At 70.2% G+C, this 55,373-nt stretch carries 47 protein-coding genes and 4 pseudogenes; 17 read left to right on the plus strand and 34 right to left on the minus strand.

Features of this window, described 5'->3' with window-relative positions:
• Positions 1-134 precede the first annotated feature (134 nt).
• Positions 135-1,316 (minus strand): ROK family protein, encoded by a 1,182-nt coding sequence (locus ACWD0Y_RS20750; protein ID WP_450261803.1) that lies wholly within the window; start codon positions 1,314-1,316, stop codon positions 135-137.
• A gap of 745 nt (positions 1,317-2,061) precedes the next feature.
• On the opposite strand from ACWD0Y_RS20750, the gene ACWD0Y_RS20755 reads away from it, so the two are divergent.
• The 5 genes from ACWD0Y_RS20755 (at position 2,062) to ACWD0Y_RS20775 (ending at position 7,129) form a co-directional block, all read left to right on the plus strand.
• On the plus strand, positions 2,062-4,413 hold the full coding sequence (locus ACWD0Y_RS20755; RefSeq protein WP_450261804.1) for a family 49 glycosyl hydrolase: 2,352 nt from the start codon (positions 2,062-2,064) through the stop codon (positions 4,411-4,413).
• A gap of 117 nt (positions 4,414-4,530) precedes the next feature.
• A complete protein-coding gene (locus tag ACWD0Y_RS20760) occupies positions 4,531-4,965 on the plus strand; it encodes a DoxX family protein (RefSeq protein WP_450261805.1) in 435 nt (144 codons plus the stop codon).
• An 83-nt stretch (positions 4,966-5,048) separates the two neighbouring features.
• Positions 5,049-5,702, plus strand: coding sequence for a lytic polysaccharide monooxygenase (locus ACWD0Y_RS20765; RefSeq protein WP_450261806.1), 654 nt, complete (start codon positions 5,049-5,051; stop codon positions 5,700-5,702).
• Between the two features lie 193 nt (positions 5,703-5,895).
• On the plus strand, positions 5,896-6,423 hold the full coding sequence (locus tag ACWD0Y_RS20770) for a DoxX family membrane protein (RefSeq protein ID WP_450261807.1): 528 nt from the start codon (positions 5,896-5,898) through the stop codon (positions 6,421-6,423).
• A 58-nt stretch (positions 6,424-6,481) separates the two neighbouring features.
• Positions 6,482-7,129 carry an ATP-binding cassette domain-containing protein gene (locus ACWD0Y_RS20775; RefSeq protein ID WP_450261808.1) on the plus strand — a complete coding sequence of 216 codons (648 nt, stop codon included), beginning with the start codon at positions 6,482-6,484 and terminating at the stop codon, positions 7,127-7,129.
• 72 nt (positions 7,130-7,201) lie between these two features.
• Here the strand turns inward: ACWD0Y_RS20775 and ACWD0Y_RS20780 are convergent, their stop codons facing one another.
• From ACWD0Y_RS20780 to ACWD0Y_RS20900, 25 genes and pseudogenes are all read right to left on the minus strand, one after another.
• Positions 7,202-7,933, minus strand: a complete 732-nt coding sequence (locus ACWD0Y_RS20780; RefSeq protein ID WP_450261809.1) for an alpha/beta fold hydrolase — start codon at positions 7,931-7,933, stop codon at positions 7,202-7,204.
• A gap of 170 nt (positions 7,934-8,103) precedes the next feature.
• A complete protein-coding gene (locus tag ACWD0Y_RS20785) occupies positions 8,104-9,012 on the minus strand; it encodes a helix-turn-helix domain-containing protein (protein ID WP_450261810.1) in 909 nt (302 codons plus the stop codon).
• A 39-nt stretch (positions 9,013-9,051) separates the two neighbouring features.
• Positions 9,052-9,903 (minus strand): alpha/beta fold hydrolase, encoded by an 852-nt coding sequence (locus ACWD0Y_RS20790; RefSeq protein WP_450261811.1) that lies wholly within the window; start codon positions 9,901-9,903, stop codon positions 9,052-9,054.
• Between the two features lie 138 nt (positions 9,904-10,041).
• The gene (locus tag ACWD0Y_RS20795; protein ID WP_450261812.1) at positions 10,042-11,289 is read right to left on the minus strand and encodes a PucR family transcriptional regulator; all 1,248 of its coding nucleotides are present in this window, start codon (positions 11,287-11,289) and stop codon (positions 10,042-10,044) included.
• 137 nt (positions 11,290-11,426) lie between these two features.
• Complete coding sequence (locus ACWD0Y_RS20800) at positions 11,427-14,294, minus strand: helix-turn-helix transcriptional regulator (protein ID WP_450261813.1); 2,868 nt, start codon at positions 14,292-14,294, stop codon at positions 11,427-11,429.
• A gap of 111 nt (positions 14,295-14,405) precedes the next feature.
• Complete coding sequence (locus ACWD0Y_RS20805; protein ID WP_450261814.1) at positions 14,406-15,020, minus strand: FMN reductase; 615 nt, start codon at positions 15,018-15,020, stop codon at positions 14,406-14,408.
• A complete protein-coding gene (locus ACWD0Y_RS20810; protein WP_450261815.1) occupies positions 15,017-16,102 on the minus strand; it encodes an LLM class flavin-dependent oxidoreductase in 1,086 nt (361 codons plus the stop codon). The genes ACWD0Y_RS20805 and ACWD0Y_RS20810 overlap by 4 nt, the downstream gene beginning before the upstream one ends.
• A gap of 105 nt (positions 16,103-16,207) precedes the next feature.
• Positions 16,208-17,044, minus strand: coding sequence for an alpha/beta fold hydrolase (locus ACWD0Y_RS20815; protein WP_450261816.1), 837 nt, complete (start codon positions 17,042-17,044; stop codon positions 16,208-16,210).
• A gap of 132 nt (positions 17,045-17,176) precedes the next feature.
• The gene (locus tag ACWD0Y_RS20820; RefSeq protein ID WP_450261817.1) at positions 17,177-19,945 is read right to left on the minus strand and encodes an ATP-binding protein; all 2,769 of its coding nucleotides are present in this window, start codon (positions 19,943-19,945) and stop codon (positions 17,177-17,179) included.
• Complete coding sequence (locus ACWD0Y_RS20825; protein ID WP_450261818.1) at positions 19,942-20,829, minus strand: carbohydrate ABC transporter permease; 888 nt, start codon at positions 20,827-20,829, stop codon at positions 19,942-19,944. Before ACWD0Y_RS20825 ends, ACWD0Y_RS20820 begins: the two co-directional genes overlap by 4 nt.
• The gene (locus ACWD0Y_RS20830; protein ID WP_450261819.1) at positions 20,826-21,791 is read right to left on the minus strand and encodes a carbohydrate ABC transporter permease; all 966 of its coding nucleotides are present in this window, start codon (positions 21,789-21,791) and stop codon (positions 20,826-20,828) included. The genes ACWD0Y_RS20825 and ACWD0Y_RS20830 overlap by 4 nt, the downstream gene beginning before the upstream one ends.
• Positions 21,791-23,122 (minus strand): ABC transporter substrate-binding protein, encoded by a 1,332-nt coding sequence (locus ACWD0Y_RS20835; RefSeq protein ID WP_450261820.1) that lies wholly within the window; start codon positions 23,120-23,122, stop codon positions 21,791-21,793. The genes ACWD0Y_RS20830 and ACWD0Y_RS20835 overlap by 1 nt, the downstream gene beginning before the upstream one ends.
• Positions 23,123-23,225: 103 nt before the next feature.
• Entirely contained in the window at positions 23,226-23,951 is a 726-nt protein-coding gene (locus ACWD0Y_RS20840; RefSeq protein WP_450261821.1) for an alpha/beta fold hydrolase, read from the minus strand.
• 70 nt (positions 23,952-24,021) lie between these two features.
• On the minus strand, positions 24,022-24,336 hold the full coding sequence (locus ACWD0Y_RS20845; protein ID WP_450261822.1) for a GNAT family N-acetyltransferase: 315 nt from the start codon (positions 24,334-24,336) through the stop codon (positions 24,022-24,024).
• Between the two features lie 45 nt (positions 24,337-24,381).
• Complete coding sequence (locus ACWD0Y_RS20850; protein WP_450261823.1) at positions 24,382-25,122, minus strand: GPR1/FUN34/YaaH family transporter; 741 nt, start codon at positions 25,120-25,122, stop codon at positions 24,382-24,384.
• Positions 25,123-25,138: 16 nt separating this feature from the next.
• A complete protein-coding gene (locus tag ACWD0Y_RS20855; RefSeq protein WP_450261824.1) occupies positions 25,139-27,034 on the minus strand; it encodes an amidohydrolase in 1,896 nt (631 codons plus the stop codon).
• On the minus strand, positions 27,031-27,984 hold the full coding sequence (locus ACWD0Y_RS20860) for an alpha/beta hydrolase (protein WP_450261825.1): 954 nt from the start codon (positions 27,982-27,984) through the stop codon (positions 27,031-27,033). Before ACWD0Y_RS20860 ends, ACWD0Y_RS20855 begins: the two co-directional genes overlap by 4 nt.
• 36 nt (positions 27,985-28,020) lie before the next feature.
• Complete coding sequence (locus ACWD0Y_RS20865; protein ID WP_450261826.1) at positions 28,021-28,392, minus strand: alpha/beta fold hydrolase; 372 nt, start codon at positions 28,390-28,392, stop codon at positions 28,021-28,023.
• Positions 28,386-28,682 carry a hypothetical protein gene (locus tag ACWD0Y_RS20870; RefSeq protein WP_450261827.1) on the minus strand — a complete coding sequence of 99 codons (297 nt, stop codon included), beginning with the start codon at positions 28,680-28,682 and terminating at the stop codon, positions 28,386-28,388. The genes ACWD0Y_RS20865 and ACWD0Y_RS20870 overlap by 7 nt, the downstream gene beginning before the upstream one ends.
• Positions 28,683-28,728: 46 nt before the next feature.
• The gene (locus ACWD0Y_RS20875; RefSeq protein WP_450261828.1) at positions 28,729-29,307 is read right to left on the minus strand and encodes a Dps family protein; all 579 of its coding nucleotides are present in this window, start codon (positions 29,305-29,307) and stop codon (positions 28,729-28,731) included.
• Positions 29,308-29,399: 92 nt separating this feature from the next.
• On the minus strand, positions 29,400-29,906 hold the full coding sequence (locus tag ACWD0Y_RS20880; RefSeq protein WP_450261829.1) for a DoxX family protein: 507 nt from the start codon (positions 29,904-29,906) through the stop codon (positions 29,400-29,402).
• A gap of 5 nt (positions 29,907-29,911) precedes the next feature.
• Positions 29,912-30,574, minus strand: a complete 663-nt coding sequence (locus ACWD0Y_RS20885) for a hydrolase (RefSeq protein WP_450261830.1) — start codon at positions 30,572-30,574, stop codon at positions 29,912-29,914.
• Positions 30,575-31,018: 444 nt separating this feature from the next.
• Positions 31,019-31,642: an MMPL family transporter gene (locus tag ACWD0Y_RS20890; RefSeq protein WP_450261847.1), complete on the minus strand. Its 624-nt coding sequence runs from the start codon at positions 31,640-31,642 to the stop codon at positions 31,019-31,021.
• Between the two features lie 68 nt (positions 31,643-31,710).
• A pseudogene (locus tag ACWD0Y_RS20895) lies at positions 31,711-31,944 on the minus strand (MMPL family transporter); the annotation flags it as partial.
• Positions 31,945-32,259: 315 nt separating this feature from the next.
• Entirely contained in the window at positions 32,260-32,493 is a 234-nt protein-coding gene (locus ACWD0Y_RS20900) for a hypothetical protein (protein ID WP_450261831.1), read from the minus strand.
• A gap of 318 nt (positions 32,494-32,811) precedes the next feature.
• Here ACWD0Y_RS20900 and ACWD0Y_RS20905 point away from each other — a divergent pair, with 318 nt between their 5' ends.
• Positions 32,812-32,940, plus strand: coding sequence for a hypothetical protein (locus ACWD0Y_RS20905; RefSeq protein WP_450261832.1), 129 nt, complete (start codon positions 32,812-32,814; stop codon positions 32,938-32,940).
• Positions 32,941-33,550: 610 nt separating this feature from the next.
• Entirely contained in the window at positions 33,551-35,401 is a 1,851-nt protein-coding gene (locus ACWD0Y_RS20910) for a transglycosylase domain-containing protein (protein WP_450261833.1), read from the plus strand.
• Between the two features lie 52 nt (positions 35,402-35,453).
• Here the strand turns inward: ACWD0Y_RS20910 and ACWD0Y_RS20915 are convergent, their stop codons facing one another.
• Together ACWD0Y_RS20915 and ACWD0Y_RS20920 are read right to left on the minus strand one after the other, a co-directional pair.
• Positions 35,454-36,770, minus strand: a complete 1,317-nt coding sequence (locus ACWD0Y_RS20915) for a hypothetical protein (protein WP_450261848.1) — start codon at positions 36,768-36,770, stop codon at positions 35,454-35,456.
• Between the two features lie 450 nt (positions 36,771-37,220).
• Positions 37,221-38,393 (minus strand): amidase domain-containing protein, encoded by a 1,173-nt coding sequence (locus ACWD0Y_RS20920; RefSeq protein ID WP_450261834.1) that lies wholly within the window; start codon positions 38,391-38,393, stop codon positions 37,221-37,223.
• A 292-nt stretch (positions 38,394-38,685) separates the two neighbouring features.
• Here ACWD0Y_RS20920 and ACWD0Y_RS20925 point away from each other — a divergent pair.
• The 5 genes and pseudogenes from ACWD0Y_RS20925 to ACWD0Y_RS20945 form a co-directional block, all read left to right on the plus strand.
• Positions 38,686-38,823, plus strand: a pseudogene (locus ACWD0Y_RS20925) (IS701 family transposase); the annotation flags it as partial.
• 89 nt (positions 38,824-38,912) lie between these two features.
• Complete coding sequence (locus ACWD0Y_RS20930; RefSeq protein ID WP_450261835.1) at positions 38,913-39,344, plus strand: hypothetical protein; 432 nt, start codon at positions 38,913-38,915, stop codon at positions 39,342-39,344.
• 487 nt (positions 39,345-39,831) lie between these two features.
• Entirely contained in the window at positions 39,832-40,023 is a 192-nt protein-coding gene (locus tag ACWD0Y_RS20935) for a hypothetical protein (protein ID WP_450261836.1), read from the plus strand.
• Positions 40,024-40,371: 348 nt separating this feature from the next.
• Positions 40,372-40,446 (plus strand): annotated as a pseudogene (locus tag ACWD0Y_RS20940) (hypothetical protein); the annotation flags it as partial.
• A gap of 62 nt (positions 40,447-40,508) precedes the next feature.
• Positions 40,509-40,895: pseudogene (locus tag ACWD0Y_RS20945) on the plus strand (cation:proton antiporter domain-containing protein); the annotation flags it as partial.
• Positions 40,896-41,138: 243 nt separating this feature from the next.
• Here ACWD0Y_RS20945 and ACWD0Y_RS20950 read toward each other — a convergent pair.
• The 3 genes from ACWD0Y_RS20950 to ACWD0Y_RS20960 form a co-directional block, all read right to left on the minus strand.
• Complete coding sequence (locus ACWD0Y_RS20950; protein WP_450261849.1) at positions 41,139-41,543, minus strand: DUF7144 family membrane protein; 405 nt, start codon at positions 41,541-41,543, stop codon at positions 41,139-41,141.
• Between the two features lie 269 nt (positions 41,544-41,812).
• Entirely contained in the window at positions 41,813-42,988 is a 1,176-nt protein-coding gene (locus tag ACWD0Y_RS20955; RefSeq protein ID WP_450261837.1) for a zinc-dependent alcohol dehydrogenase, read from the minus strand.
• Positions 42,985-43,458, minus strand: coding sequence for a hypothetical protein (locus ACWD0Y_RS20960; RefSeq protein ID WP_450261838.1), 474 nt, complete (start codon positions 43,456-43,458; stop codon positions 42,985-42,987). The genes ACWD0Y_RS20955 and ACWD0Y_RS20960 overlap by 4 nt, the downstream gene beginning before the upstream one ends.
• A gap of 398 nt (positions 43,459-43,856) precedes the next feature.
• Between ACWD0Y_RS20960 and ACWD0Y_RS20965 the strand changes: the two genes are divergently transcribed.
• The gene (locus ACWD0Y_RS20965; RefSeq protein ID WP_450261839.1) at positions 43,857-45,050 is read left to right on the plus strand and encodes a PP2C family protein-serine/threonine phosphatase; all 1,194 of its coding nucleotides are present in this window, start codon (positions 43,857-43,859) and stop codon (positions 45,048-45,050) included.
• Between the two features lie 98 nt (positions 45,051-45,148).
• On the opposite strand, the gene ACWD0Y_RS20970 is transcribed toward ACWD0Y_RS20965, so the two are convergent.
• A complete protein-coding gene (locus ACWD0Y_RS20970; RefSeq protein ID WP_450261840.1) occupies positions 45,149-45,862 on the minus strand; it encodes a GAF and ANTAR domain-containing protein in 714 nt (237 codons plus the stop codon).
• 468 nt (positions 45,863-46,330) lie between these two features.
• On the opposite strand from ACWD0Y_RS20970, the gene ACWD0Y_RS20975 reads away from it, so the two are divergent.
• The 4 genes from ACWD0Y_RS20975 to mmsB all read left to right on the plus strand — a co-directional run bounded on the left by ACWD0Y_RS20975 (position 46,331) and on the right by mmsB (position 51,948).
• Complete coding sequence (locus ACWD0Y_RS20975) at positions 46,331-47,587, plus strand: FAD-binding protein (RefSeq protein WP_450261841.1); 1,257 nt, start codon at positions 46,331-46,333, stop codon at positions 47,585-47,587.
• Positions 47,588-47,952: 365 nt separating this feature from the next.
• Positions 47,953-49,050, plus strand: a complete 1,098-nt coding sequence (gene chvE / locus ACWD0Y_RS20980) for a multiple monosaccharide ABC transporter substrate-binding protein (protein WP_450261842.1) — start codon at positions 47,953-47,955, stop codon at positions 49,048-49,050.
• Positions 49,051-49,158: 108 nt separating this feature from the next.
• On the plus strand, positions 49,159-50,706 hold the full coding sequence (gene mmsA / locus ACWD0Y_RS20985) for a multiple monosaccharide ABC transporter ATP-binding protein (RefSeq protein ID WP_450261843.1): 1,548 nt from the start codon (positions 49,159-49,161) through the stop codon (positions 50,704-50,706).
• Positions 50,707-50,709: 3 nt separating this feature from the next.
• Positions 50,710-51,948: a multiple monosaccharide ABC transporter permease gene (mmsB, locus tag ACWD0Y_RS20990; RefSeq protein WP_450261844.1), complete on the plus strand. Its 1,239-nt coding sequence runs from the start codon at positions 50,710-50,712 to the stop codon at positions 51,946-51,948.
• Positions 51,949-52,139: 191 nt separating this feature from the next.
• Here the strand turns inward: mmsB and ACWD0Y_RS20995 are convergent, their stop codons facing one another.
• Both ACWD0Y_RS20995 and ACWD0Y_RS21000 read right to left on the minus strand, forming a co-directional pair.
• Positions 52,140-53,585 carry a family 43 glycosylhydrolase gene (locus ACWD0Y_RS20995; RefSeq protein WP_450261845.1) on the minus strand — a complete coding sequence of 482 codons (1,446 nt, stop codon included), beginning with the start codon at positions 53,583-53,585 and terminating at the stop codon, positions 52,140-52,142.
• A gap of 42 nt (positions 53,586-53,627) precedes the next feature.
• Positions 53,628-55,127 carry a family 43 glycosylhydrolase gene (locus ACWD0Y_RS21000; RefSeq protein ID WP_450261846.1) on the minus strand — a complete coding sequence of 500 codons (1,500 nt, stop codon included), beginning with the start codon at positions 55,125-55,127 and terminating at the stop codon, positions 53,628-53,630.
• Between the last annotated feature and the right edge of the window lie 246 nt (positions 55,128-55,373).

Raw genomic sequence — 55,373 nt, forward strand, 5'->3', positions numbered from 1 at the left:
CGAAGCTGCGCGGATAGATCTGGTAGACCACCGCCTCGCTCCACCAGGAGTCGGCAGGGCTGGCCACGTTTTCGGGCACGTCAAACCTCATCGTGTGTCTCGGTTGCTTGGTGTACTGCTGCGAGCTGGGTGGATCAGGAGATGGCGGCGCCGACCGCGTCGCGGATGACCAGGCAGGCCGCGCCTCGGGCCCACAGGTCGTGCCGGACGGGGTCGACATGGATCTGGCAGTCGCGGGCGGCGTCCGAGAAGGCGTGCGCCTCCATGGCCGCTGTCATGGCCGGGCCGAACAGGTCATGGGCGACCGCGCTCTCGCCCGCGATGATGATCTTCTGCAGGTTGAGCAGGTTGCACACGCCGGCCAGCCCCCGTCCGAGGGCGGTACCGGCTTCGGCGAAGGCCGAGCGCGCGACGGTCCGGGCCGATCCGCCCGCGGAGCGGGCGAGTTCGATGGCTTCGGTGATGGTGGCGCAGGGCACTCCGGCGTCCCGGAGGTGACGCAGGACGGCCCGGTCGCCGGCAAGGGCTTCGAGGCAGCCGCGGCGTCCGCAGCTGCACATGGGGCCGGTGGGGTCGAGGGGCAGGTGGCCGAGTTCCCCGGCGAGCCCGGTGGCGCCCGAGTAGAGGGTGCCGTCGAGGAGGAGGCCGCAGCCGATGCCGGGTCCGACGGTCACGACGGCGAAGGAGTCGACGTCGCGCCCCGCCCCGAACCAGCGCTCGGCCACGACGAGGGTGTTGACGTCGTTGCTGACGACGACCGGTAGCCCGGTCGACTCCCGCAGGGGACCGGCGACGTCGACCTTGCTCCAGTCGAGCAGGGCGGAGTAACGGCAGATCCCGGCCGCCGAGTCGACGTGTCCGCTGACCCCGACACCCAGGCCGAGCACCCTGTCCGCCGCCTCGGGAGCCTCGGCGAGGAGCCTGCCGGTCAGGGAAGCGGCGGCGGACAGGGCGGTTTCGGGGGTGCAGTCGGCGATCGGCTCCTCGGCACGGACCAGCACGTTGGCCGCCATGTCGGTGACCACCCCGGAGACCTGCGCGGGACCGATCTTCAGGCCCACGACCAGGTGCTTGTCGGGGTTGACGTGCAGCATCTTCTGCGGCCGGCCCCTGCCCTGCGGAGAGGTACTGCTCTCGCGCAGGTAGTCGTGCTCGAGGAGGGGCGGCAGCATCCGGGTCACCGAGGAGGGGACCAGGCCCAGGCGCTGGGCGAGCTGGGTACGCGAGATGGGCCCCGCCGTGAGCACGGTCGCGAAGATCTCCGCACGGGTCTGCTCACTGACAAGCTCCGAGAATCGGATCTTGGACGGGCTCATCACGCGATGCCTCCTGGTGGTGGTCGGTCAGGTCCGGGGGTTGCCGTTCATCCGCCATCGAACCCGACGGGGCCGGCGCATGTCCCCGCCCCTGGCGGATCGGGGCTCACCCGGCATTGCGGAGATCGCCATCGTTCCTCCTGCGCTCTGTTCCGGGCGATACGTGCGCCTCGCCGTCGACTGCGTATGACGGGAGTGTGTCTCCCAGACTTTTCATGCGTCAAGGAAGAAAAGATGGCGTTACACAACCGTGACGGCATGCCCTGGTCATTCCGTATGGCCACTTATGACCCGTTCATTCCTTTCGGCAGGGCGATCTTCCCTCCTCGAAGGAGCAAATCTCGCTCATTTCATTGACACGGAGAAGAAATGACGGGACGTTATCCGGCGACCGACACACGCCGAGGCCGTCGACCACGGACTTGCGCGACGTTCACGGCACCCGTCACGCATCGGACCGCAGAACCGGTTCCTCACGTCTGCGGGACGGAGCTCCCCACACCCCGGCCCTGCGGACGGCACTCGGCCCGCGGGCGCCGTCGGACCACTCCCCCGGAAAGCAAGGAGCCGATACCGACACGGGCTTGCCGCCGTGCGTGTGGTCTCCAGCCAGACCCCACGTGCGGCACCACACCCCCGGTGACGTGCCCCTGCGGCCTCCCCGGCGAGCAGGACAGCACATACGCCGGCGAACAGCCCGCCCCTGCGGGGCGTCGCCCCGCTTCATGAAGGAGAGGACATCATCATGCCCGCAGGAAGACTGCGACGGCTCAACCCGCTGGCGGCCATCGCCGCCGGTCTGGCCCTGGCTCTCGCCGGTGCCGTCGCGCCCGCCGCCGGCACCGCGGCCGCGGCCGTCCCCGTCCCGGCCCCGGCCGCACCGGTGGCCGCAGCGGCCGAGGGAACCACCGCCGACAGCGACCAGCTGCAGACCTGGTGGCACGACAACCACGAGTTCAACACCAGCAGCCCCGTGGCCGGCGACAAGGTGCGGCGCTCGTCCTTCTACGACGTGAAGGTCGCCACTGCGGCCGCGCCGACGACGAAGTACGACTCGTTCGCCTACATGAGCATCCCCCGCAGCGGTAAGGGGAAGATCGGCTACACCAAGGAGGACGGGGCCGAGTTCGCCTCGTCGGCGAACCTCACCATGAGCTGGTCGTCCTTCCAGTACGCGGCCGACGTGTGGGTCGACGTCTCGCTGCGCACCGACCAGAGCATCTCCTCGGCCGACCAGGTCAAGCTCAAGCCGAGCAGCCTGAACTTCGCCAAGGAGCTCGTCAACAGCAAGACCATCCGGATCAAGGTGCCCTACAGCAGCAAGGGCTACCGGTTCTCCGTCGAGTTCGACCCGCAGCTCTACACCGCCTACAACGACATGTCCGGCCCGGCCAACGACGCCGGCAAGCTGACCACGAGCGGTGGCGGCGGCAACCGGGCCATCCACACCGAGCCGCGCAACTCGATGATGATCTTCGCCGAGCCGGCTCCCACCGGTACGGAGAAGGAACGGCTGATCCCCACCGCGGCGTCGGGCAGCATCCACTACCCCGAGCCCGGCCAGGTCACCAACCTGAACTCGGTCAGCCAGGAGATCATCTACTTCCGTCCGGGCACATACACGATGGGTTCCAAGTACCACGCGGTGTTGCCGGCGAACGTCAAGTGGGTGTACCTGGCGCCCGGCGCCTACGTGAAAGGCGCGTTCCGCTTCTTCCACGACAACCAGGGCCTGTACAAGGTGACCGGGTACGGCGTGCTGTCCGGTGAGCAGTACGTGTACGAGGCGGACACCAGCAACAACTACGACCACCTCAGCGGGGCGTCGAACTGCCACGCCTCGTGCGTGAAGATGCTGCAGTTCCAGTCGGCGAACGCCCAGCAGTACCTCGACCTCCAGGGCGTGACCGTCAACGAGCCGCCGTACCACTCGTTCGTCGTCTACGGCAACGAGCAGACGTTCCAGATGCGGGTCGACAACTACAAGCAGGTCGGGTCCTGGTACTGGCAGACCGACGGCATCGAGCTCTACCGCGGCAGCACCATGAAGAACACGTTCTTCAACGCCAACGACGACGTGCTGAAGATGTACCACAGCGACGTCACCATCGATAACACCGTCATCTGGAAGAACGAGAACGGCCCCGTCATCCAGTGGGGCTGGACCCCCCGCAGCATCGACAACGTCCGGGTGAGCAACACCCACGTCATCCACAACCGCATGTACTGGAAGGACGTCAAGTACAACACCTGCATCCTCAACTCCTCCTCGCACTGGGAGAACACGGCATCGACCACCCGGGCGGATCCCGGCACCTGGGTGAAGAACATGACGTTCGAGAACATCACCGTCGAGGGCATGACCAACTGCGCCATCCGCGTCTTCGCCCTCTCCAGCACCGAGAACATCCACGTCAAGAACCTGAGGATCGGCGCCTGGAACGGCCTCGACGCCGGCAGCCAGATCAGCCTCCTCAAGCGCCACAGCAACTCCGCCGGCCAGAAGGTCACCCTCGGCAACGAAACGCGTGACAGCCGCGGGCTGAAGCTGGAGAACTACACCGTCGGCAACACCGTCATCAGCAAGTCCGGTGACAACTGGGGAGCGGACAAGCTCGGCCGGCTCGGCTTCGACGCCGAGAACTGGGACAACTGGAACGCCTGGGGACCCGGCACCGTCCCCGGCCCCGGGCCAGGCCCCGATCCGGTCCCGGGCAGCGGCCGGATCGTCAACGGCGGCAACGGCAAGTGCGTCGACCGGGCCGCAGCCGGCACCGCCAACGGCACCGCGGTCCAGCAGTGGTCCTGCGCGAACGTCCCCTCGATGACCTGGACGCTCGCCGGACAGCAGCTGAAGTCCGGCGGCAAGTGCCTGGACGTGGAAGGCGGGGCCACCGCCAACGGCACCAAGGCGCACCTGTGGGACTGCGGGACCTGGGACAGCCAGAAGTGGGCCTTCCCGTCCGACGGCACCCTGAAGAACCTCAAGTCCGGCCGCTGCCTGGACGTCGAAAGCCAGAGCACGGCCGACGGCGCCCGCCTCCACCTGTGGGACTGCAGCACCCGGACCGGCCAGAAGTGGACCCTCACCTCCTGACCCGTCCGGCGGCCGCCGGCGATCCGCCACCGCCGGCGGCCACCAGCCCGTACACCCGGCACCCGATCCGCCCATCCCCCGCCCCCGCCCCCGCCCCCGCTGAGAAAGAGCATCATCATGGAGACACCCGCCAGGTACCAGGGCCCGGTTCTGGGCCTGTTCCGGATCGTGCTCGGACTCCTGTTCGCCTGCCACGGAGCGGCAACGCTCTTCGGTGTCCTCGGCGGAGCACACGGACAGCCCCTCAGCCCCGGGCAGTGGCCGGGATGGTGGGCGGCGCTGATCCAGCTCGTCGGCGGCGCACTCGTCCTGCTCGGCCTGGGCACACGGCCGGCAGCCCTCCTGTGCTCGGGCTCCATGGCCTACGCCTACTTCGTCCACCACCAGGGCGACGGGCTGTTCCCCATCGAGAACGGAGGCGAGCAAGCCGCCCTGTTCTGCTGGGCCTTCCTGCTCATCGCCGCCCTCGGTCCCGGCCAGTGGTCCCTGACCGAACTGCTGGACCTGCCCGCCCGCCGGCGAAGGGAGGTGAGCGACCGCAGCAACGTCTGAACCCGCACCACAAGCTGTCATGTGCACGTAAATCATGGGTCGATGTCGACCTTTGATCTCCCCACACACGGAGGAAGAGCACCATGAACCGCGTACCCGCAACCCTCTCCCGCGCCACCGCGCTGGGCTCCGCCGTACTCGCCACCGCCCTCCTCGGCGTCGTCCAGGCACCGACGACCTCCGCACACGGCACGGTCATCGCCCCCGAGACCCGCAACTACGGCTGCCTGCAGCGCTGGGGCTCCAGTGAGCCGAACGAGGCCCAGGACCCCATGTGCTACCGCACCTACCACGAGAACCCGAACGCCATCACCGCGTGGAAGGCCGTCTACGCCAACAACACCGGGGACAACTACAAGCAGGTCATCCCCAACGGCCAGATCTGCAGTGCCGGCGGCCAGGGCGAAACCAACTACGGCGCCCTCGACCGTCCCGGCCCGTGGAAGACGACCAACCTCGGCTCCGACTTCACCGTCGACGTCTACGACGAGGCACGGCACGGCGCGGACTGGCTGGAGATCTACGTCACCAAGCAGGGTTTCGACCCCACGAGCCGGCTCATCGGCTGGGGCGACCTCGAACTGGTGAAGAAGACCGGCCGTTACCCCTACCAGCCGCACTACACCACGGACGTCAGCACCTCCGGCTACACCGGCAGGCACGTCGTGGTCACCGTCTGGAAGGCCTCGCACATGGACCAGAAGTACTTCCTGTGCAGCGACGTCAACTTCAGCTGACCATCCCCGGCTGACCCCGGCCCCGCAGGACGCTGCAGCCTCCTGCGGGGCCCCCGTCCCTCTTCCGGGAAACACCGGGACGCCCCGGGCGGGGAGATCCGCTGCCGATCCACACCCCCGCCCCGCCCGGCCCCCGATCCGCCCTTCCGTGCCCCGTTCCGGCCCCACACCTCACCCCGCTGGAGGACCGCCGATGACCAGCACGTCCCCTCGAAGCGCCGGCTCCGACGCGCAGTCCTCCGAGGGACCAGGGCGCTCCACATCACTGCGGTCCCGTCATACCAGGCAGGGTGGACCGGCCTCCTACGCCGAGCGCTACGTTCACCGCAGCACCGCCGTCCTGCGTGTCTGTGTCGGACTGATCTTCTGCTGGTTCGGCATCCTGAAGTTCTTCCCCCACGCCAGCCCCGCGGAAGACTTCGCCGTCCAGGCCAGCACCGAAATGACCGGCGGCTTCATCCCCGCGTCCCTGTGCCTGCTCCTGCTCGCCGTCCTGGAAACGGCCGTCGGAGCCGCCCTCGTCACCGGCCGCCTCCTGCGCTGCGCGCTCGCGGCGTTCTTCCTCCACATGGCGGGAGTCTTCCTCTCCCTCCTGCTGCTGCCCGCCCTCACCTGGCACGTCTACGGGGCCGTACCCACCCTCGAAGGCCAGTACGTCCTCAAAAACATCGTCCTGGTCGCCGCCTGCCTCCACATCGCCGCCGACGAACTCACCCCCTGAGAAACCTGACCCGCATCTCGCGCCACCGGGCGCCCGTAACCCGCACCAGGAGCATCCCGTGGGCAGCACCATCACCCTTCACCGGCTCGCCAAGACCTACCCCGGCGGCCGGGCAGCCGTACGCCAGGTGTCTCTGACCATCGAGAAAAGCGAGTTCCTCGTCCTCCTGGGGCCCTCGGGATGCGGCAAGTCCACCCTCCTGCGCATGATCGCCGGCCTGGGCGTCGCCCAGGGGCGGCCCCTGCTGATCGGTCTGCGTCCCGAAGCCGTTCGCATCGCCGAACCCGCCCGCTCCACGCCCTTCGAACGAGCCGTCACGGGCGTCGTCGAGCTCGTCGAGTTCCAGGGTCACGAATCCCTGCTCCACCTGTCCCTGGGAGGACAACGAGCCGACGTGCCGCCCCAGCTTCTCCCCCCGGACACGGGCCGGCCAGTCGGTGGCATAACCACCGGCCTCCTCCAGCACCTCCGCCGTCACACCACGGCACTCCTCAGCCGAGGCCGCACCGCCGCCGACCACCCGCACAGGAGCACACCGGCCCCGGAACGCAAAAGCATCGGAGAACTCGTCATCCGCGCCGTGCCCGGCACCGCCTACCGGCGCGGCCAGCACCTCCCTCTCCTCATCGACGTACGCAACCTCCTCGTCTTCGACGAATACGGCGAACGCATCAGCCCCGACCCCACCCAGGCACCCGACCTCTGACCGTGGCCGGACCCCGAGCTGTTCGCACAGCGCACTGCTGCTGGAGCACCTCGGCAAGCGTGGTGTGTCCGCTTATTCGGAGGAGGCCGCGCAACTCGTCGCCCGTACCGCGTCCCTGATCAGGTCGGCGACCCGTGCGGGCTCGGACAGGACGACGGCGTGGGAGGCGTCCGGAAGTTCGACGACGACGGCTCCGGCCCGTGCGGCGCCGAAGCGCTGGACCTCAGGGCTGATCGTGCGGTCCGCCCCGGCCACCAGAGCCCAGGACGGTTTCGTCCGCCACGCCGCCGCGGACGCGATCTCGGTGAAGGCGGCCGCGGCGAGCGGGCGTTGGGCCGCTGCCAGGACGCCGGCGACGGCCTCGGGCACGTCCGCCGCGAAGACGGAGGGAAAGGCCGCCTCCTCGATGGTGACCTCGACCGCCGAGCCGCCGTCGAGGAGGGGGTACGTCCACTCCTTCAGGCTGCCCGTCAGCGGGGACTCGGGAAAGCCCCCCTGGAGCTGGCCGAGGCTCTCGCCCTCGTGGGGCACGTAGGCGGCCACGTAGACAAGCGCGACGACGTTCTCCGCGGCGCCGGCCACGGTGATCAGCGCGCCGCCGTAGGAGTGGCCGACGAGTACGGCCGGGCCGTCGACCTGCGCGAGGAGGGAGGTGAGGTAGGCGGCGTCCGACGTCAGCCCCCGCAGCGGGTTCGACGGAGCGATCACCGGGATGCCGCTGCTCCGCAGTTCCGAGATGACGCCTATCCAGCCTGTCGCGTCGGCGAAGGCACCGTGCACGAGGACGACGGTGGGGTGGGGCATGCGAGTTCTCTTCTCGGTGTCGGGCCACGGATGGGGCGTCGTCACGACGGTCGGGGCGCGGCCCGGAGTCCGGCAGGAGGTCCGTGCGACTGTTACTCACGGTAGAGCCGTGGAAGTGGCACCTCTGGTACGTGCGCGTATCCGCGCTGTCATGACAGCGCACACGCGTCTCAGCGCCTTCGCTCGTCCTGGGCGCCGGCGGTCGTCGGTGCGAAGGCCGAGGTCGCCAGCGCCTGCCATTCGCTGGGGCTCATGCCGTACGTCCCGCGGAACGTGCGGCTGAAGTGCGAGGGGCTGCTGAAGCCCCAGCGGTGTGCCACCGCGGCCATGGTGAGTCTCCGGTTGGAACGGCCCAGTTCGAGCCGGCAGAACTCGAGCCTGCGCTGCCGCACCCATTGGCTCACCGTGCTGCCGTCGTTCTGGAAGAGCTTCTGCAGGTACCGGACGGAGATGTGGTGGGCGCGTGCGATCGACTCCGGTGAGAGGTCCGGGTCCATCAGATGTTCTTCGATGTGGGCGCGAATACGGGACAGCATCTGGTTGACGGTCCCGGACGCGTCGTCGGCCTCGTCCGTCGTGTCCGCTTCGAGGAGCTCCATGACCAGGACGGAGAGGAGATGCACGGCTGTTCGGGCACGCCGGTCCCCGATCGTGGACTGACGGAACTCCGCCGTGGCGGCGAGCGCGGTCAGGAAGCCGGACACCAGAGCCCCGATCCCCTCCCCGCCGCGTACGGGTACACCGAGCACCTGGTTCAGTTCCGACTCCGTGACGCCCAGATAGCAGCGGGGCACCCGGAAGAAGATCATCAGGCAGTCTTCGCCGAACTGCAGCAGGTCCTGTCGGGCCGGGTCGCAGAAGACCAGGTCGTTCGGCTCCAGAAGGGTCTTGGCACGCTCGTGGACGACGGTGACGGGCCCACGGACATGGACGCCGAGGTAGACGTGGTTCCGGTCGCTCGTGCCCGGCATCGCGGAAAGCATCTGGACCAGCCACCCCGAGCGGAAGGAGGGCGAGGTCGGATCGGGCGCTTGCCGGGGCACCCGTTCGGGCGCACGTGACATCAGTGAAAGGGTCATGGGAACTCCAAGCCGTACGGTTCGTGCGGACGGGCGGGTTCACGCCCGGCTCGCCGGCTCCTCGGCCAGGAACTTCTCCACCACGGCGTTGAAGGCCGACGGGTTCTCCAGGAAGGGGAAGTGCGAGCTCGCGACGTCGGAGGCGAAGACGTGCAGGCGTGCGCCGGGAATCCGCTCGGCGACGAAGCGCTGGGAATCGGGGTGCACATGGCTTCCCTCACAGCCGATCACCAGGGTCGGCACGTCGATCCGGGGAAGCACGTCCCGCCAGTCCTGCGCGCAGTGGTCGAACAGCAGCGGTACGCCCGCGTAGGCGGGTGTCGACCTGATCTCCTCGGCGACGAAGGCCAGCACCTCGGGGTCGGGCTCGCCGGAGAACATGCCGCGCACGAAGTCGGCGCGGACCGTGTCGCCCTCCGGCCCCGCCAGGGCCGCACCCAGGTACAACAGCCCCGACACATCGAAGATGGCGCCGGAGTCCCGCTGTTCCCCCTCGGTCATCCAGGGCACGGCGGCGACCGCCGCGGGCTGGTCGACGGCGACGAAGCGCCGGATGCGTCCGGTCCCGTACTGGTCGATGAAGCTCCACCACACCGAGACGCCCATGGACCAGCCCAGTGCGTCGAAACGGGCCAGCCCGAGATGGTCGACGAGTTCGAGCACGTCGCGGGAGAGCCGGGCGACGCGGTAGCCGTGACGCGGTTTGCCGGACTTCCCGTGGCCGCGGAGGTCGACGGTGACGACGCGACGGCCGGGCGCCAGCCCTTCGGTCTGGTGGCGGAACATCGCCTGCGTCTGCCCCCAGCCGTGCAGCATCACCAGCGGGACGCCCTCGCCGCCGGTGTCCTGGTACGCGAGCCGTGCGCCGTCCGTCGTGATCAGTTCCTTCATGACCTCTCCCCTGGTCAGAGGCGGTACGTCGTTCCCGCCCGTCCCGGACATCATCGAATGGAGCCCGCCGCCCGCACCACCGCGAGCTGTAGGAATCGAGCCGTGGATCCTCCTCGCTTTGCCGAAGCGGGTCCGTGGTCAGACGGCCCCGTCGTCACCCGGGGGAAGGAGTTCCTCGATCCTGAGGCCGAGGTGCAGAGTGAGCCGGTGGGCGCCGTTGTCGAGGTCGAGTCCGGTGATCTCCTGGATCTGGCGCAGGCGGTAGTAGAGCGAGGTGCGGTGGATTCCCAGCGTGTCCGCGGTCCTGGGAATCGATCCCGCGTGTTCGAGGAAGCAGCGCAGGGTGTACCGCAGGCGGTCGCCGCCATGAGCCTCGCTCAGGGTACGGAGCGGCTTCGGGACCAGGGACGCGTTCAGGGCGTGCTCGGGGAACTGGAGCAGCACGGCGAGTTCCCCGAGCAGCTCCCAGTCACCGGCGCTCTTCAGGGTGGGCAGTCGGCGTGCCGCGCGCGCCGCCACGAGCGCCTGCTCGTACGACGTCCACGCGTCGTCCAGGCCGGGGTGCCGGCCACCGACGCCGATCACCGGGTCCGCCGACGGGCCCAGGAAGGTGCGGAGTTCGTCGAGGATGCGAGCGGACTGGGCAGTGACCTCGTCCGGGCCGGGTGGGCGGGTGCGGAGCTGGAGCAGCGTCGCCCGCTCCTTGCCTATCGCGATGAGGCCCTGGGCGGAGCGCGTCTGCCGGAACCCCTCCAAAGCCCCCCACAGCGCAGCCTCGGACTGCCGCACGAGCTCCGTCGCGCAGCTCAGCTGGACGACGGTGACCAGGGTGTGCTCCGCCGCTCCTAGCAGTCCGAGCTCCCGGCCTCGCCGGCGTGCGGTGGCACGGGCGGCGACGTCGGTACCGACGAGTGCGAGGACCAGGTCCCGCTCGTCGGCCTTCCGGGTGTCGGCGGCGATGCGCTCTCCGTACATCTGGGCGGCCATGGCGTCCGCGGCCCGGGCGATGGCATGCGTCTCCCGCTCTCCGAGCGTCTTCTCGGGCACGACCACCATGAGCAGCCCGAGGAGATGCCCGCGCTCACGCAGCGGCACGACGTAACGGGGCAGCAGTCCGAGATCGTCACGGCCGTCGATGAATCCGGCTCTGGACCACTGGGTCACGCCCTGGGCGAGGACGTAGCGGATGGCCGCGTTGTCGGCGCGGCCCTGCAACAGGGTGCCGATGCGTACCGGGTCCTCGTCGCCGAAGTGGCGGCTCGTGCAGACCATGCGGACCAGCGGGTCGTCGACGGCGACGGACCGGCCCAGCAGCTCCGCGAGCTCATCGACAAGCGCCTGGAGCTCGGGGCTGCCAGGGCGGGCTCGCTGGAACCTTACGGTCATGCGCTGTTCCTCTCTCGACCAACTGTTCCCCGCGGGCTTCTCCACTCCGCAGTTCTTGATCATTTTGAGGAAGCGACGGCGTCGGCACATCACACGAATCGTCCATTTTCGCGACGCGCACAGGGGATACGAAGCGACTACTCTCCGCTGTCGCGATGCTCCACCAGCCGGGCCAGCTCCACGCGCGAGGTGATGTCCAGCTTGGTGAAGACCCGGCGCAGGTGCGAACTCACCGTGTGCGGCGAGAGGGAGAGGTGCTCGGCCACCTGCTGGTTGGTCAGCCCTCGGGCCACGAGCCGTACCACCCGTGTCTCCGCGGCCGTCAGCTCGGGCCATTCACCGGAGAGTCCGGCCGGCGAGGGCCGCCGGCGGACACCGGCGGCCCGCAGGCGCCGGCGGACGCGTGCGACGTCCCGCTCGGCGCCCGCTCGCGCATAGAGCGCGAGGGCCGTGTCGAAGTACGGCACCGCTTCGGACATGCGGGTGGCCGCCAGCTTGCGCCCGGCGTCCTCCAGTGCCGACGCCCGGGCCATCGCCCGAGGGCAGTCCTCGTACATCCGGACGGCGCGTACGAGAGGGACGAGGTCGTTGTCGAGGAGCCCCCGGGCGTGCGCGGCGGTGGCGGCGAGGAACGTGAGGTCGGGGTTGAGCACGGCTCGCCGCTCGGCCAGGGCGACTGCCTGCACGGCCCGTTCGTGCGCGCCGGCGCGCAGCGCCAGGCGGACGAGGACCGGAGCGTCGGCGGGGTCGAGCGAGCCGGCGAAGTCGGGCCGGTCCGCGACGGGCGAGGACATCACCTCGTCGAGTTCGGCCATGGCACGGTCGGGCCGGCCTTCGAAGTCGGCCATCAGAGCCAGCATCCAGGAGCCGGCGTGGCGGACGGCGGGTGCGCTGTCGCTCCGCATGCGCCTCGCCTCCGCCGCGTACGCTCGTGCGCCCTGCCGGTCGTTGGTGTGGAGTGCGACGCGCATCATCGCGTACCGGAGCGTGACGTCGGCGAGGTTGCCCGGGCCGATATCGCCCGTCGTCGCGGATGCGGCTTCGGCGTCGGCCCGGGCGTCCGCCAGTCGTCCGGCGTCGAGAAGCATCCGGGAGCGGGTCATGAGCCACATGCGGGTGGCGGCCGTCCGGCCCTGGTCCCTGGTGGTCCGGATGCCGTCCTCCGCGGCGGCGAGCGCTTCCGCGGAGTGTCCGGCGGCGTTCGAGAGGAATCCGTGCCACAGGGCCTCCGGAATCCACAGCGAGGAGCTGACGCCCGGGGCGGCGGCCAGAGCGGCGGCCCGCCCGGCCTGCCGGAACGCTTCGGTCCAGTCCATGCGGTGGAAGCTCGCGGCCGAGCGGACCGTCGCCAACGTGGCCTCGGCGGTACGGTCACCCGCCGCCGCCACGGGCTCCCGCGCCTCCGTGGCGGCCTGCTCCGCCGCCCGGTGCTCGCCCGCCATCGACAGGCCGAGAGAGAGCAGCGCGAGCAGTCGCCCCCTCACGGACGCGGGGACGCCGGGCAGTGCCGCCCCGGCGCGGGCCTGCCGGACCGCCTCGGAGAAGTCGAACGGCAGGGCGAGGCGTGCCAGGGCGAGGCGTACGCGTGCCTCGCCCTCGGGTCCCAGGCCGCCGGCCGCCAGGGCGGAGGCTCCCAGCTCACGCGCCCGGGCAGCCTGGCCCGTCTGCCAGAGCAGCGGGATCGTCTCAGCGATGACCCGCGCCCGCTCCGGAGCAGCCGCCGTGGTGAGTTCCAGCGCCTTGAGGCTGCGCTCCGGGACAGGTCCGGGGGCGGTGGCCGCGAGTTCCGCCGCGGCGCTGCGCAGCCGGCCGGCCTCCGCCGCGTCTCCTGGTCCCGCTCTCCCGGCCTCCGCCGCAGCTGCCGGCGCCGCGCTCCCCGGCGGCGGCCCGGGACGCTCGACGGGGGAGGCCGTGCTCCCCGGCGGCGGCCCGGCGGCCTGACGACGCAGGGCCTGACGCAGGGGCAGGGGGAGGCCGGCTTCCACCGCCTCGCGGATCAAATCGTGGCGGAAGGCGAGACGATCGCCCCTTTCGGCGAGCAGATCGGCGTCGAGGGATTCCTGCACCACCGCGATGAGCGCCGCCGAGGGCCTGCCGAGCAGTTCGGCGAGCTGCGCGACGGTGACCGGGCCGCCCACGGCAGCCGCCGTCCGCACCAGCTCTCGGGCCGCGTCCGACAGCTGGTCGAGGCGGCGCACGACAGAGGGAAGTACCCGCGAGGCCGGGGGGCCGGCCGACAGCCTGGCCCTGCCGTTCTCGATCGTCACCACCTCGTCCTCGCGCAGCGAGCCGAGCAGCTCGACCAGCAGCTGCGGCACCCCCTCGGCGCGGCGGGCGACGCCAAGGACGTCCGGGCCGGGAGTGGCGCCCAGGACGTCCTCGGTGATCCGCGTGGTCGCCCGGTCCCCCAGCGCTCCCAGCGCCAGCTCGTGTGCGCCTGCCTGCCGGATCCTGTCCAGGGTCGTGCGCACTCCCGACGGCACGCTGCCGCCGCGCACGGCGACCAGCCACAGGATGGCGTGCGACGAGAGTCCGGCCGCGAGGGTGTGAAAGGTGAGAAGGGTCAGGTCGTCGCACCACTGGAGGTCGTCGAGGACGACGAGCAGGGGGCCGTTTCGAGCCGTTTCCCGCAAGCGGTCCCCCAGTTCCTGGAGCAGCCAGAACCGCTGGCCGGGTGTCGCGGCGAGGTCCCGGAGCCGGACGGCGCCCGACAGCGGTCCCTCGCTGGAGAGCACGCCCTTGAGGAGCGGGCCGAGCGGCACGAACTGTTCGCCGGGGTCCGCCGCCCCCTCGAACACCCTCGTCCCGCGCCGCCTCGCGGCTGCCGCGGCCTCCGCGAGGATCCTGGACCTGCCGATGCCGGCGGGGCCTTCGACACGGACGATCCCGCCTTCGCCCCGGTCGAGCGCGTCCAGCCGCGCCTCGATGAACGCCAGCTCGGCCTCTCTGCCGCGGAGGGGAGTCCGTACACCGTCGAGCTCCTCGGGTACGGTCCGTGTCGTCACTCGGTTCACGCTCATTCCGCCGGCCTGGGCCGCACGGGACGGGCTCGGCCCGCGTGCGGTACGGCGGATCAGTATGAACCACCCCGCCGTCGCCCGGGCCGGGGGCCCGTCTCAGTCGAAGCGCAGGTCGGCGAGTTGCCGTTCGAGGACGGTGACGTCGTCCTCGGGCTCTTCACCGGCCGGACGCGCCGCCATGAGCGTGGCGAGCTCGGCACCCGCACGGCGGACGCGGCCGGGCAGGCCGTCGGTGTACTCGTCTCCACCCGAACCCCAGTCCTCGGAGGCCGCGAACACGGCGGTGGGGACGACGACGGCGCGGAGATAGGCGAAGAGCGGGCGCACGGCGTGCTCCAGGACCAGGGAGTGACGGGCGGTGCCACCCGTCGCCGCGATCAGGACCGGCTTCCCGGTGAGGGCGTCCGGATCGATCACGTCGAAGAAGGACTTGAAGAGTCCGCTGTAGGAAGCCGCGAACACGGGAGTCACGACGATCAGACCGTCGGCCGCCGTCACCGCGTCGATCGCGGCGCTCAGCCGCGGCGGCGGAAAGCCGGTCACGAGATGGTTGGCGATGTCGCCGGCCAGTTCGCGCAGCTCCACGGCCTCGGTCGACGCCGCGTGCCCCCGGGCGGCGAGTTCGTCGCGGGCCGACTCGGCCAGCCGGTCCGCGAGCAGGCGGGTGGAGGAGGGGGTGCTCAGCCCCGCGGAGACGACGATCAGCTTCACGCGGCGGTCACCTCCCGGACGGTTCGGAGCGACGCGTGCGTGGGGGCCTCGGGCACGTCGGCCGGGCGCCCCTTCGCGAATTCCCTCCGCAGCACGGGCACGACCTCTTCGCCGAGGATGTCGAGCTGTTCCAGAACGGTCTTCAGGGGCAGGCCCGCGTGGTCCATCAGGAACAGCTGGCGCTGGTAGTCGCCGACGGCCTCCCGGAACGACAGGGTCCGGTCGATGACCTGCTGGGGCGAGCCCACCGTCAGCGGGGTCTGCTCGGTGAAGTCCTCGAGCGACGGGCCGTGGCCGTACACGGGCGCGTTGTCGAAGTAGGGCCGGAACTCCCGTACGGCGTCCTGGGAGTTCTTCCGCATGAAGACCTGTCCGCCCAGGCCGACGACGGCGTCCTCCGGCCGGCCGTGACCGTGGTGCGCGAACCGGCGCCGGTAGAGCTGCACCATGCGCCGGGTGTGGTCGGCCGGCCAGAAGATGTTGTTGTGGAAGAAGCCGTCGCCGTAGAAGGCGGCCTGCTCCGCGATCTCGGGGGACCTGATGGATCCGTGCCACACGAAGGGCGGGACGCCGTCCAGGGGCCGCGGTGTCGAGGTGAAGGCCTGGAGCGGCGTGCGGAACGTTCCCTCCCAGTCCACGACGTCCTCGCGCCACAGCCGGCGCAGCAGCGTGTAGTTCTCCTTGGCGAGGTTGATGCCCTGGCGGATGTCCTGTCCGAACCACGGGTAGACCGGGCCGGTGTTGCCGCGCCCCAGCATGAGGTCGACCCGGCCGTCGGCCAGGTGCTGGAGCATCGCGTAGTCCTCGGCGATCTTCACCGGGTCGTTGGTGGTGATCAGCGTGGTGGCGGTGGAAAGGATCAGTTTCTCGGTGCGGGCGGCTATGTAGCCGAGCATGGTGGTCGGCGACGACGGTACGAACGGCGGGTTGTGGTGCTCGCCGGTCGCGAAGACGTCCAGGCCGACTTCCTCGGCCTTGAGCGCGATGGCGACCATCGCCTTGATGCGCTCGCGTTCGGTGGGAGTGCGGCCGTCGGTGGGGTCGGGGGTCACGTCCCCGACGGTGAAGATGCCGAACTGCATGGGGTGTCTGCTCTCCTGAGCTCGTCCGGTTCCCGCGCCGGGGAACCGGGGGCCGGGGTGACACCGGGGCTTCCGGCGTCACCCCGGCGGGTCAGCGGTGGGGCGTCACTTCGCCAGGAAGGCGAGGAGGGCGGTGTTGACCTCCTCGGCGTGGGTCCACAGCAGGCCGTGCGGGGCACCCTCGATCTCGGCGTAGTCGGCCGACGGAAGCGCCTTGTGAAAGGGGCGGGCGGTGCCCTCGGCCGGCAGGATCCGGTCGGCCGTGCCGTGCAGGATCAGGGCGGGCACGTCGACGGCGGGGATGTCGGCGCGGAAGTCGGTGTACCAGGTCGAAGGCGCGGCGGAAGCCGCGAAGGAGCCGCCTGCCGCCGCGGTGTTCCAGCTGTTGCGGACGGCTTCATCGCTGATGCGGGTGCCGAGGTTCTCGTCGAGGTTGTAGAAGTCGTTGAAGAAGGCCGTGTAGTAGGCGTACCGGTCGGCCTTGACGTCGGCGACGATCCCGTCGAAGAACTCCTTGGGGGCGACGCCGTCGGGGTTGTCGTCGCTCTTGAGCAGGCAGGGTTCGAGCGAGGCCAGGAAGGCGACCTTGGCGACGCGGCCCGAGCCGTACGTGGACACGTAGCGGGCGACCTCGCCGGTGCCCATGGAGAACCCGACCAGGACGGCGTTTCGCAGGTCGAGGGTCTCCATGACGGTGTTCAGGTCGGCGGCGAAGGTGTCGTAGTCGTAGCCGGTGGCCGGCTGCGAGGACTGCCCGAAACCGCGGCGGTCGTACGTGATCACGCGGTATCCGGCGTCGAGCAGCGCGGCGCTCTGGCGCTCCCAGGAGCGGCCGTCGAGCGGGAAGCCGTGGATGAGGACGACCGGCTGCCCGGCGCCCCGGTCCTCGAAGTACAGCTCGACGGGGCTGGTGTTCTCCTGGCCCACGGTGATGTACGGCATGGGTGGGTTCCTCGATTCGGGTCGGCTGGTCCGCGCGTCGCAGCGGCGCGGTATGCCGTCACGCTAGGACCGGTCCTGCGCCTCCTGTTGCCGTGCGGCGCACCATGCCTTGCACGCAGGCGCAGGGGTTGCTCAGTCGCCGGTGGCGGTCCCGGCGTCGCCCTCCGCCAGCACGATCCTTGCCAGGTGGACCCTGGAGCGCACCGAGAGCTTGCGGAAGACCGACGCCAGATGCGTGTTGACCGTGTGCGGGGAGACGTGGAGGGCGGCCGCGGCCGACCGGTTGGTGTGACCTGCGGCGATCAGTGCGGCCACCTTGCGCTCCGAGGCCGTCAGCGCGTCCCAGCCCTGGCCGGGGCGTGGCCGGGGGCCGCCGCCGCGCCGACCGGAGCGGGTCGTGGCCCGTTCCAGATCGGCCCGGACCCGGTCGGCCTCGAAGTCCGCCCCCGCCGGTGCGTAGATGTCGTACGCCCTGGTCAGGGCGGGCACTGCGGCGGCGTCGCCCGCGGTCAGCAGCGCGCGCCCGAGGTCGGCGGAGGCCGCGGCGAGGGGCAGCGGCCGGGGGCCGGTCAGGAGGATGCGGACCGATCGCTCCAGGAGTCCGCGGTCGGCGTTCACCAGGGCGGCCGCGTGGGCGGCCGTCCCCTGTGCGGTCGGTACGGAGGGGTTGCGGGTGGCGTGCTGCGCCGCCTGCGCCGCGAGGTCCTCGGCCAGGGTCCGGTCCCCGGCGCGCAGGGCGATCCGCACGGCCTGGACGACATGGGGGCGCAGCAGCCGCCATCGCAGGAAGGGGTGGTCCCGCTGGGCGGACCGGACCTGTTCGGCCGCTGCCGCGTGGTCGCCGTCGGCGTCGGCGACGACGGCCTCGAAGTACTGGTGGGTGGCGTGGTTGCCCGTGTTCGGCCGGTCGGCCACGGTCGACCTCACGACGTCCAGGTGCTCCCGGGCGGCTTCGCGGTCGCCGCGCAGCATCGCCAGCAGACCGCGGTTGACCCGTATGTTGACCAGGTTGCCGGGCACGTGGAGGTCCGCTTCGAGGCGTTCGGCGGTGACGAGGTCGGCGTCCGCGTCGTCGAGCCGTCCGAGCCCCATGTTCAGGGTTCCCTGAGCCCAGATCAGCATGGCGGGGCGCAGGGGGTCGTCGCCCGCCGTCCGGAGCAGTTGCCGTACGGTGTCGAAGTCGTCCAGGTGGATCCGTGCGACAACCTCCTCGGGGAGGAAGGCCGCGTCGAACACGCTCAGCGCCGTGTGGTGTTCGACGGCGGCGGCGCAGTCGCCCGCGTTGAGAGCGATCTCGCCGAGGCCCCACAGCGCGAGGACGCGGGCCTCCCGGTCGCCGGCCCGCTCCGCCTCGGCGAGCGCCCGTTCACCGGTCTCGCGAGCGGCCCCGAGGTCGCGTCCGCGGGACCGGGCCAGGGTCTGCCGCGCGGTCAGCCGGGCGCGGACCGCCGGGTCGGTGACGACGGCCAGCGCCGCCGTCGAGCGGCGGGACAGCTCGTGGACGTCGTCGAGGTGCCACAGCGTGTCGCCGAGTACGGACTGCAGACGTGCGAAGACCTCCAGGGGCGGCTGCCGGGCCAGCAGCGCGTCGCCGGTCTCCCGTGCCTGCGTGTACCGGCCCGCGCGAGTCAGCGCGACGACGGCCCGTTCTCCCACGTCGAACACCATGGGCGCGTGGGGCGGTACGAGTTCCAGGGCGCGCAGGGCCAGGTCGGCGGCGAGACCGGGCATCACGGCGATCACGTCCGTGGCGGCCGTGCCGAGCAGCCTGATCGCCTCCTGATCGCCGGGTTCGGCGCTCTTCAGCAGATGCGGGACCGCGTCGGCGGAGCTCCGGCCGGCCGCGACGAGGCGGCTGGCGGCCTCCCGGTGCAGCGCCCGGCGTACGGAGGGTGCGAGGTCGGCGTACACCGCCTGGCGGAGCAGGTCGTGGCGGAACAGGAGGCGTTCGCCCTCGTCGTGGAGGAGCGCGGCGGAGATCGCCTCGTCCAGTTCGGCGCTGAGTCCGGAGGCGGGCCGCCCGCACAGGGCCGCGGCGTCGGCGAGCGTGAACGCGCGGCCGAGGACCGAGCCGATCCGCAGGAAGTGGAGGGTGTCCGGCCGGAGGGCGGCCAGCCGGTCGCGTACGCCGAGGACCAGCCGCTCCGGCGGTTCCGGCCCGTCCGTGCCCGACGCCGCGATGCCCGTGAGCATCTCGGATGCGAGGAAGGGGTTGCCTCCCGCCCCGTCGAGGAGCTCCGCGACCTGCTCCGGTACGTCCCCGCCGAGGACGTCCCGTGCCAGCTCGGCCAGGGCCGTGCCGGACAGCGGCCGGAGGGGGAGGGTCGTCGTCCGCGGCCCCCGCCCGTACAGTTCCGGGTCGTCCCTGCCGGTGAGCAGCCAGAGGACCGGGGAGCTGAACAGCCGTGCCGGCAGGACACTCAGGGCGAACCGGCTCAGCGGGTCGGCCCAGTGGACGTCGTCGACCGCGATCAGTACGGGCGTGCCCGCCGAGCGTTCCTCGATCAGCTGGGCCAGCCTTTCGACGAGCCAGATGCGCTGGTCGTGGTGGCCCGCCAGGTCTGCGAAGTCGGCGCCGGACAGCAGCGGCGGGTCGCCGTGCAGGAGGCCCGAGGCCAGTGAGGCGAGCGGTGCCAGCTCGTGCAGTTCCTCGGCGCGTCCATGGCTGACGAGGAATCCGTGGGCCCGTGCGATCGAGAGGGTCTCCCGCAGCAGTACGGTCTTCCCGATCCCGGACTCGCCCAGGAGCAGCGCGATCGCTCCTCCCTCTCCGTCGCGTACCGCCTCGACCAGGGCGCGCAGCCGCTCCAGCTCGGCTTCGCGGCCCCGCAGCCCGGGCCGGCTCAGCCCCGCGCTCCCGGGCGTCGCCACGCCTTCTCCCTCGGGCCGGCCGGGGATCATCCCTTGACCGATCCGGCGGCCAGTCCCCGCGCGAAGTGCCGCCGGAGGGAGAAGAAGACGAGCAGCGGGACGAACGCCACCACGAAGGCTCCTGCGGTGAGCCGCTGCCACTCGTTGCCGTACGTCCCGGCCAGGCTCGCCAGTCTGACCGTCATCGGCGCGGTCCCGGCCGTTCCGCCCGACAGCGTCAGTGCCACGAGGAGGTCGTTCCACACCCAGATGAACTGGATGATGACGAAGGTGACCAGGGCCGGGCGGGCCAGGGGCAGCACGATCCGGAGCAGCAGCGTCCCGTGCGACGCCCCGTCGACGCGGGCGGCCTCGATCAGGTCCCGGGGCAGCCCGGCCAGGAAGTTGTGCAGGAGGAACACCGCGAACGGCAGCGCGAAGACCGTGTGGGCGAACCAGACGTGGCCGAACCGCGCGGGACCGGTGAAGTTCCACGCGGGCAGGAACAGCCAGCCTTGGGAGAAGAGCTTCAGGAGGGGGACGAGCGCCATCTGGAGCGGCACGACCTGGAGGGCGAAGATGCCGACGACGAGCGCGTCGCGGCCCCTGAAGTCGATCCACGCCAGGGCGTACGCCGCGAAGAACGCCAGCACGAGCGGGAACAGCACCGAGGGAAGGGTGATGACCACGGAGTTGACGAAGTGCTCCGCGAGGCGGCCCGACCCGTTCCCGCCGCCGGACAGCACCTCTCCGTAGTTGTCGAGCGTGAGGTGCGGCGAACCGAACACGGTCCACCAGCCCGTCGTCTTGATCTCGTTCTCGGGCCGGAACGAGGAGAGCAGGAGGCCGAGGGTCGGTGTCGTCCAGAGGACCGCGATCACCACGGCGATCGACGAGAAGGCGCGGGAGGCCAGACGCTCCCGGACGCCGTTCACCCCGCCCTCCGCTGCGCCCGGACCTGGTGGGCGACGAAGGGGGTGACGAGGACGAAGAGGAGCACGGCGAGAGCCGCGCCGCGGCCCGTCTCGCCGTAGCGGAAGGCCTGGTCGTACATCTCGTGGGCGATGACGCCCGTGTCGAACTGTCCTCCGGTCATGGTCTTGACGATGTCGAAAGCCTTGAAGGTGCCGATCGCCTGGGCGAGGACCACGACGAGCAGCGTGGGTCTGATCGACGGCATGGTGATCCGCCAGAAGATCTGTCGGGGGGACGCGCCGTCGAGTCGGGCCGCCTCGGTCATCTCACCGGGAACGGCCCTGATCGCGCCGGCCAGCAGGAGGGCCGCGAAGCCCGCCTGTGTCCACACCATCACCACGATGAGGAACAGGACGTTCCAGGGAGAGTCCACGAGCCATTGCCTCGGTTCGCCGCCGAACGCGACGACGAGCTGGTTCAGCAGCCCGATCTGCCCGGCCTCCGCGGGACGGTAGGCGTAGACGAACTTCCAGACGACACCCGCGCCGACGAAGGAGAACGCCATCGGCAGCAGGACGAGGGACAGCGCGAACGCTCTGAACCGCGACCGCACGACGGCCGCCGCGTAGAGCAGACCGACCGAGGTCGCCAGCAACGGCACGAGCACCACCCATGCCAGGGTGTTGCGCAGCGCGACCATCGCCCGGGGGTCGGTGAACATCCACACGTAGTTGTCGAAGCCGGCCCACGCGTCTCCCCCGCTGTCGGTGAACGACAGCACCAGGGTGCGCAGACCGGGAAGGAGAAGACCGGCCGTGAGCAGCAGCAGCGCGGGGGCCAGCAGGATCAGGGCCATGGCCCTCCTCCGTTGCGGCCCCCGGTGCAGCGCCAGCAGGATCAGGGAGACCACCGCCGCGAAGGCGGCGACGCCCTGGAGCAGGTACAGCAGCTTGGGCTGCTGGGCGACGAGGTCGAACGACATCAGCGGTTCGGCCAGGACCGTTCGATGGAGTCGGCGACCTGCCGGGTGTTCGCGCCGCCGATCCAGTCGACGGCTCCCTTCCAGAACGTCCCGGCGCCGACCGACGCGGGCATCAGGTCCGAACCGTCGAACCTGAACTGTGTCCTGGGATCCTGGAGCAGCTGGATCGAGAGCCTGTCGACCGGGGTCGCGGCGTTCGCCGGATCCGCGCCCTTGTGCGCCGAGACGAACGGGCCCTTCTTCATACGCGCGTTCGCGAAGTCCGCGGAGGCCAGATACTTCTGGAAGGCCCGCACTTCGGGACGGTCGGCGAACGCCGCGGTGAACACCCCGCCGCCCAGTACGGGGCGGCGGGCCCGGTCGGCCCCCGGGAGGAGGAAGGCGTAGACGTCCTTGTCCGGCCCGATCTCGGTGCCCTCGGGCCACAGACCGGCATAGAACGAGGCCTGGCGGTGCATCGCGCAGTCCCCGGAGAGAATCGGTGTGCCGGCTTCCTGGAAGGAGATCGACGCCATCGACCGGGCAGGACCGAAACCGCCGTTGGCGTATCGGTCGTTCCTGAGGATGGACCCCACGGTGTCCATGGCCTCGATCACACGCGGATCATTGAACGGGATCTTGTGGGCAACCCACTGGTCGTAGACGTCCGTGCCCTGCCGGCGCAGCAGGACGTCCTCGATCCAGTCCGTCACGGGCCAGCCGGTCGCCTCACTCGACTCCAGGCCCGCACACCACGGCTTGACGCCCGATGCCGCGACCTTCTCCGTCACGGCCATCAGCTCGGACCACGTGCGGGGAACGCTCAGTCCCCTGTCGCGGAAGAACTTCGGCGAGTACCAGACGAACGACTTCACGTTCGCGACCAGCGGCGTGCCGTAGAGGGTGCCGTCCACGGTCGCGTAGCTGTTCCAGTCCGCCGACCAGCCCTGCTTCGCGAGGGCCGCGACCCCGGCGCTCGCGGGCTTGAGCTTCCCCGCCCGCGCGAAGCGTTCCAGGAGTCCGGGCTGAGGGAAGAACGCCACATCAGGCGCGCTCCCGCCGTCGACCCGGAGCTGGATCTGGGCCTCGAACTCCCCGTCCCCCTCGTACTGGACGTCGATTCCCGTGCAGCCCGCGAAATCCGCCCAGGTCTCTTCGAACAGGTCGGCCTCCCGGTCCCGGTTCTCCGCGTAGACGGTGACCTTGGTGCCGGGGTGCTTGCCGTACCTGGCGTACGGACCACAGTCCACGGCGGCATCCGGCTGCGAACCACTGTTCTGCGGTACACCGCAGGCGGTGGCAAGGGCAACGAGGGTGATGACGGCGAACGCGAGCCTCGCGCCGAACCTCATGGGTGCGTTTCCTCCGATCGCCCGCCGAAGGGTTCTCGGGGTCGATCAGAAGCTACCAGCGCCCGAACAATATCGACTAATCGTTCGATCCTGAACGATCGGGTCAGTGGGCGGTGGACCGGACCGCGTCCTGGATCAGCTCCACCACGGCCTTGGGCTGGGCGAGCATGACGAGGTGTGAGGAGTCGACCTCGACGGTGGTCATGCCGGCGCGCTCGTAGCCGTAGCGCTCCACATCGGGGTTGATCGTGCGGTCGGAGGAGGCGACCAGGCCCCACGAGGGCTTGGTCTTCCACGCCGCGACCGGCGCCGCCTCCGTGAAGGCCCGTGCGGCCAGCGGGCGCTGGGAGACGGCGAGCACCGCGGCGAGGCCGGGGTCGACGTCCGCCGCGAACAGGGCGGGGAACCGGTCGACCGCCACCGAGACATCGGTGCCGGTCTCGGTGGAGCCGGCCAGCGGGAACGGGGTGTAGACGAGCGCGTCGGCGAGGCCGGAGTCGGGGAAGCGGCCCTGGAGCTCGCCCAGGCTCTCTCCTTCCTCCAGCGCGTATCCCGCGAGGTACACCAATGCGCGGACGTTGTCTTCCGTCCCGGCGAGGGTGATGACGGCGCCTCCGTAGGAGTGCCCGACCAGGATCACGGGGCCTTCGACGGCGCGGATCACCGAGGCGATGTACGCGGCGTCGTCGACCAGGCTGCGGTTGGGCACCGCCGGGGCCACCACTTCCATGCCGGCGGCGGTCAGCTCGGGGATGACGCGGGCGTAGCTGGAGGCGTCGGCGAAGGCGCCGTGGACCAGGACGACGGTAGGGCGGGCGTGTCGGGGCATGGGAGAACTCCTCGGTGTGTCATGGAGATGGGGATGGGGCCGGTGATGCGGGAGGCGGGTGTGCGGTGTTTCACAGGCCGAAGCGGGCGCGCCTCGTCCCGGGCACCAGGTCGGTGTACTCCGGGTGCTTGCCGATCCAGCCCCGGATGAAGGGGCAGTAGGGGAGGACGCGCAGCCCTCGGGCCCGGGCGTCGTCGAGGGCCCCGCGGGCGAGCAGTCCGCCCAGACCCCGGCCGGCGAACCGGCTGTCGATCTCGGTGTGAATGAAGGCGACCTCACCCTCCGAGAGGTGGTATTCGGCGAAGCCCGCGGTCTCGGTGCCGTCGTCGCCGGCGAGGATCTCGTACCGGGACTTCTCGGGCCGGTCCGTCACCTGCGGTTCCATGGGTGCTCCTGTGCGGTCGTGGTGCAGCGGGGTGGGTGGGTGCGGTCAGAGCGTGCGGCGCACGCCCGCCTGGCGTTCCAGGTTGCGGAGCTGGACGGCCAGGTCGCCTTCCACGGCGAGGTGAGCGGGGCCGCTGCGGCCGATGGGCAGGACCTGCTCGCTGCGCATGTCCTCGAGCATCAGGGCGAACGCCGTGTACATCGCGACGAGCGCCACCACGAGACCGAGCGCACCGGACGTGCGCGTCAGCCATTCCGCGCCGGTGATGCCCGCGAGGCCGGTGGCGGCCCAGCGCGGCAGGGAGACCGCGAGGACGAGCCAGAGCGCGCGCTTGGGCCGGGTCACGGCGGTCATCAGGGCCCCGAAGCAGAGGAGCGCCAGGTTGAACACGCCGAGGACCTGAAGGCCGTCGGCCGCGCCGCTGAGCATGATGAGTGAGTAGGGCAGCCAGCTTCCGGCGAACACCGCCATCAGCGTCGCCGCGATCACGTCACGGGCGCCGAAGGCCAGGACGCTCACCAGGAGCTGGAGGACGAAGGCCGGAAGCACTGTGAAGGCGACGGCGGCGCGGGCCGTCTCGTCGAAGAGCCCGAGCTGGAGGCAGCCCGTCATCACGGAGGCGATGGCTATCGTGAAGAAGCCGAGCGGCATGGGTGAGGCGATGGGGCGCAGGTTGATCCGTGTCATCGACCGGAGGTCCGGTTCGAAGCGGCGGCCCCCGGGGGCTTCCGGCGGGGTGGCCCGGGCGTCGCCGCCGTCGGCGGCGGCGGGAGAGGCTGCGGTCATCAGGTGGATCTCTCTTTCAGTGCTCGAAGCAGGGGTCGACGAAGGACGGCGTCGTTTCGGGAACGGAGCCGCGCGCGACGCGCCACCGGTGGTGCTGCTCGGACTCGGCGACGGCCTCGGCCACGTGCGATGCCTGGCGGGCGCCTTCCTGGCCCGACTGGTAGCCGCCGAAGTGGGCCACGGGGCTCCACTCGGGGCTCACCGGCGCGACCGCCTCGTCGAGCCCCTCGTACTCCGCGGTCGCGTAGACGATGCGCCCGCCGACGACGGTGAGCACGGACTCGATCTCGGGGATGACGTCCTCGGGCACGGTCAGGAAATCCTCGGAAAGGATCGCGAGGTCGCCGTACCAGCCTTCCCGCAGGCTTCCCTTGACGTCCTGCTCGCCGGTGAGCCGGGCGCCCCCACGGGTGTAGAGGTCGAGGGCGGTCTCGCGGTCGATGAGGTTCCCGGCCGGGTAGAGCGCCATGCCGCCGACGGTCCTGCCGGTCACCAGCCAGTGGAGTGCGACCCACGGGTTGTACGAGGAGACGCGGGTGGCATCGGTTCCTGCGGCGACGGTGAGGCCCCGGTCGAGCATGGCCCGGACCGGCGGCGTGTGGGCGGCGGCCTCGGCGCCGTAACGGTCGCGGAAGGCGGTGCCCTGGAAGGACATGCGGTTCTGGACGGAGAGGGCGCCGCCGAGGGCCGCGATCCGGTCCAGGCTGTCGCCCGAGACGGTCTCGGCGTGATCGAAGAGCCAGCGGTTGCCGCCGGGAAAGAGTCCTTCCGCCGCGAGCTTCTCGAAGACGGCCAGGTCGCGGCGGATCGTCTCGTCGTAGGTGGCGTGGAGCCGGAAGCCCCAGCCGTTCTCCAGCAGGAGGCGGACCGCCTGCTCGAACTCGGCCTCGTAGCCCTCGGCGAGCGCGGGACGGGGTTCGGAGAAGTTCTCGAAGTCGGCGGCGGCCCAGGTCAGGTTCTCGCCCGCGCCGTTCAGCCGGAGCCACTCGTCCCCGTCCCCGGGCTTGACCATCTCGGTCCAGCGCTTGAGGTCGGCGAGTTCCTGGCCGGCCGTCTGCGGGAAGAGATGGTAGGCGATGCGCAGGGACAGCTCCCCCGACCTGGCGAGGTCGACGACCGTGGCGTAGTTGTCGGGGAAGTTCTGGAAGCCGCCGGCGGCGTCGACTGCGGACGTCAGTCCGAAGCGGTTCAGCTCGCGCAGGAAGTGGCGCGTCGACGTCCGCTTGTCGGCCTCGTCGAGGGCCGGCGCCTTGGCCAGGGTCGAGTACAGGATGAGGGCGCTCGGCGCCGCGAGGAGCACGCCGTTGGGTTCACCGTCCCGGCCCCGGACGATCTGGCCGCCGCGCGGGTCGGGGGTGTCGCGCGTGAATCCGGCGGCCCGCACCGCGGTCCGGTTCATCAACGCCGACTGGTACAGGTGCAGGACGAACACCGGGGTGTCGGGTGCGGCGGCGTTCAGCTCCGCGACGGTCGGCATCCTGCGCTCGGCGAACTGTTCGGCGGTCCAGCCGCCCACGACGCGGATCCACTGCCCCTTGGGGGTGCGGCCGGCCTGCTCGCGCAGCATGGCGAGGGCGTGGCGGAGGCTGCGTACGCCGTCCCAGCGCAGTTCCAGGACGTAGTTCAGGCCGCCCCGGATGACGTGGAGGTGCGAGTCGTTGAGCCCGGGGATCACCCGGCGGCCGAGGGCGTCGACGACCTTCGTTCCTGGCCCGACGAGGTGGGCGAGGTCGTGGTCGTCGCCGAGGGCCGCGACCCGGCCGTCGCGGATCGCGACGGCGCGGACCTCGGGACGGTCGGGGTCGCCGGTGAACACCTTCGCGTTGCGGACGAGGAGGTCGGCCTGTGCGTGTTCCTGCCGCGGTGCGGGGACGAGGCCCGCGACGGGCATGCTTGTCGACGGCCCGGTCATGCGAGGGCCTTGCGGAGGGTGTCGGTGGCGAGACCGATGGCGAGTTCGGCGGCCCGCGTCTCGCGCAGCGCGTTCAGCATGACGAAGTCGTGGATGGCTCCCTGGACGCGAAGGGCGGTGACAGGGACTCCGGCGGCGCGGAGCTTCGCCGCGTACGCCTCGCCCTCGTCGCGCAGGACGTCGGCCTCGGCGGTGATGACCAGGGCGGGCGGCAGGCCGGTGAGCTGCTCGGTGGTGGCGCGCAGCGGCGAGGCGGTGATCTGGGCGCGCTCGGCCTCGTCGGTCGTGTACTGGTCCCAGAACCACTTCATGGCGTCGCGGCGCAGGAAGTAGCCCTCGGCGAACTGGTGGTACGACTCGGTGTCGAAGCTCGCGTCGGTCACCGGGTAGAAGAGGACCTGGTGGACGATGCGGACGTCGCCGCGCTGCTTGGCCATGAGGGTGAGGGCGGCGGTCATGTTGCCGCCGACCGAGTCGCCCGCGACGGCGATCCGCGTGCCGTCGAGGTCCTTGTGGTGACCCTCGCGGGCGACCCACTGGGCGACGCTGTAGTTCTGCTCAATGGCGACGGGGCAGCGGGCCTCGGGCGAGAGGTCGTAGTCGGGGAAGACGACGGCCGCCCGGGTGCCGACGGCGAGTTCGCGGACGAGCCGGTCGTGGGTGTGGGCGTTGCCGAAGACCCAGCCGGCGCCGTGGATGTAGAGGATGACGGGGAGCGGACCGGCGGCGCCGCGCGGGCGGACGATCCGGGCGCGGACGTCGCCGGTCGGGCCGCCGTGGACGGTGATCCACTCCTCGTCGACGTCGGGGAGCGGGACACCGTCACCGCTCTGGACGTCGTCGACGGCCTTGCGGCCGTCCGCCACGGGGATCTGGTAGAGGAACGGCGGCTGGGCGGTGGCGTCGGCGAAGGCCTGGGCGGCTGGTTCGAGGACCGGTGTGTTCGACATGAGGGGTTCTCCTTCGTAGGACGTACGGGGGGTCGCTCAGCGGGTCGCGCGCGCGGCGTCGAGGATCATGTCGGTGACCACGGCCGGGCGGGAGACGGCCACGGCGTGCGACGCGTCCACTTCGGTGATGTGCGAGCCTGCGCGGCGGGCCGTCCACCGTTCGGCAGCCGGCGGGATGTTCTTGTCGGCAGTGGCGGTCAGCGCCCAGGAAGGGATCGTCTTCCAGGCCGCTTCCCCGGCCTTCTCCTCCAGCGCGGCGGTCGCGACCGGACGCTGGGTCGCGGCCATGACCGCGGCGCCGGCGGCAGGGACGTCGGCGGCGAACTGCCGGTGGGACTTGGCCTGTCCGATCACGATTTCTGTTCCGGTGCCGCCGCCGGGCAGCGGGTACGACTGCGGGTTCACCATGCCGCCGAGGGCGGATCCGGGAACTTGGCGGCAAGGTCGGCCGCGCTCTCGCCCTTGTCCGGGGCGAACGCGGCCAGGTGGACGAGGGCCTTCACACGGCTGTCGCCCACCGCGGCGCCACTGATGACGGCGCCGCCGCAGGAGCGGCCGGCCAGGACGACGGGGCCGTCGACGGCGGCCAGCACGCCGCGCGGGCGGGCGGTGTCCGCGGCGAGGCCGCGCAGCGGGTTGGCGCGAAGCCGGGGCGGGACAACAGGGCCTTGCTCGGCACACAGGCACGGTGGGAGCACTCGCCGCCCGGCCCGCCGCCGACCACGACGACGTCGTACGTGTCCATCAGCCGCGCACCAGAGGGGTGTCCACGAGGTGCTCGGCCAGGAACCACACCTGCGCCTCGCCGGTGCGGATGACATCGGATACGAGCAGGTCGGCGCTGCCCTCGTCGCCCTCCTCGGAGAGCCGGGCTGCGGCGTCCCGGGCGTCGATCAGGATCCGCTCGTGCGCGTCGAGGAGCCGCGACAGCATGACGGGCACCGGCTCGACGCCGTTCGGCGGACGGGGGACCGCCGTCAGCTCCGCGACGTGACGCGGGTCCCCAACGGCGACGCCGCCGAGGCTCTGGACGCGCTCGGCCAACGCGTCCACGATGGCCAGTTGGGCCTCCGCGTGCTTGTCCAGCATCAGGTGGAGCGAGTAGAAGGTCGCCCCGCGCATGAGCCAGTGGTGCTTCTTGTAAAGGGAGTGGAGGATCTGCGTGTCGGCGAGGACGCGGTTCAGCCGCTGGCAGGCGTACATGCGGGTGTCGTGGCCGAGGCCGATCGGCAACTGCTTGAGCGTGCCGAACGCCTGGGTCTCGGGGCCCTTCTGATGCAGCAGCGGCTGGCCGCCGCCGTGCGGGGTCGTGAGGGTGTCCATCGGGTGCTCCTGTTCGGGAAAGAGGGTGGGAAGGGCCCGGCCGCCCGGCCGGGGGTACGCGGGCGACCGGACCCGGTCTGCGCGGCTCGCGCTCAGCGCTCGGCGATCGCCGGGGCAGCGGGCCGGTGCAGGACGAGCCGGGTGAGGAGTCCGCTGCCGAGACCGGCCACGAGCGCGAGGGGCGCCCACCACAGCGGGTACGGCGTGAGGCCGAGAGCCGCGTCGAGGGACCAGGCACCGGGTCCGGTGGCGGCCAGGGCGACGGCGGTGCCGATGAGGACGAGCGGGTACTCGTATCCGTCGTTCTGCACCCAGAGCCCGTGGCGCCACTTCACGGTGAGCGCGACCGTCATGACCCCGATGGCACCTGTCGCGGCGAGCGGGGTCAGGAGGCCGGCGGCGAGCAGCAGGCCCGATCCGATCTGACCACCGCCCGCCGCCAGGGCGGTGAGGGCACCGCCGCGGAAGCCGTCGGCGCGGAACTCCTCGCTGCCGCCCTCGAGTCCCCTGCCGCCAAGGTGCGAGCTGACCTTCTGCACACCGTGGCCGGCGACGAGCAGTCCCACCAGCAGACGCAGGATCAGAATGCCGGTGTCCACAAGGGTCAGCCGGCCGCGTGCGCGCCGATGACGCTCTGCGCGTACACGACGCCCAGGCCGTACGCACCCGCGTGGGCCTTGACGATCTCCATGACGGCGCCGTACGTCTCCTGACGCGCCCAGTCGCGCTGGAGCTCCAGGAGGACCTGGACCCAGGTCACGGGCACCGCGCCGGCGGCGATCATCCGCTGCAGCGCGTGCTCGTGGGCGGCCGGGCTGACGCCACCGGAAGCGTCGGTCACGACGTACACCTCGTAACCCTGCTCCAGGGCGGAGAGCGCGGGCAGCACCAGGCAGACCTCGGTCCACAGACCCGACAGGATGATCTTCTTGCGCCCGGTCGCCTTGACCGCCGCGACGAGCGCCTCGTCCTCCCAGGCGTTCATGGTGGTGCGGTCGATGGCCTCGTGCTGGGGGAACACCTCGGCGAGCTGCGGCAACAGGGGACCGGAGAACGACTCGGCGGCGACCGTGGTCAGGACGGCCGGCACGTCGAACGCCCGGGCCGCCTTGGCGAGACCCACGGTGCTGTTGATGATCGCGGCGCGATCGCCGCTTCCGGTGCCGAAGAACATCTGCGGCTGGTGGTCGACGAAGAGCATGACCGCGTTGTCGGGCGTGAGCAGGTCCGCGCTGGGGGCGGCCTGCACCTTGTTGATGTCGAACATGAGGGGTCCTTTCGAGGCAATCGGCAGTGCGCCTGCCGCCTCCGCGGCTCGGCACTCCTTCAAGCTACGAGCGCACCGAACGACCGCGTTGACCTACTGCGCCCAGGAGTTGGCACGACAGCGCACAGCCGGTCATGCCGAACCTCCAGGGCCCCCAGCGCCCTCTGGCGGGCCCGCGACGACCTGTCTCACTGGCGGCAACCTGCGCCGCTCGCGCCCACACCCTCGGCACCACGTTCCTTCCCGGCCTCGTCCAACGCCACGGTGTGACCAGCTCGCAAGACCAGCTCACAAGAGGAGAGGCACAGACGGGCCGAGCCTCACGGCCCGATACGGTGCGCAGCCGCCCCGCTCCCCCGCCCGAGGACAGTCGCCTCTACAGCAGCATCGCGAGCGGCCCGCGGCTGGGGAGGATCTGGGGAGAACGGGGCCGTCAGCGGCACCTCACACCCACACCACCGCGGCGACGTCCTTCCTGCCGCGGACCTCTTCGGCGACGTCCTGGGCGGCCGTCCGGGCGCTGCCGCCGCCGTCGGCCTGGACGACGACGGTGAGCGGCCCGTTGTGGCCGGGGCCGAAGCCTTCGGCGACCAGGTCGTAGGCACGGCGCTGCGTGGTCGAGGCGGGCTTGCTCTCGTCGCCCGGAAGTCCCGTCTCCAACGATGCCGCCGGCACGGCGATCACGCCGAGCAGGGCGATCCCTCCCAGGAGGACGGCGACCGGTCGCCGAACGACGGGCCGGGCCCAGCGCACGCCCATGGCCGGCTTCGGCCGGTCGTCCTCGCCGCGGCGCCGCTTGGCGCGGGGCGGACCGGTCCGGCGGCCGCAGATCCCGAGCGGCTCCGCGAGTACCTTGACCGCCAGGCCGCCGATGCCCACGCCGAGGACGGCGGTGAGCAGCGGAAGCCCGGTGGCGAGCAGCGATCCGAAGGTGAGGACGAGCACCACGGCGGCCACCGCGAGGCCCAGGGCCTCGGAGGAGTGCCCGCCGGCCACCGCGTTGACGGCATTGCCGCCGACCTCGACCGACAGCTCGTGCGAGCCTGCCTGTTCGACGGTGTCCTGCAGTGCGGTGCGGTGCGCGAGCTCTCCTCCAGATCCGAGGCGGGCACCCGGTAGGAGACCTGCGCGTAGGCGGTGGAGCCGTCCTCGCTCACCGACCGGGTCGCGTACGGGTCGGTGACCCGCGCGACCTGCGGATCGTTCCCGAGTTCCCGGACCGTCTCCTGGACGGCCTTCTTCGCCTCGGGACCGGTGATCCTGCCGTCCTCCGCCCGGAACACCACGCGGGCCGTCGCGCCGTCGGCGTTCAGCTCGGGGAAGCGCTCCTCCAGCAGGTCGTACGCCTGCTGTGCCTCCGTTCCGGGCATCGAGAAGTCGTTCGGCGGGGCGGCGGGAGCCTTCCCGGCCAGCACCCCCGTCCCCACGAGCAGTACCACCCACAGCAACGCGACCAGCCGGTGCCTCCGGAAGGAGATCCGGCCCAGCCGGGAAAGGAATGTGGCCACAGCAAAGGCCCCACGTCAGGTCGGGGTGTGTCGGAACAGGAACCGACGCTGTCAGCCCGTCCTGATCACCTCCGGAGAGATTCTGGGAAGTTCCTGAGAGATACGGGCGCCACGGCACGGTCGAGGCCACTGATCCCAGGTATGGCCGCTGCCTTCGCGGCCTGATTCACAGGAATTTCACCGAGGCCCTCCCGAGGTGCCCTCCGGTCCGCAAAACGCCTGGACGGGCGGGGCGACCGGCACGTTTGGAGAGATGACCTGGGAGCCGAAGGGGACGACGACGCCGCGGCGCATGACGAGGAACGCGTCCGTCCGGGCGGTGGTGAACAGGTGCTCCAGCCTGATCGTGGTGCCGCCGGGCCCGATGCCGAGCGCGTGGAACCGCGGCGAGCTCGTGGAGACCGAATTCACCCTGTGCAGGGCGGGGTTTACGCGCGCCCCGGTCAACGCGCGACTCGGGCGTGGCGAGACCGAACGCATCCTGCACTACGCATCCGTAAGGGCCAATGATTCGCGTCGCAAACCGGACTGCTTTCCACCGCTTCAGCCCCTTGCAAGTGCGCAGAATCACTCCGCCCTGGGGCTGCTTCCCGTGAAAGCGTCACGTATCTTCTGCCTGTGTCAATCGAATGCAAGAATGAGCGGAACTTTGCCATACCGGCCGAGCCGCATGGTGGACCGCTCACAGTCAGGGCTCTGCTGTGACTCGCCGCCACCGTCCTGGCGCTTATGACTGTCCGGATCGGCTGGGCAGCCATCATGGCCCGCGGTGGTCCCGCTGCCGCGGCCTTCCGCACTCCCCTCGTCGCGCCCTGGGCGGTGTTCCGCATCGCGCCCTCGGCGGAGAACCGCCCCTGAGCCGCGGCTGATACGGAAGAAGTCCACCGAAGCCGCGCTTCGGCAAGGCATCGTCGTGCCGACCGTGCCGCGGTGGCCGGTGTGAGCCTGCCCGTGGCGCGTGGGGCGAGGCTGTCGATCGACGCGACGTGGATCATGGCTTCTGAACTGGCGGCGAGGGCCTCGTAGCATCCTGTGGGGAGGCTGCGGGCTTGTAGCCCGGCCCTGATCTTCATGGGAGAAGCGATGTCGGCTGTGGTCGTCGTGTGTGAGGTGATCCACGTGGGCGTGGTGATGTCCCATGGGTAGGCGGGGCAAGCCGGCTGACCGTGGACGGCGGGCGACGTCCTCAGGATCTCGGGCCGGATCTCGGGCCGGATCTCGGGCCGGATCTCGGCGGGCCCCCCGGCAAACGGGCCGGTCGCGCTCCTCCTTGAGCACCAGGTGGGTGCTCGTGCAGCGGGCGCTGACGTCCCGGTCCCTGCCGTCATGGGTTCCGGCCGACCGGATCGGTGCGCTGATGAAGCGCGTACGGCCGCAGTACCCGCGACCGCACCGGCAGGGTTACCGGCGTTGGATCCCGTCTCCGCGCCAGCTGGTGTGCGCCGTACTGGGATGTACTGGTCTCCTGATGTCCGTTGTGGGCATCGCCTACTGGCGCACCGACATACCCGAGGACCTGAACTCCTTCGCCACTCAGCAGGACAACATCTACTACTGGGCCGACGGTTCCAAGATGTCGCGCACCGGCTGGGTCAGCCGACAGGACATGCCCCTCGAAAAGGTCCCGGAGGACGTCCGCTGGGCGGTCCTCGCCGCGGAGAACGCCAGTTTCTACAAGGATCCGGGCATCTCCCCCTCGGGCCTCATGCGCGCCGTCACCCGCATGGTCAGCGGCGGTGAGACGCAGGGCGGCTCCACCATCACTCAGCAGTACGTCAAGAACGCCTACCTCAGCCAGGAACAGACGCTCTCGCGCAAGTTCACCGAAATGATGCTCGCGCTGAAGGTCGACGACAAGTTCAGCAAGGACGAGATACTCGAGGGCTACCTCAGCACCAGCTGGTTCGGCCGCGGCACGTACGGCATCCAGCGTGCGTCGCAGGCCTACTACGGCAAGGAGGCGAGCGAGCTGAACGCCAGTGAGGGGGCTTTCCTGGCTTCCCTGCTGAAGGGCGCCAGCCTGTACGATCCGGCGCTGGGCGAGGGCAACCGCGCGCGGGCCGTGGAGCGCTGGAAGTGGACCCTGGACCGGATGGTCGAGATCGGGAAGCTCTCTCCCGCCGAGCGGGCGAAGTACACGAAGTTCCCCGAACCGACCCAGGTGACAGGCGGGCGAACGGACTTGAACGGCCAGCAGGGATACCTCGTCGAACTCGCCAAGTCGTACGTCACTCGCAACGGGAAGGTCTCGGAAGCCGAATTCGACCGCGGCGGCTACCAGATCTACACCACGTTCGACAAGAAGAAGACGGAGGCCCTGGAGGAATCCGTCCGCAAGGCCCGGAAGAAACTCGCGCCCAAGGAACGGAAGTCCGACACCTTCGTCAAGACGGGAGCGACGACCGTCGGCGCGGACGGAAAGATCGTTGCCCTGTACGGAGGCCCCGGCTTCCTCAAGCAGGGATTCAACGAATCCAACGCGGTCACGGTACCTGCCGGGTCCGCCTTCGCGCCTTTCGTCTACGCCGCGGCCCTCAGCGACGGCGTCGTACGCGACCGCGACGGCAAGCGCCACCCCGTCACACCCTCCAGCTTGTACGACGGCCGGCACAACGCCCCCGTCATGACACCCGAAGGGCCCTACTGGGACCGTAACGGCAAGATCGTGAAGGGCAAGAACGACGGCGGCACGTCCTGGGGCAGCTCCATCAGCCTGGACAAAGCGATGATGAACTCCGTCAATTCGCCCTTCCTCCAGCTCGGCATGGACGTCGGCCTGGACCGGGTCCGCCACCACGCGCAGAACGCCGGCCTGCTGCCCTCCAGCCTGGGCCGGCAGGTGCCCGCCTTCTCGCTCGGGAACTCCACCCCCAGCGCCATCCGCATGGCAGCGGCCTACCAGACCTTCGCCGCCCAGGGCAAGCAGACGGAGCCGTTCTCGGTACTCCGGGTCACCCGCAACGGAGACGAGATCCCACTGCCCGCAGTCCGGTCGCGCCGCGCGTTCACGGCCGGGGTGGCACAGCAGGTGACCGGCACTCTGCAAGGGGTCGTGCGGGAGGGAACCGGGAAAGAGGCGCAGACAGCGGGCCTGCAACCGGCGGGCAAGACCGGGACGACGGAGGACAACAAGGCCGCCTGGTTCATCGGATACACCGGGGAGGAGGCCACAGCCGTCGTGCTGTACCGGATGGACCTGCGCAAACTGGACCTGCTGCCGCTGGACGGTGTGGCGGGCTCTTCCGGGAAGGAGCCCGGCAGCCCCCTGCCGGTCGACATCTGGAGGGACTACATGCAGGCGGTGACGCCCCGCCCGTGAGGGCGCACCACCGGCTCCGGGCGGGCGCTCACTGGGCCGTGCTCGCCCGGTCCTACTTGACCAGCGTCTTCCACGAGGGCGCCTGACCGGGGTCCAGTGAGCGCAGCTGCTCCAGGAGCTGAGGGTCCTGGACGTCCATCCAGTCGGCCAGTTCCCTGAAGGAAACGCACTCGACGTCCTCGCGCGGGCACACCTCCCGCATCAGGTCCTCCACGGCGTCCATGTATATGCCGCCGTTCCACTGCTCGAAGTGGTTACCGATGAACAGGGGCGCCCGGCTGCCGTAGTAGACACGGTTGAAGCCGTTCATGTAAGCGCCGGTGGTGGTCTGCTTCCACATGCCGAACTGGGCCGGGTCGCCGTCCGTCTCGCCCTTCGACTGGTTGTAGAGGAAGTTGAAGTCCATCGAGAGCACCTGGATGTCCTTGCCGGGATAGGGCAACAACTGCAGCGGGAAGTCCCAGATGCCGTTCTTCTTGCTCGGCCAAGCCTGGAACCCGCCCGGCGAACTGGCGTCGTAGCGCCAGTCGAAGTCCTTGCTCGCCGATATGAGGTTCTCCTGGCCCTCCAGGCAGGGAGCACGGCCCCCGACGAATTCGCGGTCGGGGTCGAAGGGCAGGGGCGGCAGGCTGCTGAACCCGGTGTTGGTCTTCCACTTCTTCACGAAGTCGTACGTCTGCTTGATCTCGCTCGTCCACTCGTCGACGCTCCAGTCACCGCCGCCCTTGGGCCCGCAGAAGTGGCCGTTGAAGTGCGAGCCGATCTCGTGGCCGTCCTTCCAGGCGTCACCGAGCTGGGCCAGAGTCGTCCTGATGTGGTCGTCGGTGGGATAGGAGATCGCCGCGGAACCGCGGTTGTGCATGGGCGGGTCGTAGAGGTCGCTCTTCGACTTGGGCAGCAGATAGATGCCCGTCAGGAAGAACGTCATGTGGGCGTCACTCTCCTTGGCCACCTGGCGGAAGTGGGAGAAGAGGTGATCGTCGCCCTCGAGTGCGCCGTCCCAGGAGAACACCACGAACTGGGGAGGCTTCTGACCCGGCTTGAGCTTCTTCGGCTTCAGCTGGCCCGGCTGTGGCCCGGTGTGCGATGTGGAGCCGTCCCCCAGGACCTCGACCTTGCCGTCCCAGCGCTGGGCGCGCTTACGGGCGTTGGGACCGTTGCCCGCCTTGTTGTTCTTCGCACGGATGGTCGGGTCGTCGGCGGCGGAAGGCTCGGCTGCGGCACTGCCGTCCGGGCCGCTGATCAGAGATTTCCCGAGAAAGACCGTGATCAGCGCGAGCACCAGCACGGAGACGGATATCAGTGCGGTGCGGCCGGGCTTGCGTTGGCGGGCTCGTCGGCGGCCACGTCCACGGGCGCTTCGGCTCATCATTGCTTCTCCTGATGTGAAGGCAAGGCATGTCCGGCACGGCCAGACAAATATAGAACGGGCGATCGGTCCCCCTCCTGCCGGAGACGGAGTGGCTGCCCTCCTGGCACTGCCCACCGCCCCATGCGCACAGGCGCCTGCCCTGCTGAGGGATAAGAGGCCCGTGCCTCTTGGCGAGCGACGACAGCCCGGCAGGGGTGGGCGTGTCGAGGCCGGAGTCGCTGGAGCTGGTTTGCGCTGTCCCTGACTGCACTGTCCCTGACTGCGGTGTCCCGGACCGCGGTTTCCAGACATGCCGGGCAGGGGCGGACGGATTCACACTCGGACTTCCGCGTTCAAGGCCCGCCGCCGGCCGAGTGCGCCGGCTGTCCCGGCGGGCATGGAGCGCGCGGACCCGAGGACGCTGAACTGTGCGCCCCGCCCTCCGGCGCCGGAGGGCGGGGCCGTTCGTCAGGTGCGGTAAGCGAAGTAGTTCGCTCTCGGGTAGGAAGCGATGATGCTGGCCACCGACTTCCGGTAAGTGTTGGTGGAGTGGGCGGTCAGGTACGGGGTGCCCCGACGGTCCCGGTACGAGACCATCATGGTGTGGTCCTTCGACCCGTCCCGGTTGAAGTCCATCTGGAGAACGTCACCGACACCCATCTCCCAGACGTTGGAGAGGTTGGTCGTCCGCTTGCTGGACAGGGCGAACCACGACCACTCGTTGACGCCCACGAAGGACAGCGTGTTGCCCAGCTTCGGGTCGCTCCACCACTTCCGGTAGTCGTCCCAGGAACCGGGGGCGTGCTTCCAGCCTCCCGCCTTCAGCGCCTGGCTGACGAAGTTGGTGCAGTCGCCGCCGGCACCAGCGCTGTCGTACGAGGGGTAGGCAGGGTTGTACCTGCTCCAGTACTTCTCCGCGTACGCGCCCATTGCCGCGTAGTTGAGGCCGCTGCTGTTGCTGGCCGGCTTCGGAGCGGGCACCCGCGAGGGCCGCCTGGTGGACGCGGGAGCAGCCACCGGCAGCCCGTCGGAAGCAGCCGCCTTGGCCTGCGGAGCCTTGAGCGGAGCGTTGACCGCGACAAGGCCGGTGTCGGTAGGCCGTATGCCGGTCAGTGCCCACCTGCCGCCCGAGGTTCGGGTGAAGTCGACTTCGTGGTGCGCCTGGAACCCGGTGGTGGCCGGCTCGTTGCCACGAATTTTCTCGTACGTGAGCGTGGTGGTCTCGGTGACACGGACCGACGCCTTGCCGCCGCGCACCTTGACGTCGTTCACCTTGACCTTGGTGTCGGCCGCGGTGTACGCCTCGCCCAGTTCACGCAGCCGCTTCTTCCGGTCGCGCAGCGATGCCTCGGTGTGGTCCTCCGACCGCACAAGACCCGAGGACAAGTGCACGTCGCGACTGGCGAGCGCCCCGGCCCGCCGGCGGTGCGGGGAGCCGTCCAAGAGGGCGGCCGTCCGCTCAGTCAGTACGGCATCCGCAGCCCGCCCGAAGGAGTCGGCGGTAGGGCGGCCGGCGGTGCCCGAGCCGGCGGGAACGGCAGCCTCGTACCAAGAGGCACCCGCGGTGGCGGGCAGCACGACAGCGGCGGCGGCAACCGCCAATGTGGTGCCCACCATGGCCCTGAACGTCGTTTTCTTCACGAAGGTTCTCCCTTGTAACCCCGGCCCGACTCACGGAGCGCGGGAGACGAAATCTTCGCATGAAGTCATACGATGTGAAGAGTCTGTGCGTGTTGCGGAACTGCTACAAGGTGCCGCAGGGGGACGCCTCCTTGGCGGCGGGGCAGAGCGAGCAGACGGCCGACAGCCTTGGGGCTGAGCGTTGAAGGTGGCCGATTAGCGCTCCAGCAGCGGCTCGCGTCCTGAGTGAGCTGGTAGTTGTCGTTGTCCTGGTACGGAGGGGACGGCTGAAGTCAGCTGCCGGGCTGACGGGTTGGGATCGGCGTTCGCTCGGGTGGCGGGCCGGTCCGGCCGGGCGGATCTGCGGTGGCGGATGCGGATACGGGACCCTGTCCGGTTTCTACTGGGGCAGGCAGCCCGCAAGGACGGCGGGCAGCTCGCTGAATCCGCGCGTACGTTGCTGAACGGCTCGGCGCGGGAGACGGGAAGAACCACGCGGTTCCGCGCGTCCGCGAAACCGGATCAGAAGGAGGGGACGCAATGCCGGCGCCTTTGATGGGCCTGCTCCTGCTTATCAGTGCGGCGGCTGTTCCGGCGTGCATCCTGGTGATTGTTCTCATGCTGAGGAATCCGCCCCGTTCACCGTCCAGGATCTGTGCGGTTCTCGCCCTGATCTCCGTTTTCTCGGCCACGGCCGTGTACTGCTACGGCTGGTTCTCCGTAGCCCTGGGAGGGCCATTCCCGGAGCTGTGCGAGGACAGGAACGTGTCCGGCGTCCCCTTGGCAAGCCTGAAGCAGGATTACTGGCCCCTTCGCAATGCCTGCGTCTATTCCGACGGCTCGACGGTGGAGCACGTTTCCGCGTCGGTCAACGGATTCGTCAACGTGCCGGCTGGTCTTGCCGTCGTCCTGGCCTGTGCCGCCGCGTTCCTGTACCGGCGGGCACGACACCTTCCCGAAAGGGCCTCCTGACCATCGAATTCTCGTGCCGCTCCATGCTCAAGCAGCTCACCGGCGTCGCTGCCGGAGCCGCACTGGTCTCCGGCGGAGGCGCACCGCCGGCTCCCGCCGATGGCGATCGGCGAGCCGGCCCGGCCACCTACGGCGGAAGCGCTCTCGAGCCACACCGGGAGGGATGGAGAAAGGCGTTTGGTCAGTAAATGCCTTCCCTTAGGAGGCGTTTGACCCCTTTCGATCCGTCGGAGCATGGGGCTGGTTCCGGCCCGTTTGGGTCCAGACCGGAAGGGAAATCACCCCTCGGACACCACGGGCCCCTGCGGCCCGTAGGACACCAGTGACCGGTACGGCCACCACAACCGGCTCTTTCCACGGGGGGGGAAGAATGCGCCACCACCAGCCCATACCCGGGACACACCCCAGACCCCGGACCGCGCAGGGCCCACAGCGCGGCCCCGCCGCTTCGGCCGGGCGCGCCCTGTGCGGGAACCTCGCCCTGGCCATGATCCTCACTGGCGCCGGGACCTTCGTCCACCCGGTGTTGCCGCAGTCGCTGTGGTACCTCCCCTGGACCTCCCTCCCCCCGCTCCTGGCCCTGTGGGCCGTCCTGCGCGCCCGGGAGAAAAGAGCAGCCGCGGCCCGATCGCACCGCCCTCGCCCTCACCAGGAACTCGATCTCGACGAAGCCGCCTGACACCCCTCGGGCAGCCCCTGCCGAGGGAAAAGGCCGACGGCCGGCGGTCGGGCCACTCACCGCAGGCACCCGCTCGGCCTTCCCCTGCGGGCCCCAGGACCGGCCCGATTCACCGCGCCCCCTGCGCAGACACACGCTGCCGCTTCTCCGCCCCCGTCCAGAAACCCGCAGAGCGTCTGCATCTCCCGGGCACCGGCGCTGCTCCAAGAACCAGTCCCAGCGCGTTCTGTCCGCCATGTTCGCCGGCACCGCGTCGACACGCTCCCCCACAGTCAGCACCACGTGGTGCGTCGTCTCCTCGCACCGCTTCTCGCGTTCGCCGGCCGCCGCTGGTTCCGTGTGCCGGTCGTGATCTTCGAGATCGGCCTGGGCATCCTGCTGAGGCCGGACATCCTGGGGTGGATCCGCACGGACACGGTGCTGGACCCGCTGTCGGAACTCGGGCTGGCGGTGCTCATCTTCCTGGCGGGCTACGAGCTCGATGATTTCTCGCACCACTGTTCTTCGTGGTCACCGGCGTCGAGTTCGATCTGCACGCTCTCCTGGAAGGAGACCGGGCCCTGCTGCTCGTCCCGGTCTTCCTCGCTCTCTTCCTGGTGGTGCGGGGCCTTCCCGTCTACGCACTTGCTCCGGGGGACCTCGTTCCCCGCGACCGGAAGGCGTTGTTCCTGTACTCGGCGACCTGTCTGCCCCTGGTGGTGGCGATCACCACGATCGGTCTGGACGAAGACACCATCGGCACGGACGAGGCCGCGGCGCTCGTCGATGCCGCCATGCTCTCGGTGCTCGTCTTTCCGTTGACCGCGCTCCGCATCGGTGGGCGTTCCGCCGGCAGTGCGGAGCAGCGACGCCCGAGCCACTCGGGTCCGTGAGGGCGGCGAGGCTGCCGGAGGGGGCGTCGTTGCCCACCGCCCGGCCCCGCCCCGGGTTCTTCGTCCCGACGGAGCGACCCTGGTCATGGTCGAGCAGCCCGGTGAAGACGCTCGGGGAGTCGAAGCGCCGCGGACAGGGCCAGTCCCGCACGCCCTCAAACGACACGAGCGCGCAGGTCCGCGGGTCCCTGGCGAGAGCGTGCCCGGCGAGGGGAGGGGCAGCGGCTCTCCTCGGCGGCCTTCTCAGGCGGCCGAGCGGTCCGTCGCGAGGGCCCAGATCACGAAGACGCCGAGCGCGATGGCGATGATCGCCCAGACCGGCTGGTAGGGCAGCCACAGGAAGTTGGCGACGATGCTCAGCGCTGCCATGCCGATGCCCAGGCCACGGGCCGCCGCGCCGCCCTTGAGAATGCCGAGACCTGTGAGGATCAGGACGATGCCGATGACGAGGTGGATCCAGCCCCACGTCGTGAGGTCGAACTTGTAGACGTAGTCCCCGATCCGCTCGTAGACGTTGTTCTCGGCGATGCCCGCGATGCCGTTGAGCACGGCGAGGACTCCGTCGACGAGCAGCAGGACACCTGCGAACACGGTTCCGCCGCGCGCCCACGCGCCGGAGCCGCCACGGACCTCGTCCGCCTGCCGCATGCGTGTGGTTCCGGTCGCGCCGGGAGAGTTCGGGTTGTCGGTCATGGTTGCCTCCTCAGGTCACTCGGGCAGCATCACCCGGACGGCCGGAGCCCGCGAGACGGTCAGGGCCGTTCGGGTGAGCCGTTGCGCCGGGCCCGTACGCGTCCAGCCGCGCGAGGAGCGCCTGGAGCTTGCCGTCGTCCGGATCGCAGAGGGACACCCGTGCCGCACCCGCAGGCGGCGGGGCCGCCGCATCGCGCTGCCTGCCCCGCCGCCTGCGGCGCTCCTTACGTGCCGGGGCGGATGACCGCCCGCACGCAGCCGTCCTTCTTGTGTTTGAACATGTCGTACGCCGTGGGGGCCTGGTCGAGCGACAGCGTGTGGGTCGCCAGATGCGAGGTCTGGATCTCTCCGGCCGCGATGCGCTCCAGGAGCATCGGGATGTAGCGCTGTCCGTGCTGCTGTGCGCCGCGTACGGTCAGGCCCTTGTTGATCACCGCTCCGAGGGGGAACTTGTCGACCGCGCCGGCGAAGACGCCCAGGATGAACACGGTGCCCGCCTTGCGGCAGGCATGGACGGCCTGGCGTACGGCGGTGGGCCGGTCGGTCTGGAGGCGCAGTTGCTGCTTGGCCTGGTCGTACAGGTGCATGGGGCCGTCGCTGTGGGCTTCCATGCCCACGGCTTCGATGCAGACGTCCGGACCGCGGCCGCCGGTGCGTTCGCGGAGTTCGGCGGCGACATCGGTGGAGGTGTAGTCGAGGGTCTCGGAACCGATGTGCTTCTCGGTCATGGCGAGCCGCTCGGGGAGGCGGTCGATGGAGATGACGCGCTCGGCCCCGAGGAGGATCGCCGCCCTGGCCGCCATCTGTCCCACGGCGCCGCATCCCCATACGGCGACGACGTCGCCGGGCTTGACGCCGGCGAGGTCGGCTCCCATCCAGCCGGTGGGCACGGAGTCGGAGACGAACAGGGCGCTGGTGTCGTCGATCCCTTCGGGCACGGCGAAGGCCCCGTAGTCGGCGAAGGGCACGCGCACATATTCGGCGTGGCTGCCGCGCAGGCCGCCCATGGCATGCGAGTAACCGAAGATCCCGCCCGCCTCGTAGCCGAACATGGCCTGGCCGATCCCGGGGTTGGTGTTGGTGTTGTCGCACAGGGACCACAGGTCGTTGGCGCAGTACCAGCACCGTCCGCAGCCGACGAACGAGCAGACGACGACCCGGTCGCCCACCTTGTGGCGGCGTACTTCGGGGCCCGTCTCCACGACCTCACCGAGGAACTCGTGCCCGATGACGTCCCCGGCCCGCATCGCGGGGATGTACCCGCCGATCAGGTGCAGGTCGGAGCCACACGTCGTCCCGGCGATCAGGCGCACGATCATGTCCTGGTCGTTGCGGAGCTCCGGGTCCGGGACCCGCTCGACGGACAGCTTGTTCACGCCTTCCCAGCACAGCGCCTTCACAGCACTCCCTCCCCGCCCGAACGGCGGCTCAACAGCCCGATGACCTTGCCCGCAGGGGTGTGGTGCGTGGTGGGCGGGGCGTCCGGCCGCATGACCTCGCCCGCTTCCAGGAGGGCCTTGGCGTCCCGCAGCGCGGTCCGGACCTCCTGACGCGGGTCCTTGCCCGTCAGCCTCGCGGGCACAGAGGCCACCCGGGCGGGGAGCGTTTCCTTCAGGCGTACCGCCAGCTCCGTGCCCCGGTCGCCGGGGGCGGGGAGGATCCTGGCCTCCAGCCTGTCTCCGAACCTGTCCAGGGGTGCGGGCAGTGCCCCGCCGGGTTGTACGTCTGCCGGCGAACGGTTGACCGTCACCGTGAGCCAGCGATCGCCGGCCCGGTCTCCGTGCGCCCGTGGCGACCGGGCCCTGCGTAGGCCGAAGACCCCGGCGGCCAATGCGGCGAGACCGAGCGCCACCCGATTGAAACGTCCCACGTCGCACCTCCGGTGTTGCGGCGAAGCCCGAGTCACGGACCCGGGTGCCCCTGTGCCTCCGGAGGAAACAACCGGTGCGAGATCCCCGCGCCGGCCCGGCACCCGTACCGCCTGCCGAACCCCGGAGCGCGCCGGCCGGGTCCGCGGACCCGGCTCCCCGGGCGGCCGGCCCGCGGTGCCGGCCGGCCGCCCGGTGCGCAGGGCACGCAGTCGCGTGGCACGGGAACGGGCCCGGTCGGCGGTCCCCGCGACGAGACCTGAGCCGTACGCTGAACGCAGACAGCCATCTCGGGCTTCTCGTTTTCGTCTGTTTCGTCTGTCGCGCAGTGGGACGGCGGCCCCCTCATCGTCGACGCCGACGGGCGGACGCGGGCCGTCCCCGTCCGACGGGTCCTGCCATGACCACACTCCATGATTCCGCGCGCATGCTCACCGCGCTGTTGCGCGCCAGTCATCTGGTCACCTTCGAGCAGCTGCCTGCCCTGGTGGACCGGCATGCCGCCGAAGCCGGCCTGCACCGGGCGCGCATCTTCGTGGCCGATCTGCGGGAAGAAGTGCTGCGCGAAGCCACCGGGGAGGGGATCGACGCGGGCCTCGGGGGGCAGGAGATGCGCATCGACGCCACCTTGCCCGGCCGGGTCTTCCAGGTCATGCAGGGCTTGTCCACCTCCGTCGGCGGCCGTCTGCAGCACTGGCTGCCGATTCTGGACGGCACCGAACGGCTCGGCGTGCTCCGCGTCGAAACCGACGCCGAACCGGACGGGGCGGGCCGCGACGGCATGCGGGACCTGGCGTCGCTGCTGGGCCTGCTCCTGGTCTCCAAGCGCCACCACAGCGATTCCTACGCCCGCCTCACCCGTGTCAGCCCCATGTCGGTCTCCGCCGAGATGCAGTGGACCCTGATGCCGCCGCGTACCTTCGCCAACGCGAGGGTGACCATCGCCGGCGCCATGGAACCCGCCTACACCACCGCGGGGGACGCCTTCGACTACGCCCTGGCCGGCGACACCGCCCACCTGGCCGTCTTCGACGCCATGGGCCACGACACCGCCGCCGGTCTCATCGCCAACCTGGCCATGGCCACCTGCCGCAGCAAACGGCGTCAGGGCGCCGGACTCGCCGAAGCCGCTCTGTCCATCGAAACGATGCTGATCGAGCAGTTCACCCTCAACCGGTACGCCACCGGCATCCTGGCCGACCTCGATCTCGGTACCGGACTGCTCACCTGGATCAACTGCGGGCACCACCCGCCCGTCCTCGTCCGCGGCGGTCGCTGGACCACCGCCCTGGACTGTGCCCCCTCCCACCCGCTGGGGACCGATCTCGCACTCCCCGTCGTCCCGTGCCGGGAGCAGCTCGAGCCCGGTGACCGGCTCCTGCTCTACACCGACGGCATCACCGAGGCACGTGACGCCTACGGCCACGAATTCGGGCGTGAGCGCTTCGTCGACTTCATCATCCGCCGGCAGGCCGACGGCCTTCCCGTCCCCGAAACCCTGCGCCGCCTGGTTCACGCCGTACTCGACCACCACGACGGCAGGCTCACCGACGACGCCACCGTTCTGCTCTGCGAATGGCACGGGCCCGGGTGAAGCCACCGCTGTCCCTCCGGTGACCCTCCGGGCGCGGTTCCCCCGCGGGTGAGCGCCGTGGCACGACGGGACCGGGCCCCGCAGCCGCGTTCCCGCGACTACGGCGTGTGGGGTGGACGGCCCAGGATGTCGGCGGTGACGTGGGCCAGGGTCCGTCCAGTGCTGAAAGCGCGGGCCCGCATGAGAGCCAGGGCGTCCTCGGGCCCCACCCCCCGCCGCGCGGCCACCATGCCGATGGCACGCCGCGTGTCGAACCAGTGGGCGCGGACGACGTCCACCGGTTCCCAGACGGGCGCCTCCTTCCCCGTGATCAGCTGTTCACGGGCCGGTACGAGGGCCGCCGCCACAGCGTCGGCCACTTGCGGCCCCTGCTTCACGGCGTCCTCGTCCAGGGCGTCGGGCCGAAGGCCGAGAACGTCCAACGACCCCAGGACGTAGTCGCCGAAGTAGACCGGGAAGGCGTACACGGCCCGGACCTCGGGGAGTTGTTCGCGCATGCTCGCCCCGAACAAGGGCCACGGCGTGGGCGCGCCGTGCAGGTCGTTCACCACCACGGGCTCGCCGCCGGCCGCCGCGCTGATGCAGGGGCCCTCCAGAACGGTGAACTGGATCTCCTCCAGCAGCAGCGCGGTGGCGTTCGAGGCGCCCAGCAGCTGCCGGGACGGTGTGTCGGTCAGCAGCGACAGCGTTGCCCCGTCCGCCCCGAGGCCCTCGCACACCGCACCGCACAGGCGCCGCGGAAGCTCCTCCGGAGGGGCGCCCGCGGCGGCCTCCGTCACCAGCCATGCCGCCCCCGTCTCACCGGCCGTCATCCGACGCACCCTTTCGACGACAGACGCCCGGTCGGGAAGGAGACAGCGGTTCAAAGGGTGTACGGACGGTCCCGGCATCGCCGGCGCGGGGACAGCGGAGTGCTGTGGTCATCGGGTCATGGGTCATGCATGAGGCGTACCCGGCAATCACCGACCGGAACGCGAGCCGCAAGGAAGCGTGTTCGCCACCGAGGGCCACGGCACCGGCAGGCGCCCCGGAACCGGCGCGGGGGCCGGCGCCGCCCCGCCGGAGTCATTGACGGCCTTTTCCTGTTAGCGCTAACATCCAAGCGCCGGACAGGACCGCGCCCGCCACTGGCCCGGTCCCCGGTGAGCGCACCGCCGCCGCTGTCCGCCGCGTACGCCCGGCTCGTCACCGCGGGCGGGGCACCGTACGGTCTCCGCTTCCCCAAAGCGCCGCACCCGGCGCACCCGGCACACCCGGCGACAACCACGAATGGACGGGCGATGAACGAAGCAGTGACCAACTGGGCAGGCAACATACGGTTCGGCGCACAGCGGTTCCACGCCCCCACCTCCGTCGAGGAGTTGCAGGAGCTGGTCGCCGGGAGCCGCTCCGTGCGCGCGCTGGGAACAGGTCACTCGTTCAACGCGATCGCGGACACCCGTGGCGACCTGGTGTCCACGTCCGGCCTGCCCAAGGTGATCGACATCGACCGGCGGGCCGGGACCGTCACGGTGAGCTCCGGCCTGCGCTTCGGCGAGTTCACGGGAGCGCTGCACGAGGCGGGGTTCGCCCTGCACAACCTCGGGTCGCTCCCCCACATCTCGGTCGCCGGCGCCTGCGCCACGGGCACGCACGGCTCGGGGGTCCGCAACGGCAGCCTCGCCTCGGCCGTGCGCGCGCTCGACTACGTCTGCGCCACGGGCGACGTGGTGTCACTGGCCCGCGGCGACGAGCATTTCGCCGGTTCGGTGGTCGCCCTGGGCTCCCTGGGAATCGTCACCCGGCTGACGCTCGACCTGGTGCCGGCCTTCGACATGCAGCAGTGGGTCTACGAGGGGCTGCCCCACGAGGCGCTGCGCCGGGGGTTCGACGAGGTGATGTCGGCGGCGTACAGCGTCAGCCTCTTCACCCGGTGGCGGAGCGACCGGATCGATCAGGTGTGGCTCAAGCGGCGGGTGGGCGCCGAGGGGCCGCGGCCGGCGCCGGAGCAGTGGCTCGGAGCCGCGCTCTCCGACGGCGCCCGGCATCCCGTACCCGGAATGCCGCCGGAGTCGTGCACCCCGCAGTCGGGCATACCCGGCCCCTGGCAGGCCAGGCTTCCGCACTTCCGGCTCGAACACACTCCGAGCAGCGGCGACGAGTTGCAGTCGGAGTACTTCGTGGCACGCGAGGACGCCGCCGCCGCCTTCGACGCACTGCACGGGGTCCGCGAGCGGATCGCGCCGCACCTGCAGGTCGGGGAGATCCGCAGCGTCGCAGCCGACGACCTCTGGCTGAGCCCGGCCTGTCACCGCGACTCGGTGGCCTTCCACTTCACCTGGCTGCCCGACACGGCCGCCGTGACGGCGGCCCTGCGCGTCGTCGAGGACGCGCTGTCGCCCTTCGGCGCCCGGCCGCACTGGGGGAAGCTCTTCACCGCCGGCCCGGAGTCCGTGCGCGGGCTCTACGAGCACTACGGCCGCTTCGGGGAACTGATGGCCACGTGCGATCCGACGGGGAAGTTCCGCAACGACCTCGTCCGGCGTTACTTCGCGTAGGAGCACCGGCGGCCGATGGGCCTTGTGGCAGCGTCAGCGTTCCGCCACCTCCGAATGTTATCGCTAACACCGCCTCCGCCGCCCACAGTGCTCCCCCACGGCGCTGCGATATGGAACGGTGATCTCAGGGGCCTTGACGTCGGTTCTGTTAGCGTTAACACTCTTGTAACGCCAGGTCGGAGAGACGGCCGGAGCCAGCACGGGCGAGCCCGTCGGAGCAGCCGCCGGACCGGATGCAGCCAGCGGACCGAGCCCGTACGTACGGCCCCGTCCGCCTCCCGGCACAGCGCCCGGCCCGTTCCCGCTCGACAGACCCGAGGCCCTCGCCGAGGTCACGCCGATCACGGCATATCACTGGAGGAAAAGTGCGGAAGGTTTCGACAGGCCTCGCTGCGGCGGCTCTCACCCTGACGCTGGCCGCCTGCGGCCAGAGCGCCAACGGCGTCGGCCCCTACGCGGACAAGGGCGACGACAAGGGCGGCCTCGTGGGCATCGCCATGCCCACCAAGTCGTCGGAACGCTGGATCAACGACGGCAACAACATCGCCAAGCAGTTCCGGGCCAAGGGCTACAAGACGGACCTGCAGTACGGCGACAACGTCGTGGAGAACCAGGTCTCGCAGATCGAGAACATGATCACCAAGGGCGCCAAGCTGCTGGTGATCGGCGCGATCGACGGCTCCTCGCTCACCGACGTGCTCCAGAGGGCCGCCGACGCGAACATCGAGGTGATCTCCTACGACCGCCTGATCCACGGCACGGAGAACGTCGACTACTACGCGACCTTCGACAACTTCAAGGTCGGGGTCCTTCACGGCACGTACATCGTCGACCGGCTCGGCCTCAAGGACGGCAAGGGCCCGTTCAACCTCGAGGTGTTCGCCGGTTCCCCGGACGACAACAACGCCACCTTCTTCTTCAAGGGCGCGATGAGCGTCCTCAAGCCGTACATCGACGACAAGAAGCTGGTCGTCCGGAGCGGACAGACCAAGTTCAACCAGGTGGCGACCCTGCGCTGGGACGGCGGTGTCGCGCAGTCCCGGATGGACAACCTGCTCAGCAAGGCGTACACGACGGCCCGGGTCGACGCGGTGCTCTCCCCCTACGACGGCATTTCGATCGGCATCCTGTCGTCCCTCAAGGGCGTCGGCTACGGCGGTGCGGGAAAGCCGCTGCCGATCGTGACCGGCCAGGACGCCGAGCTGGCCTCGGTGAAGTCCATCATCGCCGGCGAGCAGACCCAGACCGTGTACAAGGACACCCGCGAACTGGCCCGGGTGGCCGTGCAGATGGGCGACGCCCTGCTCACCGGCGGCAAGCCCGAGGTGAACGACACCAAGCAGTACCACAACGGCGTCAAGGTCGTCCCGGCCTACCTGCTGCAGCCGGTCAGCGTGGACAAGGGCAACTACCGCAAGGTGCTGGTCGACTCCGGCCAGTACACCGCCGACCAGCTCAAGTAACCACGACCGGCCCGTCCAGGGCCGTAGAGCCGGTGGTACGGGCGGGGGCGACAGGCCACGGCCGGCCGCCCCCGCCCGTACCTCCCCGAGTCGAACGGATGCACCACCATGGCCGGACCCCTCCTCGAGATGCGTTCGATCAGTAAGTCCTTCCCCGGTGTCAAAGCGCTCTCCGACGTCGAGCTGAGCGTGGCCCCCGGCGAGGTCCACGCCATCTGCGGTGAGAACGGCGCCGGCAAGTCCACCCTGATGAAGGTGGTCAGCGGCGTCTACCCGCACGGTTCCTACGAGGGCGAGATCCTCTTCGACGGCGAACCGTGCGCCTTCAAGGACATCCGGGCCAGCGAACAGCGCGGCATCGTGATCATCCATCAGGAACTCGCCCTGATCCCCTACTTGTCCATCGCGGAGAACATCTTCCTGGGCAACGAGCACGCCACGCGCGGCCTCATCAGCTGGCAGCGGACGCTCACGCACGCGAAGGAACTCCTCGCACGCGTCGGCCTGCACGAGAACCCGCAGACCCGGATCGCCGACATCGGTGTGGGCAAGCAGCAGCTGGTCGAGATCGCCAAGGCCCTCGCCAAGGAAGTCAGGCTGCTGATCCTGGACGAGCCGACGGCCGCGCTGAACGACGAGGACAGCCGCAAGCTGCTCGATCTCATCCTGGAGCTCAAGGCCCAGGGCATCGCCTGCATCATCATCTCGCACAAGCTGAACGAGATAGCCCGGGTCGCCGACGCCGTCACCATCCTGCGCGACGGCCGGACCATCGAGACGATCGCGGTCGGCGCCGAGAGGATCTCCGAGGACCGGATCATCCGGGGCATGGTCGGGCGCGACCTGGAGCACCGCTACCCCGAGCGCACCCCCGACATCGGCGAGGTCGCCTTCGCCGTCGAGGACTGGACCGTACTCCACCCGATCGACCTGCACCGCAAGGTCGTCGACGGCGCGTCGGTCAACGTGCGGCGCGGTGAGATCGTGGGCATCGCCGGCCTGATGGGCGCCGGCCGCACCGAGCTCGCGATGAGCGTCTTCGGCCGCTCCTACGGTCGCCGCACCGGCGGCCGGGTGCTGATGGACGGCAAGGAGATCCGGACCCGCACGGTGCCGGAGGCCATCGGCAACGGCATCGCGTACGTCACCGAGGACCGCAAGCACCTCGGGCTCAACCTGATGGACGGCATCAGCCGCAACATCTCGCTGAGCGCCCTCGGCAAGGTCTCCCGGCGCGGCTGGGTGAACGAGCACGAGGAGACGAAGGTCGCGGAGAGGTTCCGCACCACGATGAACATCAAGGCACCCACGGTGTTCGCGGAGACCGGCAAGCTGAGCGGCGGCAACCAGCAGAAGGTCGTCCTCAGCAAGTGGATCTTCTCGGAGCCCGAGGTGCTGATCCTCGACGAGCCCACCCGGGGCATCGACATCGGCGCGAAGGCCGAGATCTACACGGTGATCGCCGACCTGGCCGCCCAGGGCAAGGCCGTGCTGGTCATCTCTTCGGAACTGCCGGAACTGCTCGGCATGTGCGACCGGATCTACACGATGGCCGAGGGCCGGATCACCGGCGAGGTCGACCGTGCGGACGCGACCCAGGAATCCCTCATGCGCCTCATGACCGTGAGCGCGGCAACCCAGAACGAGCAGGTGTAAGGCATGGCCCAGGTGAAGACAGAGAACATACCGGCGTCCGCCCCCGGCGCCGGGTCCTCCGGCAAGGGCGGCGTCGGCGCGCTGCTGCTGGAGACGCTGCGCGGCAACATCCGGCAGTACGGCATGCTGGTCGCGCTCGCGCTGATCGTGGTGCTCTTCCAGATCTGGACCGACGGCACCCTGCTCAAGCCGCTGAACATCACCAACCTCATCCAGCAGAACGGCTACATCCTCATCCTGGCCATCGGCATGATGATCGTCATCATCGCCGGGCACATCGACCTGTCGGTCGGCTCACTGGCCGCCTTCGTCGGCGCCGCCTCGGCCGTGATGATGGTCAAGCACGACATGCCGTGGCCGCTCGCCCTGGTGATCGCGCTGCTGATCGGCGCGGTGGCCGGTGCCTGGCAGGGGTTCTGGATCGCCTACGTCGGCATCCCCTCGTTCATCGTCACCCTGGCCGGCATGCTGCTGTTCCGCGGCGGCACCCAGATCCTGCTGCAGGGCCAGTCGGTGGCTCCCTTCCCCAAGGGCTTCCAGGAGATCAGCAGCGGCTTCCTGCCCGAGGTCGGCCCGTACACCGACTACCACAACCTGACCCTGCTGCTCGGTCTGTGCGTGCTGGTCGTGGCCGTCCTCCAGGAGATCCGCGGTCGCCGCCAGGCGGCTTCGTACGGCCTCGAACTGCTCCCCATGGGCTTCTTCCTGGCGAAGCTGGCGGCGATCACCGCGGCCGTCGTGGCGTTCACCCTGCTGCTCGCGAGCTACCACGGCGTCCCGATCGTCCTGCTCATCCTCGGCGCGCTGCTCGTCGCCTTCGGCTACGTGATGCGCAACTCCATCCTGGGCCGCCACACCTACGCGATCGGCGGCAACGAGGCGGCCGCCAGGCTGTCCGGCGTGAAGAGCAAGCGCATCGTCTTCCTGGCCTTCGTCAACATGGGCGTCCTGGCCGCGCTGGCCGGCATGGTCTTCGCGGCGCGGCTCAACGCGGGCACACCGCAGGCCGGCATCAACTTCGAACTGGAGGCCATCGCGGCGGCCTTCATCGGCGGCGCCTCGGCCTCCGGAGGCGTCGGCACCGTACTGGGCGCGATCATCGGCGGTCTGGTGCTCGGCGTGCTGAACAACGGAATGTCGCTGGTCGGCATCGGCACCGACTACCAGCAGGTCATCAAGGGGCTGGTGCTCCTCGCGGCCGTCGGCTTCGACGTCTACAACAAGCGCAAGGTCGGTTCCTGATCCTCCGCCCGCTCTCCTGACTCCGCCCGGTCCCGGTGACCGGGCGGAGTCGTTTCTGTGCGGGGCCCGTCCGTACGGGAGCGCACACGGGTCCGGCCGCGCCCCGTGTGACGGGCACGGCCGGACGGAAGGGCCGGAGTCCCGGGTCGGGGCCCGGGGTCAGGGCCAGGACGGGACCGGACCGGTTCAGGTCACTGCTGGTGGAACGTGGCGTCCTGCCTGGCGAGCGTGGTGCCGGCGCCCTGGAGGTGGAGCAGGAAGTCGAAGTGCCGGATGTACTGGCCGGGGGCGGTGTACGCCTCGTAGGAGACGCCGGCCGCGTCGGCCAGGCCGGGCCGCTGGTGGAAGCTGGCGCTGCCCTTGAAGGCGGTGGTGCCGTCGTTCTTCTCCACCCAGACCTCGCCGTTCCGGTGGCGCAGGTAGTAGCCGGGGAAGTTGGCGGACTCCAGCGAGACGGTGCCGCTGCCGGCGAGCCCGGTCACGGTGCGGAACTGCGAGTCGGCGAGGTGGGTGACGTCCGCCTCCAGCTTGCCGCGGTACTCCCAGTGCCGGATGTAGTGGTCGGGGAAGTTGGCGGAGGACAGGCGCCTGGGCGTGACGCCGTCGGCGACCGGGATGCCGAAGTTGGGCGTGCCGTCGGCGTTCCAGTAGAGCTTCTGCACGCGGGTGCGGCGGTTGGGGTCGTTCAGCGGGTCACCGGTGATGTTCTTGTAGTTGCGGTCGTGGTAGACGAGGACGTCGCTCCTGCCGTCCTCCGACGTGGTGAAGGAGTTGTGGCCCGGACCGTACTGGCCGGTGGCGGCGTTGCTGGTGAAGACCGGGACCGGGCTCTTCTTCCAGGCGGCGGGGTCGAGCAGGTTCCCGGTGGCGGAGGCGGTGAGCAGGCCGAGGCAGTAGTTGCTGTCGGTCGCGGACGCCGAGTAGCTCATGAAGACCTTGCCGCCGCGCTGGATCACGGCCGGGCCCTCGTTGACCTTGTAGCCGGCGGTCTCCCAGCCGTACGTGGGCACGGTCAGGCGGACCGGGGTGCCGGTGATGGTCCAGGGGTTGGCCATCCTGGCGAGGTAGACGTTGGAGTTGGTGTCGATCGCCGGGTCCTTCTGCGCCCAGCTGAGGTAGCGGACGCCGTTCACCACGAAGGTGGTCGCGTCCAGCGCGAAGCTGTCCATCGGGGTGGCGATCCGGCCCTTCTCGGTCCAGCCGCCGGTCAGGGGGTTGGCCGCGGAGCTCTCCAGGGCGTACATCCGGATCTTCCAGACGTCGTCGGCCCGTCCGGCGGCGAAGTAGACGTACCACTTGCCGTCGATGAAGTGGATCTCCGGGGCCCAGATGTGCGCGCCCATGTCGCCGGTGGCGTGCTTGGTCCAGATCACCGTCTCGGGGGCGGTGGACAGGCCCTGGATGGTGGTGGCCCGGCGCAGGACGATGCGGTCGTACTCGGGGACGGTGGCGGTGAAGTAGTAGTAGCCGTCGGTGTGTCTGAAGATGTGCGGGTCGGCGCGCTGGTTCACCAGGGGGTTGGTGTACGAGACGGCGGGTGAGGCGGGCACGGCGGCCCGGGCCGGTGCGGGCAGCAGCAGAGCGGCCAGCAGCGCGGCGCCGGCGGCGAGGGCGCCGGCGAGCTTGCGGATTCTCATCGCGGTGTCTTTCTCCTGTGCGGTGCGGGTGCGGGGCGGGGGTCAGTTGGCCTTGAGCTGCCACTGCTGGCAGGGGTTCGCGAGCCAGGACCACTGGCGTACGTCGGCGCCGTCCGCCGTCGAGCAGCCGGCGACGTCCGCGACCTTGCCGCTGTTGGCGTTGACCAGGCGCACCCATCCGCCGGTGTCGCTGACCACCATCCGGAAGCGCTGGCAGGTGTTGTTCATCCACGACCACTGGCGCAGGTCGGCGCCGTCCGCGGTCGAGCAGTCGGCGACGTCCAGCGCCTTGCCGCTGGCGACGTTGACCAGGCGGCTGGTGTCGTCGGCCTGGTCCTCGATGCGCCACTTCTGGGCGGCGTGGCCGTTGCAGGTCCACTGGCGCACGTTCGCCCCGTCGGCCGGGGAGGCGTTCTCCAGGTCCAGGCACTTGCCGCTGCCGCGGTTCACCAGGGTGTACGACGTCGGTGTGGCCGTCTTCTCACCCGACGGGCCGGGCCGGGAGGTGCCCAGTGCCACGGGGGCGCCGAAGTTCGGTGAACCGTCCGCGTTCCAGGTGAACTTCTGGGCGCGGGTGGTACGGCCGTTGTCGCAGCCCTCGCTCGCCCGGTCGTTGGCGTGGTAGACGATCCAGTTCTCCGTGCCGTCGGGCGAGGTGAAGAAGCCGTTGTGGCCGGGCCCGTAGACGCCTGCCGCGTCGTTGCGCTGGAAGACCGGGGCGGCCTTCTTCGTCCACGACGAGGCGCTCAGCGGGTCGGTGCCCGTCAGCTCCAGCTGACCGAGCTTGTAGTCCGCGGTGGTGCAGTAGCTGGCGGAGTAGACGATGAAGGTCTTGCCGTTGCGGTAGAGCGGTTCGGGACCTTCGTTGACGGGGGCGCCCTGGCGCTCCCAGGCGTGCGTCGGCGTCGAGAGGGTGCGCAGCGGGCCGCTGACGGTGTACGGGTTGCTCATCGGCGCGATGACCAGGTTCTGGGTGCCGTTGCCCATGGCGCTGCCGAGCAGGTACAGCTTTCCGCCGGCCCGCAGCACGCTGCCGTCGATCAGCCAGTTGTCGTTGGCCGGGTCGTACAGCCGGTTCTTGTAGCGGTACGGGCCGGCCGGGTCGGACCCGGTGCTCTCCAGTACGTGCGTGCGCTGGGTCTTGTTGTAGTCGGCTACGCCCTCCCCGGCCGTGTAGTAGAGGTACCAGCGGCCGTCGAAGAAGTGGATCTCGGGTGCCCAGATGTTGCAGCAGCGGGACGGCGTGGTGTCGGACCACACCTGCACGCTGGGCGCGTCGGCGAGGCCGGCCAGGGTGGGTGACTTGCGCATGGTGATCTCGGAGGTCCACGAGGTCGTCACCAGGTAGTAGTTGCCGTCGTAGTACTCCAGCCAGGGGTCGGCGCCCTTCTGCGACTTCACCGGGTTGGTGTACGCGGCGCCGGCGGCTGCCGTGGCGGGCGGGCTGACGGTGGTGCAGAGCAGGGCGAGGACGGCGATCGCGAGGGCGATCCAGGTACGGGGGCGAGTGCGGATGCGGGCGGGGGTGGGGGTGGGGGTCACAACTGTCCCTTGGTGGTGGCGCACGGACTGGGCCGTGGGCAGGGGGTCGCGGAAGAGAGCGCTCACAACGCCTTGAGCGGATGGCGTACACCGGCGGCGCGCAAGACTGCGTTCTTACCGTGTTGCGCGATTGTTAACGCTAACAGTTCGTCAGTCAAGGGCGATCGTTACAACGGCGTGTCCTCACAGTTGCCATCGAACCCCTTGTCAGGCAGGCAGGAGAGGACTTAACGGCTCGCGGCCGAC

It is taken from the genome of Streptomyces altiplanensis (assembly GCF_053591575.1).

What these genes read in the sequence shown, in the direction of transcription:
- ACWD0Y_RS20750 (WP_450261803.1), bottom strand. Translation starts at nt 1,316, where the DNA reads ATGAGCCCGTCCAAGATCCGATTCTCGGAGCTTGTCAGTGAGCAGACC.
- ACWD0Y_RS20755 (WP_450261804.1), top strand. Translation starts at nt 2,062, where the DNA reads ATGCCCGCAGGAAGACTGCGACGGCTCAACCCGCTGGCGGCCATCGCC.
- ACWD0Y_RS20760 (WP_450261805.1), top strand. Translation starts at nt 4,531, where the DNA reads ATGGAGACACCCGCCAGGTACCAGGGCCCGGTTCTGGGCCTGTTCCGG.
- ACWD0Y_RS20765 (WP_450261806.1), top strand. Translation starts at nt 5,049, where the DNA reads ATGAACCGCGTACCCGCAACCCTCTCCCGCGCCACCGCGCTGGGCTCC.
- ACWD0Y_RS20770 (WP_450261807.1), top strand. Translation starts at nt 5,896, where the DNA reads ATGACCAGCACGTCCCCTCGAAGCGCCGGCTCCGACGCGCAGTCCTCC.
- ACWD0Y_RS20780 (WP_450261809.1), bottom strand. Translation starts at nt 7,933, where the DNA reads ATGCCCCACCCCACCGTCGTCCTCGTGCACGGTGCCTTCGCCGACGCG.
- ACWD0Y_RS20785 (WP_450261810.1), bottom strand. Translation starts at nt 9,012, where the DNA reads ATGACCCTTTCACTGATGTCACGTGCGCCCGAACGGGTGCCCCGGCAA.
- ACWD0Y_RS20790 (WP_450261811.1), bottom strand. Translation starts at nt 9,903, where the DNA reads ATGAAGGAACTGATCACGACGGACGGCGCACGGCTCGCGTACCAGGAC.
- ACWD0Y_RS20795 (WP_450261812.1), bottom strand. Translation starts at nt 11,289, where the DNA reads ATGACCGTAAGGTTCCAGCGAGCCCGCCCTGGCAGCCCCGAGCTCCAG.
- ACWD0Y_RS20810 (WP_450261815.1), bottom strand. Translation starts at nt 16,102, where the DNA reads ATGCAGTTCGGCATCTTCACCGTCGGGGACGTGACCCCCGACCCCACC.
- ACWD0Y_RS20815 (WP_450261816.1), bottom strand. Translation starts at nt 17,044, where the DNA reads ATGCCGTACATCACCGTGGGCCAGGAGAACACCAGCCCCGTCGAGCTG.
- ACWD0Y_RS20820 (WP_450261817.1), bottom strand. Translation starts at nt 19,945, where the DNA reads ATGATCCCCGGCCGGCCCGAGGGAGAAGGCGTGGCGACGCCCGGGAGC.
- ACWD0Y_RS20830 (WP_450261819.1), bottom strand. Translation starts at nt 21,791, where the DNA reads ATGTCGTTCGACCTCGTCGCCCAGCAGCCCAAGCTGCTGTACCTGCTC.
- ACWD0Y_RS20835 (WP_450261820.1), bottom strand. Translation starts at nt 23,122, where the DNA reads ATGAGGTTCGGCGCGAGGCTCGCGTTCGCCGTCATCACCCTCGTTGCC.
- ACWD0Y_RS20840 (WP_450261821.1), bottom strand. Translation starts at nt 23,951, where the DNA reads ATGCCCCGACACGCCCGCCCTACCGTCGTCCTGGTCCACGGCGCCTTC.
- ACWD0Y_RS20845 (WP_450261822.1), bottom strand. Translation starts at nt 24,336, where the DNA reads ATGGAACCGCAGGTGACGGACCGGCCCGAGAAGTCCCGGTACGAGATC.
- ACWD0Y_RS20850 (WP_450261823.1), bottom strand. Translation starts at nt 25,122, where the DNA reads ATGACCGCAGCCTCTCCCGCCGCCGCCGACGGCGGCGACGCCCGGGCC.
- ACWD0Y_RS20855 (WP_450261824.1), bottom strand. Translation starts at nt 27,034, where the DNA reads ATGACCGGGCCGTCGACAAGCATGCCCGTCGCGGGCCTCGTCCCCGCA.
- ACWD0Y_RS20860 (WP_450261825.1), bottom strand. Translation starts at nt 27,984, where the DNA reads ATGTCGAACACACCGGTCCTCGAACCAGCCGCCCAGGCCTTCGCCGAC.
- ACWD0Y_RS20865 (WP_450261826.1), bottom strand. Translation starts at nt 28,392, where the DNA reads ATGGTGAACCCGCAGTCGTACCCGCTGCCCGGCGGCGGCACCGGAACA.
- ACWD0Y_RS20875 (WP_450261828.1), bottom strand. Translation starts at nt 29,307, where the DNA reads ATGGACACCCTCACGACCCCGCACGGCGGCGGCCAGCCGCTGCTGCAT.
- ACWD0Y_RS20885 (WP_450261830.1), bottom strand. Translation starts at nt 30,574, where the DNA reads ATGTTCGACATCAACAAGGTGCAGGCCGCCCCCAGCGCGGACCTGCTC.
- ACWD0Y_RS20905 (WP_450261832.1), top strand. Translation starts at nt 32,812, where the DNA reads ATGACTGTCCGGATCGGCTGGGCAGCCATCATGGCCCGCGGTGGTCCC.
- ACWD0Y_RS20910 (WP_450261833.1), top strand. Translation starts at nt 33,551, where the DNA reads ATGTCCGTTGTGGGCATCGCCTACTGGCGCACCGACATACCCGAGGAC.
- ACWD0Y_RS20915 (WP_450261848.1), bottom strand. Translation starts at nt 36,770, where the DNA reads ATGAGCCGAAGCGCCCGTGGACGTGGCCGCCGACGAGCCCGCCAACGC.
- ACWD0Y_RS20930 (WP_450261835.1), top strand. Translation starts at nt 38,913, where the DNA reads ATGCCGGCGCCTTTGATGGGCCTGCTCCTGCTTATCAGTGCGGCGGCT.
- ACWD0Y_RS20935 (WP_450261836.1), top strand. Translation starts at nt 39,832, where the DNA reads ATGATCCTCACTGGCGCCGGGACCTTCGTCCACCCGGTGTTGCCGCAG.
- ACWD0Y_RS20950 (WP_450261849.1), bottom strand. Translation starts at nt 41,543, where the DNA reads ATGCGGCAGGCGGACGAGGTCCGTGGCGGCTCCGGCGCGTGGGCGCGC.
- ACWD0Y_RS20965 (WP_450261839.1), top strand. Translation starts at nt 43,857, where the DNA reads ATGACCACACTCCATGATTCCGCGCGCATGCTCACCGCGCTGTTGCGC.
- ACWD0Y_RS20970 (WP_450261840.1), bottom strand. Translation starts at nt 45,862, where the DNA reads ATGACGGCCGGTGAGACGGGGGCGGCATGGCTGGTGACGGAGGCCGCC.
- ACWD0Y_RS20975 (WP_450261841.1), top strand. Translation starts at nt 46,331, where the DNA reads ATGAACGAAGCAGTGACCAACTGGGCAGGCAACATACGGTTCGGCGCA.
- mmsA (WP_450261843.1), top strand. Translation starts at nt 49,159, where the DNA reads ATGGCCGGACCCCTCCTCGAGATGCGTTCGATCAGTAAGTCCTTCCCC.
- mmsB (WP_450261844.1), top strand. Translation starts at nt 50,710, where the DNA reads ATGGCCCAGGTGAAGACAGAGAACATACCGGCGTCCGCCCCCGGCGCC.
- ACWD0Y_RS20995 (WP_450261845.1), bottom strand. Translation starts at nt 53,585, where the DNA reads ATGAGAATCCGCAAGCTCGCCGGCGCCCTCGCCGCCGGCGCCGCGCTG.